This window comes from Candidatus Jettenia sp. AMX1 (genome assembly GCF_030263775.1).
Taxonomy (GTDB): Bacteria; Planctomycetota; Brocadiia; order Brocadiales; family Brocadiaceae; genus Jettenia; species Jettenia caeni.
Genome location: NZ_SZPP01000001.1, coordinates 1 through 57671, shown reverse-complemented (window position 1 = coordinate 57671; position 57671 = coordinate 1). Strand labels below are relative to the sequence as shown.

Below are 57671 nucleotides of genomic sequence, written 5' to 3'. Positions count from 1 at the left end.
GAAACTGTAAGGCAACTTGATAAAATAGCCCTGCATCAAAAAGAATCAGGCGGAGAGTATTTACCATACACAAAAACTGGAACCGGATACTGCCTGGACTGGTATCTGGATGAGAAGCTTGATGGAGTATGTAACCATGTTTCAAGAGGCCACATGGAAAGTGATTTGCTCCGGTATTTTTTTGCATCCTGCTTTGCGAAAGTAAAAAAACGATCTCCCAAACTGGAAGATTTTCCGTTTGCCTTACTGCCCGCTCACAAAAATGTGCAGGCCGGGATTGAAGGCAAGAAGTTTGCGGACAGGTTCCGGGTTCAGCTATGGGACAGTCCATGTAAAACTATTACCAGCCATATTTCAAAAGACGGTCATTATTATATCCATCCTGACCCGACACAATGCAGAAGTTTTACCGTGAGGGAAGCAGCCAGAATCCAGACCTTTCCGGACAATTACTATTTCCGCGGGCAGAGAGCTTCGCAGTTCATTCAGGTGGGAAATGCGTACAATTGACTATTGTAATACATCCCCAATGAAGCTGGCAGAATAATACCGGTCAATCTTCAACCACAACGCAATTTGGCTGAAAAGCAGTACAGAAGAGTCCTTCCTCGAATTTTTTGAAAGATATGGAAAAATGATAAAATCTAAGTTTTTTAATATATTTGAATGGTATAGGGAAAGATTACAAATAATTAATGGGGCTTTGTATCATCTGAAATATTAGAATATTACTGCTATGCCAAATTACTATTTTAAAGATGATATTCAATCATTTATCACTAAAAGCACTGAAGAGATTATTGGTCAAATTACCATCTCTAATCAGTTTGATTCAACATTGAATCAAAACAAATCCTGGGAAGTTCAGATTTCAATCTTGAAGGAAGCATTACAAAATTTTAATGGAACTATCTTTTTTGAATTTTCCATACCCAGGATGGGAAAGCGTGTAGATGTATTGGTTACAATCAAAAATATTGTATTTGTTATTGAATTTAAAGTGGGTGAGCATAAATATTATCGTTCGAATTTTGAGCAGGTTTGGGACTATGCTTTAGATCTGAAGAATTTTCATGAACCAAGTCATAAGGCTCTGGTAGTACCTGTTTTGGTCTCTACCGAAGCTAAACAATCATTTATTGAAATTGGCACAACATCACATAATGACAATTTGTTACTTCCATTAAAGAGTAATAAATTTGACTTGCGAGAGGCAATAAAAAGTACTGTTGATTTTTTCAATGAAGGAGATGAGTTAAATGCGGAACAATATTCTGCGGGCCGTTACTTCCCAACACCCACAATTGTGGAAGCCGCTCTTTCACTGTACAACACACATACTGTTGATGAAATTACAAGAAGTGATGCTGGCGCTAAGAATTTAACAAGCACTACATTAGTTATATCTCAATTAATTTCTAAGGCTAAAATTGAACAGAAGAAAATTATTTGTTTTGTAACAGGTGTTCCTGGTGCTGGCAAAACGTTGGTTGGGTTAAAAGTTGCTACTTCCCATCTCGATGAAGAAAATGGAAATGCCAGTGTTTATCTATCTGGAAATGGACCCTTAGTTGCAATTCTTCAGGAAGCACTTGCCAGGGATAAAATTAAAAATGAAAAGGTAAAAGGAAACAACCTGACAAAGGGTAAAGCAAAAGCTAGCGTGAAGGCTTTTATTCAGAATATACATCATTACAGGGACGCTTATTTGGTTGACCCTAATCCGCCTTACGATCATGTTGCTATTTTTGATGAAGCACAGCGAGCTTGGAATAAAGAACAGACCGTAAAGTTCATGAAGCAAAAGAAAGGGCAGCATGATTTTGACTATTCAGAACCTGAATTTTTAATCTCTTGCCTTGACAGACATCAAGATTGGGCGGTAATTGTTTGTCTGGTTGGCGGTGGACAAGAAATAAATACTGGAGAAGCAGGCATATCAGAATGGTTTTATGCAATCAAAAACAGATTCACATCATGGGAGGTTGCCATTTCACCAAATCTTACAGATTCTGAATATGCAGCAATAGAGGCAATATCTCAATTAATGAATGTAACCAAAGTTAGTTTAAATCCTGATTTACATTTATCCGTCTCTATGCGTTCATTCAGAGCTGAAAATCTTTCTCTCCTAGTCAAATATATCTTGGATTTGGATATTAGTTTAGCTCGTCAGACATATTCAGGAATTTCAAATAATTATCCAATTATACTTACACGAGATTTGATAAAGGCTAAGAAATGGCTCAAGGAGAAAGCGAGAGGAAGTGAGAGATACGGACTAATCGTTTCATCTCAAGCGCAAAGACTTAAACCATATGCAATTGATGTTAAATCTCCAATGAATCCTGTGTATTGGTTTTTGAATGACAAGGACGATGTGCGTTCATCCTTTTATCTGGAAGATGTGGCAACTGAGTTTCATGTGCAGGGTCTTGAATTGGACTGGGCTTGTGTTACATGGGATGGGGATTTACGTTATTCTGAAAATGGCTGGAAAACATTCTCTTTTGCTGGTAATAAATGGCAACACATTCATAAAGAGGAAAGAAAAACTTATTTGGTCAACGCATATCGGGTTTTGCTTACCAGAGCCAGACAAGGAATGATAATAGTTGTGCCAGAAGGTAGCAAAGAAGACCATACAAGAAAGGCTGAGTATTATGATCATACTTACAATTATCTGAAAAGCATAGGTATAAAAACAATTTAGACAATTTCGAGTTTTTGAATTTTTTATCTTATCGACAGACTACACTGCATTGCCGCTCATTTGAGTGCTTTTGTTGATTTGCAGGTAAAAAGCTGGGATAAGTTGCGGGATATAAAAATCGAAATACTTCCTGATGAAAAGCACACTGAAAAACAGTTTCTTCTGGTGCTTCTTCTGAATAATCAGCACAGCGATATTTTCTCAGCACTTTGCGAAGACCTCGTACAGCAGGTTGCACATGTTACCCGGGAAACAGAGCTTATCAAACAGTTGCTGCTCCGCCTGGAAAAATGGCGTCTGCTTTTTGAGAAAATGGGCCAGCAGGGACTTTCAGAAGAGGCACAAAGGGCGTTGTATGGAGAACTATATTTTCTGAGAAAGTTTCTGCAAAACATACCTAAACCGGATTATTGTATTAATTCCTGGAAGGGCGCGGAAAAATCAGTCCAGGATTTTCAGTTTGCTGACTGGGCGGTTGAAATCAAAACTACCCATGGTAAAAACCAGCAGAAACTTCATATTTCCAGTGAACGACAGCTTGATATTTCTCTTGTTCCAAGAATTTTCCTGATTCATTATTCGCTTGAAGTCCGCCAGAATCATGGAGAGACATTAAACAGTATCGTTGATAATTTACTCAAAATGTTGTCAGGAAATCCGTCTGCACACAATGTTTTCAGACTCAAATTACTGGAAGCAGGTTATTTTGATATTCACAGGCCCCTCTATAACAATACAGGCTATTCCATAAGGCAGGAAAACATTTACCGGATTACGGATGATTTCCCGAAAATCACAGAGGCCCAGATACCTTCCGGTGTCGGAGATGTCCGCTATTCTCTCATTGTATCGGCCAATGAAGATTGGACACTGGATGAAAAGCTTTTGTTTCAAAATTTAAAAGAGGATTAAAATAAAATGTTTGAAAACGAGGAGCTGATCAAATTTTACACTGATATTCAGGAAGAAATAAAATTTTCTTTATTAACAGAAGAAGAGGGAGCCAACCCGGAACAAATTTTTACTGATGTTGCATTAACGATGCTATCGGATGCAGGTGAAACTGAAAATTACAGAATATGTTATGATGAAAAATTAAGTAAAAGAGGAGTAGAACATAAATTAAATGCTTATGCTCTCTCCGAAAATTATGAGACTCTGGATCTTTTCATAACAATTTATAATGTGGATTCAAAGATTGAAACAATTGCAAAAGCAGATGCAGATAAGGCATTGACTAAATTATCAAAATTTTTTCACAATTCATTCAACAAATTATATGTAAATGAAATAGAGGAGAGTTCTGAAATATTTGATCTGGCAAATACACTTTCAAACCTTCCTGAGATTCAAGAAAACCTCGTCAGAATCAATGCTTTTCTTATTACCAATCATGAATTTAAAACTGATTATAAAACTTCTAAGAAAGTTGCAGGATATCCGATATTTTATCGGGTAATTGATATTAACTATCTTTTCAATTTGTCTGAGAAATCAAGAATTCCCATTGAAATAGATTTTCAGAAATTGAGTATTCCTCTACTCTGTATAAGCAGCAATGTTGAACTGGAAGGTTATCAGTCATACCTCTCCATAATTCCGGGTACTGTTTTGGCTCATATTTATGAATCGTATGGCTTAAGGCTATTGGAACAAAATGTCCGTTCATCTCTACAGTTTACGGGTAAAATAAATCAAGGAATAAGAAATACTATTTTAACTGAACCTCATATGTTTCTTGCATTTAATAATGGTATTGCAGCCACAGCAGAAGAAGTCAGATGCATTGATCTGCCAGATGGTCAAGGTAAAGCAATTTCTTTTATTAAAGATTTTCAGATTGTAAATGGTGGACAGACTACTGCGGCAATTTATCATGCCTCGAAAAAATACAATGCAAAAATCACTGATATTTACGTTCAGATGAAACTTACAACAATAAAAAATACTGATAAATTTGCTGAAACAGTCGGGAGAATTGCTGAATACGCAAATACGCAAAACAAGGTATCAGTTTCAGACTTAAGCTCAAATAAAGAAAGTCTTATTATGCTTGAGCACCTTTCCAGAACGATCTGGGCGCCACCCAAAACAGGTGAATCGGTACAGACCAGATGGTTTTTCGAAAGGGCCAGAGGACAATACAAAAATGAGCGAATCAGACAAGGCTTTACACCTTCGAAACGTAAATCTTTTGATTTAAAAAATCCAAGAAACCAAATGTTTACAAAGGAGCAGTTAGCCAAATACATTAACAGTTATCAGGAAATATACAAAAATAATAAATTACTTGTTGGTCCACATCATGTTGTTCTCGGCAGTCAAAAAAATTATGCTCAGTTTTTACTGCACAATTTCCCGGAAAAACCAGATGAAATTTATTTTCAGGATACCGTATCTAAAGCAATCATCTTTAAAACAGCAGAAAAGGTATATGGTGTAAGTCCGGATTCTATTGGAGACATGAGATATATCACTGTCCCTTATTCGATTGCTTGGTTAACTCAAAAAATATCAAATAAACTGGATTTATACTTTATCTGGAAAAACCAATCTCTATCAGATGATTTCAACAATCTGCTTTATGATTTGATGTCTCAGGCAGACAGATTTATAAGAGAAAATGCACCCGGTGCATTGTACGGTGAATGGGCCAAGAAAAAAGAATGCTGGCTTGTAGTCAAAGATCAGGCCTTCGATGTAGATTTAGCTCTGATTAACAAATATTTAAAAAAAGAGGAAAGTGATTCAATCCACAGTGGTGATCAACAAAATATTGATACGTTATTAAGGCAGAAAAAATTACAAGAAATCAAAGAGCTTGGTGCGGAAAACTGGAAAACAATTTTTTTATGGTGCAAAAACAATGATTCCTTTCCATTGTTTTATACAAATTTGGCACACACTATAGGTCGAAAGCTACGCGATTCGATTACTCTGACACACAGAGAAATCTGTGGTGGATCGATGCTGCTTGAAGAAATAGCAAAGAAAAGCAGTTTGTTACAGGATATTTATGAAATGTAAAACTCTGAGTGCATATAAAACCGCATTAACACGGATGCTGAAGCTCTCCGTGATTTCATGTTTTGAACAGTATCACAACTTTTATCTTTTATCAAGTTAAAGTTTCCTGAATGGTTGCGCCGGTTATGCCGGGCATGCATGCTATGATGCTTGGGAGTGGATGTCCCCTGTCCAGGCAGATGAGGCCGAAGAACAAGAGAAATCACAAGGGCATCATCGTGAGATAGTGTCTGGAGAAAGGGCGATTGAAAAAAAATAATTTTAAAACATCAATTTTTTATCCTTTAGTTGTTACAGATAAATGAAGAAAAATATTCAAAAGAACCTTTTTCCTATTATTCTTGGTATTATCAAAGAATCGGTTATTCTAAAATATTTATTCGAATGATAAAGATTATGTCTAAATTACGAAGAAGGGAAAAGATACCAATTTCATTTAGTGTATGGTTTGGCTATTTTGTGGAGACAATATTTAAATCTTCCACCATTTTAAAATATCTTATATTCTTGGTGAGAAGGGTTAAATTATAACAAAGGCAAGTTGCGGCTATTAAAAGGTCGAAATCACCTATTACTATTTTAAGCTTTCTCAGTTTTCCCCGCTCTTTTCCGAAGATTTTACATATTTCATCTTCAAGTCCCAAGATTGAAACCCGGTTAGAAAATCTTCTAAAGCTTTTTTATCCCCTTCAGGATTCGTGGAATAATAAACACCCTCGTATAACTTGGCCAAAGAAATAACGCTCATAGCCAGCCCTTCTTTTCTGAGAGCCAAAAGCCTTTTAACTATCTCTCTTTGTCCATTGGGATAATGAATAATCCAATCGGTATCAATAAGATACAAAGGTGTCATGGTTTTGGTTCATTTCTGGTGGATGTAAGTCGGTCCTCATAAATATCTTTTATGAGTTTTTCAGCGTCAATAGTTTTCTTCCACCTTCCCGCCGATTTTTCAAATGCATCTTTTTTTCTTAGAGAAGGAATTTCGATTATTGTTCTAGTAATTTCCTTTCCTTCCGCAATGTCTAGTTTTTCCATTGGCTCAATTACCCCTTTGGAAAATCTGGCTTTAATTGTTTTTCCCATTTTTAACCTTCTTTTTTAAATTTGAGATCATACTTTCCGTAATGCTTTTGTACATACATAGGTAAGAATTTCTTGTTAGAAGTTGATCTCTATTTCCTGACTCTTAGTCTTCCATCTTTATAAACACAAAATTTCTTTATCAGAGAGGCGTGGGTCTATATCCCTAACACTTTTTGTATCATATCCCTGATTTACGAGCCATTTTTCTATCTTTTTTCCTACCCCTACATCAACTAAGAATTTTAAGTTTTTTTATTCCACCTTTAAGTACCAGTACCAACTTCAAACACTTGTTCTTCACTTACTAATTCAGCCGCATAAAGTAAAACGGCTTGAATATCTTCAGGCTCTAATTCAGGGTAATCTTCAAGCAGTTCCTGTACCGTAATTCCAGCAGCTAATGCCTTCAAGATTTGTTCGACAGTAATTCTTAACCCTCTGATAGTTGGTTTACCAATCATTACTTCTGGATTAATGGTAATTCTATCAAGTAATTGTTTGGAATCCATCTTTCCTTCCTTCTTTCATTGCTTTTTGTGTAAATAGTTTGAGTGCATTTTAACCTTAATTTTAGTTAGTAATTTACCAAATTATATACCCTTTTAGACCGTATTTCACCTTGTTTTCCCATTTTATATAAGATCACTTAAACATTTATATTCTACTGTAGTCAATTGTAATCAAAACGTAGTCAACTCCATCGGAATGAGCAGGAATACACAGGAATCAGCAAGAAATGAATTTATATCATAAGATATTTTACTGCAAAATATTATAGTCATAAGAGACACCCTTCCAGCCACTTATAAAAAATGGTAAAAATGCCCGTTTTCACAACATCATATAGGGGTCAACATCAACCATAGCTTGCACACCTTTTGAAGATTTTAGCATATCTGCAATGCCTTGAAGGGTATGGTGAATGCTATCGTAGTTCTGTGCCTTTAGTAAAAGATGCCACCGGAACATATTATTGATTTTCGTTAGAGGTGTTGGTGATGGTCCGAGGATTTCCAGGCAATTGCCATTCGCTTTTACCATCTCTTTTAATGTATTGGCAACCAGAGATGCTTTCTCCTTCACTTTCTCCTCATTTGGACTCCGGAATACAATCCTGGTTAATTTTCCAAAAGGAGGGTAGTTCAATGGTTTTCTATATCCCAATTCTTTTTCTGCAAATCCATCATAATCGTGTGCAGCAGCATAGGTAATACTGTAATGCTGAGGGTTAAAAGATTGTACTACAACGCGTCCTCCCTTTGGTCCTCTCCCTGTGCGGCCGGCAACTTGTGAGATAAGTTGAAAAGTCCGTTCACTTGCCCGGAAATCGGGCAGGTTGAGTACCGTATCTGCCGAGATTACACCGACTAAGGTGACATTGGGAAAGTCTAACCCTTTTGCTATCATCTGTGTACCGAGTAATATTTGAATTTCTCCCCGTTCAAATGCGGTTAAAGCCTTTTCGTGTGCGCCCCGCACACGCATGGAGTCACTATCCATCCGTATGATTTTATAATGAGGGAATTTCGCTATAATCTCATCCTCAATTTTTTCTGTCCCAAAACCCCGATAGTTTATGTGGCTGGCCAGGCAATCCGGACATGACTCCGGCGGGGTTGCTTCTGCATGACAATAATGGCATAGGGTGATATGTAACTTTTTATGAAAAGTTACAGGAATATCACATTGGTGGCATTTTAATACAAATCCACACCGTTTACAATGGATATATGGTGCAAATCCTCTGCGATTCAGAAACAGGATTACCTGCTCATTCCTTGCCAGGGTCTGGTTCATATAATATTCCAGCCGTTGGGAAATAATACGATACCTTTTGCGTTTACAAACTTCTTCACGCATGTCTACAATCTCGACAGAAGGAAGTTGTCGATCTCCAATTCTCTTGGGAAGAACAATTTTCTCATAATCTCCACATGATGCACGATAATAACTCTCAAGAGAAGGGGTGGCTGATCCCAGTATTACTAAGGCATTTTCATAGGTTGCTCTGAGAATCGCAATATCCCTTGCATGATAGCGCGGAGCGTTTTCCTGCTTATAGGTGTTCTCATGCTCTTCGTCAAGAATAATGAGTCCGATATTTTTTAAAGGGGCAAATATGGACGACCGTGCGCCAATTACGATATCTATCTTATTTTCTTTAATATCATTCCATTGCGAATGATGAAAGGTTCCCAGAAGATGGCTGTGCAGCACAGCTACATGGTTAAACCGCGCCCTTATTCTTTCGATGGTCTGAGAAGTAAGAGATATTTCGGGAACCAGGAATATAACTTTGCGATTTTGTCCAATTACTTTACTCATAGTTTGAAGATAGATTTCTGTCTTTCCACTTCCGGTAATACCATGAAGCAGGATAACACCTGGCATGGGCTGTGTGAGCTTTTTGTTAATTTTATCGAATGCATCCTGCTGTTCCTGGGTGAAAGTTAAATGTTGCTGCAATAAGGCAATATCAACGGGTGGATTTTCTGCCTCCAGGAGTTTTCTTTTCACAATAATAAGGCCTTTTTTCTCCAGTTGGCGAAGGCCCTGCATTTGACAGCCGCTGATACGGCTCAGTTCTTTAGCGCTTATTTCACCTGAGAATTCTCTGAGAATTTCCAACGCCCTGGCCTGTTTCGGCGCACGTGTCTTTATTTCTGAGAGGGTTGTATGGTCAAGCATTGGGATATGATCGGCGCCTTTAATAAAGATATTCCATTTCTCTTTTACCCTGCTCCGTACAACGGGCGGGATAACAGCATATATAGCTTCTCCCCATCCACAGCAATAATGGGATGATAACCATTGAGTGACCTGAAGCATGCCATTATCAATGAGCGGAGCTGTATCCAGCACGCTTATGATATCTTTCATAGTGTAAGGAAGAGGGGTATTAGCAAACCCGACACAAATACCGGTAACTATTTTATTACTAAAAGGTATTTTTACCCGCATACCTGTGGTGAGATTTTCTTTGAGACCCGGAGGTATATTGTAATGAAATACCCTGTTTAGGGGAATATTGATAACTACTTCTGCATATGATGTATCTAACTGCTGATTTGGGGATACGAATTGATTTTTTGATAGCATCAATTGAGTAGACCTATTGTGTAGTTAAACGGGTAAAGGTGGGGATGCTACCATAAATAATGGTACGATGTCAAGGTAGATACTAACGTGAGTTATTTGAAAAGATCGCTCAGTTTTCTACGGAAAGATATGTAAAATATGAGCAGGAATTTGCTTACAATTTATTGAATGATTTTTCCGAATCCAGGGATAAAGAGAATGAAAAATTCCTCTCAAAAATATCAAAATATTTTTCATAAGAGGCTAAAAGTGTATTCCCTTGACATTCGCTAGCCTGTTTTTTATAATCTTGTAAGAGCTTATTTCTCAACGAATTCGGAGGATTTTTACCAAAAATTTTATGGAAAATTTAAATACAGGTTCCAATACTTGCCTCGTTGGATTGCAATGGGGTGACGAGGGCAAGGGTAAAATCGTTGATATACTTACAGAATCATTCGATATAATCGTAAGATACCAGGGAGGCAGCAATGCAGGCCATACCGTTGTTGTAAATAGTGAAAAATTCATATTACATCTCATTCCTTCCGGAATCCTCAGAAAAAACAAATATTGTGTCATTGGTAGTGGCGTAGTCCTGGATCCCCGCCAACTATTAGAAGAAATTGCGGAGTTAAGAGAAAAAAATATTGAGATAAATGATAATCTCCGTATTAGTGAAATAGCACATGTAGTATTTCCTTATCATAAGAAACTGGATGAACTTTCTGAAAGTGAAAAAGGAGATGAAAAGATTGGTACTACCCGCAGGGGAATTGGACCATGCTATACCGATAAAATGGGCCGTAATGGTATACGGGTATCAGATCTTTTCCACCCTGAGCACTTTAAACAGAGACTTAAAAAAGTAGTAGAGGATAAAAATAAGATATTTATTCGCTTGTTTGACGCCGACCCGCTATCATGGAAAGATATTTATGATGAATATTGTGAGTATGCAGAGCAGATGAGACCTTTTGTATGTAATACGGTAACATTTATGGACGATGCCATAAAGGCTAAGAAAAAGATATTATTTGAAGGTGCTCAGGGTTCAATGCTTGATGTAGATTTTGGTACCTATCCCTTTATTACATCATCATCTGTTATTGCAGGAGGTGCATCAACCGGTGTGGGTGTTTGTCCGAAGCAGATTCATAAAATCCTCGGTATAATGAAATCGTATACAACAAGGGTTGGAAGTGGTCCCTTCCCTTCCGAATTAAACGATACATTGGGAGAACACTTAAGGGAAAAAGGCGGCGAGTATGGCGCTACTACAGGCAGACCCCGGCGTTGCGGCTGGTTCGATGCTGTTGCCGTAAAACATGCGGTAATGATAAATGGTGTGGATAGTGCTGTCCTGACAAAGCTGGATGTCTTAGATGAACAAAAGACTATTAAGATATGCGTTGGCTACCGGTTTGGTGATAAGGTATATGATCTGTTTCCAGCAGATCTGGTAGCGCGTCCGGAGTGCCAGCCGGTGTATAAAGAAGTGCCGGGCTGGGAAAAGGATACATCCCGAATGCGTAATATACATGATATTCCGCTTCAGGCAAAAAATTATATACATACCCTTGAAAAGATCTTAGGTATCAGGATTGAAATGCTTTCTGTTGGTCCGGATCGTGGTCAGGTTGTGAGTCTTCTATGATTGAAAATGGATGTTTACCCTCGCATATTGCAATCATTATGGATGGGAACGGACGATGGGCAAGACAGCAGGGATTTGCCAGATTTCGGGGGCATAAACAAGGGGCTGAGTCTGTCCGTGAAATAACACGTGAGTGTTCAAAAAAACAGATAAAGCAGCTTACGCTGTATGCATTTTCTCAGGAAAACTGGAGAAGGCCGCAACGGGAGATTAATCTGTTAATGGGCCTTCTTAAGAATTATCTTGTTAACGAGCGAAAAGAGATTAAAGAGAATAATATACGCTTAACGGCTATTGGCCGGATATATGGATTACCGGAGGATGTACAAAGGGAACTTACCATTTCCATAGAAGAAAGCAAAAATAACACGGGGATGGTTCTTTGTCTTGCGCTTAATTATGGAGGACGTTCTGAGATTGTAGATGCGGCAAAAAATATTGCGGAAAGTGTTAAATTGGGAAAGATAACTACAGAAGAGATCACGGAGGAAATCTTCAAAAAATACTTATATACTTGCGATATGGCCGATCCGGATTTACTGATAAGAACAGGCGGTGAGATGCGAGTAAGCAACTTCCTGTTGTGGGAGATTTCATACACAGAACTTTGGGTTACACCGGTCTGCTGGCCTGATTTTAAGAAAGTACATCTTGAAGAGGCAATTTATGATTATGCGCATCGGGAACGCCGGTTTGGTGGATTGCGGGCGTGAGTACACTTAAGACAAGAATCATACTTGGTATCGTGATGTTTGGAATGTTCTTTGGCATTCTGTGCTTCGATGTAATATTTCATACTGATATAGGATTTGGTTGTCTGGCTATCCTGGCGGGAGCTATTAGTTTATATGAGTTTTACACTATTGCGGGTAAAAGCGGTTTCTCTCCATTCCGGATATCTGGTATTGGCATTGGCGGATGGCTATTTGCAGTATACTGGTTATCCCTGCGCAAAAATACTGGAATTGATCCCTGTTTTTTCAGGCAAGAAGTCCTTATTATACTTATCTTTTGGCTATTTTTACTCCAGGCTATTACTCATGGTACAAAAGATGCTATTAAAAATATTTCAGTAACGATATTTGGTATTTTCTATATATTTTTCCTTTTAAGTTTTGCCATTGCTATACGTCATCTTCACCAGGGTATTTGCATAGTAATTATGGTTTTGTTAATATCTAAATTTGGTGACGCAGGAGGTTATCTTTTAGGCCGAAAGTATGGCAAGCATAAGCTCGTGAAGTCTATCAGTCCAAATAAGACGATCGAAGGCGCCTGTTTCTCCCTTTTATGTAGTGTTCTTATTGCAGTAATTTTTAATCTCATTCCTCAAATTAAGGTAATTGATCTGCCGTGGTCAATCCTGTTTGGAATCGTAATAGGTTGTTCAGCCATATTGGGTGATCTGGCAGAATCCCTTATTAAAAGGGATGTTAATGCGAAAGATGCAAGTAACCTGGTACCTGCCTTTGGTGGTATACTGGATATTATTGACTGTTTACTGGTTAGTATGCCAGTTGCATATTATTTCTTCGTGTTTTTTAAGTTTGTTTCGTATGAACCAAAAGGTTAAAACACAAAATTATTTTACTGATAAGGAGGATTATTAAGAACCATTGACACATCAAAACACCGTTATTGTACAAAATGATACAGAGGCATCTATATTATATGGTAGTCATGACCGATATCTTCGTCTCGTTAGAGACGCTTTTCAGGTGCAATTAGTAGCCCGCCGTGGATTACTGAAACTGGAGGGAGAAAAAGAACAGGTCGATACAAGTAGAGAGGTATTAAATAAATTGCTGGAAATTGTTCGTTCTACGGGAAGATTAGATTTAGAAGATGTGGAACAAGCCATCGTAGATGCAAAGAGTGATGCAGGTGAAGAAACTACCCAGGTTATCGATGTCTTCCTGAAAGGTATTTTTATAAAACCAAAGACGGAAGGTCAGGCGAAATACATAGAAGCCATTAAAAAAAATGATTTGGTTTTTTGTATTGGCCCTGCCGGGACAGGAAAGACATATTTAGCAGTAGCTATGGCCCTTTCTTTTCTAAAAAGCGGACGTATAAGAAGGATCGTACTTGCCAGACCAGCAGTTGAAGCGGGTGAAAAACTTGGATATTTACCTGGCGATATCAAGGCTAAGGTAAATCCGTATTTACGGCCACTCTACGATGCAATAGCAGATATGATGGATGTCGGACACGTTAAAAAATATCTGGAAAGTGATATCATAGAGATTCTGCCGCTTGCTTATATGCGGGGGAGAACACTGAATGACTCTTTTATTATTCTTGATGAAGCACAAAACTGCACCGTGAAGCAAATGAAGACTTTTCTAACGAGACTCGGTATGAGATCAAGGGTTGTTGTAACAGGGGATATTACCCAGGTTGACTTGCCTGCAGGAGAGATGTCTGGCTTAATTGATGTGCAAGAGAGGCTCATGAATATCCAGAATATCTCTTTTGTGTATTTAACCAAATCTGATATTGTCCGTCACAAACTGGTTCAAGACATTGTTGACGCATATGAGATGTAATAGTTACCACTATGATGAAACTGGAAATTATAGACCTGCAGGATCTCTATCCTATCAATAAAAGTTGGGTAAAAAGACTTTTAAAAGCCATTCTGAAAATGGAAGGAAAGAATGCAGAACTTAACATGGTCTTTGTTGATAATAAAAGAATAAAAGAGATTAACAAGGCATTCCTGGGACATAATTATGCTACTGATGTGCTTAGTTTTGCTTATGATGAACCTTTCCTCTCCAGGAATAGTCTGACGCCATATAGTCAGAGTAAAACGAATCACCGTATACCTTCAGGCGAAAAGGAAAAGAATCTTTTATCAGATGATACTATCATAGGTGAAATAATAATCTCTGTTGAAATGGCTAAAAAAATAGCCCAAAAGCACAGATATGCAGTTGAAGGAGAAATTGCCCTTTATCTCATTCACGGATTACTTCACCTGCTTGGATACGATGACAAGCAAAAAAAAGAGGCAAAAGAAATGCATCGAAGAGAAAAAGAATTACTTCTGAATTTTGGCTATAGTATTCCTGTACCTCATTAAAAATTTTTCTATAAAGAAGTTTGTTTTCATAAACTATGTCTGTCTTAAAAACAGAGGCAATTGCACTGGGAAGGACAGATTACAGTAATTCCAGTCAAATAATTACTTTCTATACGCGTGACTACGGAAAGATCCGTGCCCTTGCTAAGGGATTCAAGCGTTCATCGGGAAAGTACAGCTCGAAGGCAATTGATCTTTTAACGTACTATCAAATCCTCTTTATCAGGAAAGAGCATACATCGCTTCATCTCCTTACAGACGCTATTTTACGCGATAATTATCCGTTGTTTCGGAGTAATCTGGATAAATACTATAAGGCTTCGTATATAGCGGAGCTTTTAAATGAATTTACTGAGGAAAGCGATCCCAGTGAACAACTTTTTGATATTTGCTTAAATACATTAATTGGCATATCCGTTGATGAAGATACTACCATACGATTGTTAGCCTTCGAATTGAAAATGTTGAGGATTTTAGGCTATCTGCCAGAATTGGGATATTGTGTAAATTGTAAAAATAGCATTGAGCAAATATCTGAAGTGCATTTTGATGCAAAAGAAGGAGGAGTCTTATGCAGGAAATGCCAGGGAAGATCTAAGAATGGGATTGTTATTCCTACCGGCGCTGTTCTCATTGCCGGCCGGTTAGTGAACTTCACCCTGCAAAGGCTGGAGCGTATCAGAATACAATCATCTATTTGTATTGAAATAGAAAAGATGCTGAGATATTATATCACTTTTGTACTGAATAAGGAGTTAAATTCCTGGAAATACATGAGTCTTTATTAAAGATATTTGTATGAATAAGAGGATGAAACTACACTATATTCTTTCTGTAGTATGCATTGTAAAATGTATAATGGCAACACCTTCCTATGGGAAATGGGTATGGAATAAAGAGACAGGCTGGATGGAATCTCCTTCAACAGCGATTACTACCCTGGAACAACGGTATAGGTATGCGCTTTCTCTTCTCGTAGAACAAAAATACGTTAATGCAGTAAAAGAATTTGAATCTATTATTAAGGCTGAACCTGCCTCTGAATATGCAGAGGTTGCTCAAATAAATATTGGATGGGCCTACTTTCTCAATGGCGATTACAAAAGGGCGCTAAAGGCTTATGAGAAGGTATTGCAGAAATATCCTGGTACGAAAAGGACAAAAGAAATACTTGAAAAAGAATATCAAGTGGGTGTTGCTCAAATGGATACGAATGAAGAGGCAGCTATAGCAGTTTTTGAAAAGATTATCGAAAAGCATCCGCTCGGACCTGTAGCTCCTGATGCACAGGTTAAAATTGCAGATTCTTACTTTAAACTTGGCCAATATGAGGAAGCTCTTGATGCCTATGAGAAATTTTTGGAAAATTATCCGAAAAATGAATGGATTCCTTATGTGCAATATCAAATACCTCTTACAAAAGTGCACCATGAGAAACTGCAGGAGCGTAATTATGGTCTCCTCATCTCTGCGCGAGAGGGTTTTGAAGAATATTTAATCTCAAATCCACACGGTGTGCATGTAGGGGATGCAAAGAGGATGATTGAAGAGATAAGAACTATCGAGGCAGAACGAGAATTCAACATTGGAGATTTTTATTTAAGAGTCAAGAGGCCTGCTTCTGCCGCTATGTACTTTGAGTTTGTGATAAACGATTTTCCCGGTACCATTTGGGCAGAGAGAGCAAGTGAAAGATTAGAATTCCTAAGAATGATAGAAGCTATAAAATAAAAGGGAAATGATACGATAAAATGATTATGGTAAGCTATTTCTTTACGCAAAAATTTTTTATGTTCCCGTTGCCGGTGAAGCCAAACGTTATTTTAAACTCCTGTAAGATATCCATGTATTCCATTGCCTTATTGTTACTGTTTGTTATTCCGATGGGAGGATGCGGTTATTCGTCAAAATCGTTACTCCGTTCCAATGTTCGGAGTGTCTATATTCCAATCTTTGATAATGATACCTTCCGCAGAGGATTTGAGTTTGATCTTACGAAGGCCATACGTGATCAAATACTAATGAGAACTCCCCTGAATATCGTAAATAAAGATGAGGCAGATTCTGTCTTGTTTGGAAAGATTACGAATGTGTATGAGAATGTATTAATCGAAGATACGAGGGATAATATAGTCGAGAGCAGGGTTACTATCGGATTAGAAATCCGGTGGGTTGATAAGAGGACAGGAAGGGTTATTGTTGAGCGAAAAAATATCCACGCACCGGCAGAATTTATTGTTCGTAGAAATGAAACACTTACTTCTGCAAGTAATGAAGCGTTTGTGAGAGTTGCCCGGAGTGTTGTGGAAGCGATGCAAGAGGATTGGTAATAATGCGGGAGGTAGCTATTTTAAATATTCCGAGAATAGTTGGATATAGTTATTTAGAGGGAGTAACATGCGAAATACAAAACACGAATAAGGCAGGTAAAGATAAACAACAACCAGAACAGAATGAGTCTTATGTGTTGAAGTTTGATCGTCTCTCTCCCCATGCATATAAATTGCTAAAAAGCAAATCATTATGCAATAACTCCACGTCCCTGTTTGACCACTCAAACAAACTATTATATATTACCCGCAGACAGCTTGAGTATATTATGTCTTGCGATACAGAACAATCAGATGAATCAATTGAACATGCTATCGTGGATACTATTGATAATTTTAAAAAAGAATTCTTCGATATATCGCATCCTCATGGTATGTTACATCTTGGCAATAAAACACACGTTATGGGAATTCTCAACGTAACCCCAGATTCATTCTATGATGGTAAACGGTATACTATGCTGCAAGATGCGATTAGCCGTGCGCATAAAATGGTGGAAGAAGGGGCTGATATTATCGATGTTGGCGGTGAATCCACAAGACCCGGCGCCGATCCTCTCTCAGTGGCAGAAGAAATAAAAAGGGTAATCCCCGTTATAAAAGAATTATCAAAACAAATCCGTAAACCTATTTCTATCGATACCTATAAAGCAAAAGTTGCCGAGAAAGCAATTCATGCAGGGGCATCAATGATAAACGATATCGGCGGGTTGTTGAAGGATAAACAGATGGCAAAGATTGCTGCTGAAGCAAAAGTGCCCGTTGTCATTATGCATAAAAAGGGAACACCGAAGACTATGCAAAAATATCCCATACGGAAAAATTTATTATCGGAAATACTGTCGTATCTGAGGAGATCTGTTACTCTTGCAATTGATGCTGGAATAGAGAGGGATAAAATCATCTTAGATCCGGGTATTGGCTTCGGTAAGACATTGGAACACAATCTGGAGATATTGAAAAGGTTAAGAGAATTAAAAAGTATGGGATTGCCGCTCCTGGTTGGCACATCAAGAAAGAGGTTTATCGGTGCTGTTTTGAATGTTTCAGCTCAGGAAAGTTTATACGGAACACTTGCAACCCTGGCGGTCGCAGTTATGAACGGTGCCCACATTGTACGAGTGCATGATGTACATGAAGCTGTTCAAATAGTAACCATGTGTGATGCAATGAGAAATGTAAAAAATAAAACGTAATCCATCAAAACATCGATAAAGGTTTTCCATGCCTGGAAAAATAGTTGAATTGTTTGAAAATGTAAACGTCTGGATGGTAGGAAGGTCGCTTGGCGAGATATTTCTTATCTATATGGTAGTTTATGTTGTCCTGAGAATTATGCAGGGAACACGGGGTACAAGTGTGCTCAGGGGTTTGGCATTCATCATCGTCATGATTTCTGTTGGTGTACTATTTTTTGTCAGAAAATTACAACTCTATACAATCGATTGGCTTATAACAGAATTTGTCCCTGTATTCATCATTCCCATAATTATCCTTTTCCAGCCTGAATTCCGGCGAGCGCTGTTGCGGCTCGGTCAAAATCCCGTTTTCAAGGTATTTTTAAAACCAGGATACCAGGTAACGAACGAAATTATAAAGGCTATTGAGATTTTGTCTAAAGATAAAATTGGCGCATTAATTGCCATTGAAAGGGAAGTTGGCCTGGATAATTTTGTGGAAACGGGGACGAAGTTAAATGCAGATGTCTCGAGTGAATTAATACGTACTATATTTTGGTCTGGCTCGCCTTTACATGACGGGGCAATTATTATTCAGGAACAAAAGATAAGCGCCGCAGGCTGTTTACTTCCCCTTACCGAAAACACAGAATTATCGAAGAGCCTCGGTACTCGCCATAGGGCGGGCATAGGGCTTACCGAAGAGACCGATGCTATTGTTATTATTGTATCAGAAGAAACAGGTACGATCTCAACTGGGTTCAAAGGGGGGCTAAATCGGGGTAACGATGTAAAAGGGTTAAAGAAAATTCTCGATGAGCTATTTACCGAAAGATTTGGCGCCGCCAGGAGTGCTCAGGAATGATCAAAAAGATAATTACCGGTAATATTCTTACCAAGCTTATGGCTCTTGTTATGGCGGTTGCCCTTTGGCTTTATGCAATTAACCGGCATACAGGAGATGTAACAGAGGTAGTAAAACTGAACATCCTTGTTCCTGATGGCGTTGCGATAGTTGAACAAGGTGCAGAGGAGATTACTATACATCTTCGCGGTCCACAGAATATTATTGATGGTCTAACGAGCATGATAAAGGAACAAAAAATTCAGGCAACCTATACTATAGAGGAATCCCGTACCAAAATCGAAGACCAGGAGAAACAGACGATTCTTATATCACGGGAACATCTGAATATACCAAATGATGTTAAATTAATGGGTTTATATCCTGATAAAGTCGATGTAGTACTGAGCAAACTCCAACAGAAGAGATTAAAAGTCAATGTACAAAAGAAAGGCGAGCCTGCTATCGGATATAGTGTTGCGAATGAATTCGTATTTCCTTCTGAAATAGAAGTGACAGGGCCTCTTAACACATTAAAGGAGGCTTCTTCTATCAATACGGTTCCGATTGATATTGATGGGATTACGATAGAGCAAAATCGTACATTTCCATGGAGGATCGGAATTGATAAGAAAATAACAGTCACGAGGGGTGATAAGAATATTTCAGTGCCTGTCGAGTGTAAAGAGGATGTAAGGGTATGGTTGCAGATCGTGGAACAGCAAGATACAAAATTTTTTGAGAAGATAAAGATTAAAGTAATGAGTCCGGCAGATTATCCTTATGAGATTAAATTACAGGACGAATTTACGAATATAAAAGTAAAAGGTCCTAAACTTGTATTGGATAAACTGAACAATGAAAATATTTTGTTATATATAGACGTTACCTCTTTAAAACCACCAGGGCCTTATAAACAACCAATAAAATATGTTCTGCCTAAAAATGTTGAACTTTTTGATAAATTACCAGAGGCGCATTTAGACATTCGGGAAACTGTTCGTTAATCAGAGGGAAAAAAGATGAAGTTAGGGGTAAATATAGACCATATTGCTACCATTCGACAGGCGCGAAAGACGTTTGAGCCTGATCCGGTAACCGCAGCATCACTTGCGACTCTTGGGGGTGCAGATATCATTACTGTCCATCTAAGAGAAGACCGGAGGCATATACAGGACCGCGATGTGAGATTACTCAAAGAGATGGTGTTTACGAAATTGAATCTTGAGATGGCTGCTGCACGCGATATAGTAGACATTGCAGTTGAAATAAAACCAGATCAGGTTACTCTTGTTCCTGAGAGAAGACAGGAGATTACAACGGAAGGTGGATTAGACGTTGTGTCTCAAAAAGAAACACTGGCGGAGGTTATCAAGAGACTGAAGAACGCCGGCATATTGGTCAGCCTTTTTATCGACCCGGAAGAAAGTCAGATATCCGTATCAAGAGATGTGGGTGCACAGTATATCGAATTGCATACAGGAAATTATGCCCTTGCAAGGGATGATGTATCAAGGGGTAAAATGATTGAGAAACTTCAGATGGGGCTAAAGACCGCTCAAAAGCTAGGCTTACAGGTAAATGCAGGGCATGGACTAACATATCATAATACTGGTCTCATCGTAGAATCTTTAGACGTTGAGGAACTGCATATTGGCCATAGTATCATATCACGTTCAGTCTTCGTAGGAATTCAGAAGGCTGTCTCTGAGATGAAAGAGCTCATTATCAGGCATTCTTCACAGAAACAACAATCCAATAGAAAGGATGACTATTAAGGAGCTTAGAGTAAAAGATATAAAAGTATATAAATCATGATAAGATTCGGTTTTATTTTTGGATTACTATAGGTTTTTGAAAAATAACCCTATAGGGATATATGCGCTACCTTAAGAGGTAAAATACATCTTACCTTGTGACTATAACCGCACCTCCCAGGTTGAACACGGACAAACAAGTTTGTCCGTGCCACCCCATAACTCGTAACACGATAGTCTTTTGAAAAACAACCCCATAGGGGTGAAATGTTTATAGAAATTTCTGTTCAGCAACAGATCTAGATAAAGATATATTGCTTTCACCTGTTGTTTTCAGAACATATCCGGGGAATTGTATCAATTCATTATCCTTCTGGAATAAAGTCTGTGTACCGGGAATTTTTATTGACAATTTATTTTACTAAAGTTAGTATGTGATCACTTACATACCATAAAGATTAAAAAAATAAGTTTGTTTATGAAAACAAAGGATAGAATTCTAAAAACCGGATTAAAACTCTTTTCTAAAAAGGGCTATCTTGGTGCAACGACAAAGGAAATAGCAAAAACGGCTGGTATTGCAGAGATTACTCTCTTCAGACATTTTCCTTCAAAGGAAAGACTCTTTGAAGAAGTGATAAATACCTATTCATTTCTTCCGGCTCTAAAGGGACTTCTCCCGGAAATTGCAGAGTTATCATACGAAGAGGGATTGCGGATAATTGCAAAAAGATTTCTAGACTCACTTACCATAAGAAAAGGTTTAATACAAATAATGCACTCAGAAATACACCGGTATAGTGAAAAAATCCACAGGATTTACCATTCCATTATTGACGAAGTATTTAAAACCCTCGCGTCCTATTTTGCTGAAATGCAAAAAAAAGGAGTCTTGAAAGCTTTTGATACAGAATTAGGTGCAAGGGCATTCCTTGGAATGTTCTTTTCATATTTTGATGCAGAGAATTTCTTAATGCTGAAAAAATACCGGCGCACTGATACGGAAACCACTATCAAAGAATTTGTGATGATATTTGCCGAAGGGACAAAAAAATGAAACCATTCCTCGTCACAAAATTCTGTTTCGTTTTAGGATGTACGGCCGTTGTTGCTGCTTGTTCCCCTGGAACAATGGAAAAAGCCGGGATACCGAATGGTGTGCCAGTTACCGCAGCCATTGCAGTACAAAAAGACGTTCCTGTTCAAATGTCCGCTATTGGAAATGTAGAGGCTTATTCTACGGTATCGGTCAAAACACAAGTCGAAGGGGAACTGTTGCGTGTCTGTTTTCAGGAAGGTCAGGAAGTAGAAAAAGGAGATCTTCTTTTCATCATTGATCCCCGCCCTTTTAAAGCATTACAGAGACAGTTTGAGGCCAATTTGGCAAGAGATAGCGCTCTGATGAATAAGGCAGAGACTGATGCCGGTCGCTATGAGGAACTATTCAAAAATGGTATTGTCTCCCAACAAGAATATGATCAATATCGTACTAATTTTGAAGCCCTGAAGGAGACCGTTAGAGCTGATGCTGCTGCCGTAGTAAATGCTAAACTACAGGTAGGGTACTGCTATATCCGCTCCCCGATTAATGGGCGGGTTGGAAAGCTCTTCGTCAACCAGGGTAACGTTGTTAAAGCCAATGATACCGTATTGGTAACTATTAACCAAACGAAGCCAATATACGTTACTTTCCACTTACCAGAGCAGAAATTATTGAAAATTCGGAAATACATGGCTCTGGGAAATGTGAAGGTAGAAGCAATTCTTCCTCAAAATGAAATAAAACCAGTCATTGGAGAGTTAACCTTCATAAACAACGAAGTAAATAATTCTGCAGGAACTATTTTCCTGAGAGCGGTCTTTGCTAATACGGAAGAGTTCCTTTGGCCAAAGCAGTTTGTTCATGTTGCAATAACACTTACCATGCAACGCAATGCGGTGGTTGTTCCCGCACAAGCGATTCAAACAGGACAAGAGGGTAAATATGTCTTTATTATCAAGTCCGACCTTACTATAGAATATCGCCCCGTTATTCCGGGGACTGGTTTTGATCAGGAAATCATCGTTGTAAAAGGGGTTCAGCCAGGCGAGAAAGTAGTAACGAACGGGCAACTTCAACTTACTTCTGGTAGCAAAGTTGAAATAAAAAACGACTCGGGGCGCTGGGCTCAAAAGGCCTCTGGTTTGAATGATCAGGAAATGGTAACGTATGAGTAATCTTGCAGGCAAAACCAGGATATGAACGCATGAATATCTCGGAACCATTCATTCGTCGTCCTGTCATGACAACGGTTGTCATGATAGGGGTACTCCTCGCGGGCATTATAGGGTATAGGATTCTACCCGTAAGCGATCTTCCCAATGTTGACTTTCCGACACTCCTGATCAGTGCAAATCTTCCCGGGTCGAGTTCTGAGACAATGGCTTCTTCCGTTGCTACCCCCCTGGAGCGGCAATTTTCTACCATAGAAGGTCTCGATTCTATGACATCTGTCAGTTCCTTAGGAAATACTCAAATCACGCTCCAGTTTGATTTGAACCGGGATATTGATGCTGCTGCCCAGGATGTTCAGACTGCGATTACTCAGGCTACACCGTTCCTGCCCCGGGATATGCCGCAACCTCCGACGTATGAAAAGGTAAATCCTGCTGATCAACCTATCCTGTTCATTGCTTTAACTTCCCGTACACTCCCTCTTTGGGAGTTGAATGATTATGCAGATACACTCATGGCTCAGAGTATTTCTATGATCAGTGGGGTAGCACAGGTACAGATTTTCGGACCTCAGAAGTATGCTGTTCGTGTTCAACTTAATCCGCACTTACTTGCAAGCCGGGGAATTGGAATTGATGAAGTAGAAGAATCTCTCCGGAATGAAAATATCAATTTGCCTACAGGGTCTCTGTATGGACCACAGAAAGCATTTACTATTCTGGCTACCGGACAGTTATTCAAAGCCGATTCCTATCGTTCCATCATTACTGCTTATCGTAACGGTTCTCCGGTATATCTTGAAGAATTGGGAAAGGTTATTGACAGCGTCGAAAACGATAAAGCAGCAGCCTGGTATACAAATCAGGATGGAAGTCAACGGGCTATTGTTCTTGCGATACGGCGTCAGCCAGGAACGAATACTGTTGCAGTAGCAAAAGCTGTCAAAGAACTGTTACCTGTCTTTGAATCGTATCTTCCACCTTCGGCCAAGTTACATATTCTTTATGACCGGTCAGAATCGACCCGTGAATCAATTTACGAAGTCAAATCTACTATGGTATTGACCTTAGCTTTAGTCATTATGGCTATATTTCTTTTCCTGCGTAATCTCTCAGCCACGGTAATTCCCAGCCTGGCGCTCCCCTTATCTATTGTGGGCACCTTTGCAGCTATGTATCTGCTAGGCTACAGCATAGATAACCTTTCCCTTGTTGCCCTTATTCTTGCTATTGGGTTTGTCGTAGATGATGCCATAGTCATGCTTGAAAATATCGTTCGGCATATGGAGATGGGAAAGAAACCTCTTCAGGCAGCACTCCATGGCTCAAAAGAGATAGGTTTTACTATCTTATCCATGACACTTTCACTTACCGCTGTGTTTATTCCGGTACTCTTTATGGGAGGGGTTGTTGGGAGATTATTTCGCGAGTTTGCCGTAACGATCTGTGTGGCAATTTTGATTTCTGGCTTTGTTTCTTTAACCCTTACTCCTATGCTTTGCAGTCGCTTTTTACGCCCGTTGAAAGAGAAAAAATACGGACGTTTTTATATGATCACTGAGCGTTTGTTTGATGGTATGCTTAAGATTTATGAGTGGAGTCTCAGGAGGGTTTTAAACCACCGGTTAGCTGTTATGGTTATTTTTGGCATCATATTTCTTGCTACAGGTTATCTTTTTACCGCGATACCAAAAGGATTTCTTCCTAATGAGGATCAAGGTACGATCTTTACTATTACCGAAGCACAACAGGGAACCTCTTTTGATAAGATGGTACAGCTTCAACAAAATGTTGCTGATATTATTCAAAAAGACCCGAATGTCAAGAGCTTCTATTCAAGTGTTGGTAGTTCTGGTATAACTGCCAGTCCCAACCAGGGCGCTATGTTTATCCATTTAAAACCTCGCCCGGAGCGTCGCCTGAGTTCTGAAGAAGTAATCGAACAATTACGCTCAAAACTGACTGCGATCCCTGACATCAGAGTTTTTATGCAGGATCCTCCTGAGATTCGCATAGGAGGCCAAATGACAAAAAGCCTTTATCAATTTACCTTACAGAGTCCCAATATAGAAGATCTTTATCATTATGCTTCAATTCTGGAAGTTAAAATGCGTGAATTGCCGATATTACAGGACGTTACCAGCGATCTGCAGATGAACAATCCCCAGATAAATGTTACGATTCACCGGGATAAGGCCTCAACCCTTGGTGTAACGGCAAAACGGATTGAGAATACGCTTTATTGCTCTTATGGTAATCGATGGGTCTCGACTATCTATGCGCCAAATGATCAATATAAGGTTATTATGGAATTGGAGCCACAATATCAGACGGACCCCAGCGCCTTGTCCATGCTCTATGTGAATTCTTCGAATGGTTATTCAGTTCCTTTACATACCGTTGCAACGCTGACAGAGAATCTGGGGCCACAGACAATTAATCACTCAGGACAGTTTCCCTCTGTTACGATCTCATTTAACCTTAAATCAGGGATCTCGCTGGGTGAAGCTGTAGCAGAGGTAGACAAGCTTGCACATGAGCTATTGCCTCCCGCTATGAAGACCAGCTTTCAAGGCGCCGCACAAGAGTTTCAATCATCATTAAAAGGTTTGGGAATCCTGCTTCTTTTTGCTATTGCGGTTATTTATATGGTACTCAGTATCCTTTATGAGAACTTTATCCATCCAATAACCATTTTATCAGGACTTCCCTCCGCAGGATTTGGAGCACTCCTGACATTGTTTGTTTTCGGTATTGATCTGGACGTTTATGCTTTTGTGGGCCTCATTATGCTGATAGGCATCGTCAAGAAGAATGCCATTATGCAGATTGATTTTGCTTTGGAAGCCCAGAGGCAGGGGGGCAAAACCCCCTTAGATGCAATCTATCAGGGTTGCGTTGTCCGGTTCCGCCCGATTATGATGACGACCCTGGCTGCTTTTTTGGGTGCTTTACCCCTTGCGGTAGGCTTTGGTACAGGAGGAGAGGCCCGTCGTTCATTAGGCATTGTCATGGTAGGAGGTCTGCTCTTTTCACAAATTATCACACTCTATCTTACCCCTGTTTTTTATACGTATATGGATACATTTCAGGAAAAAATCCGAAAATTCTCACAACGCTTATCGTATAAAAAGGAGATAAGCCCTGGATGTGCTGAAAAAGCAAAGTAATATTTTATGAGATGCAGGACAAGACTTGAATAAGTGATGTTTTATGTTATAGTATTACGAAATGGTCAAAAGATTTTTTTATTGAAAAATCTTGTCCTTGCATGGGATGTGTAAGGAGGGAACGTATTTGATTTCAGATGGAATAAAGGAGAATAAGTATGTTTGAGGGTTCCTTTGTAGCATTAGTCACACCATTTAAAAATGGAGAAGTTGACTATAAAAAACTAAAAGAACTCATTGAGTACCATATTGAGAATGGGACAAATGGGATTGTCCCCTGTGGCACGACGGGTGAGTCTGCAACCCTTTCATTTGATGAACACGAACGGATAATTGGCGAGGTTGTCAGCATGGCGGCAGGGAGAATCATCGTTCTGGCAGGAACCGGTTCAAACAATAGCAGGGAAGCGTTACGCCTGACAAAGCATGCTAAAAAATCGGGTGCGCATGGGGCATTGCTCATTACTCCTTACTATAATAAACCCACACCAGAGGGGCTTTACCGGCATTACAAATTGATTGCAGAAGAGGTCGATATTCCTATTGTAATATATAATGTCCCTTCCCGAACTGGTATATCCATTCTGCCAGAGACCGTAGCAAAACTTTCCGAAATGAAAAATATTGTTGGAATAAAAGAAGCGAGCGGAAATATTGATCAGACAACTCAGATACTGCAATGGTGTAATATCACAGTTCTTTCAGGGGACGATTCTCTTACCTTGCCTATTATGTCAGTTGGAGGGAAGGGGGTAATATCGGTAGCAGCCAATATTGTTCCTGCGGATGTAGCCGCATTGACCCGTCATTGTTTAGAAGGCAATTTTGACGCAGCGAGGAAGTGCCATCATAAACTTTTTCCGCTTTCAAAAGGCATGTTTATAGAAACAAATCCTATTCCGGTAAAAACTGCTATGAGATTGTTGGGAAGAATAAATGGTGAGATGCGTTTACCGCTTTGCGATATGACTCAGGAGCATGAGAGCCAGTTAGTGGGTATTCTGAAAAAATACGGTTTAATGTCTACGGTTTGATTTCCTCGTTGAGCGATATAACAAGCAAAACGAATAGGGAAAGATAAGAATACATAAATTTGACGTATCGGTAGGGGTTGAAGATTTTTAGTCTTTACGCTGAACGTTTTATCCAAAAAGTTGCCAATGGCTTCCTCATTGAACGTATAGAAGTTTCAATCCTGTAGGGCAACCCTAAAGCCTCGCCCTACATCAACTCTGTTTTGTTCACGAGTAGGGATAGATTTATAACGTGCTCCTACTGCCAAAGGTAGCTTAATTTAAGACACGGAAAAGGAGTTTATTTTGGTAGATAAAAAGAAGATTATAGAATCTATCCGTTTGTTCATCGAGGGTATTGGTGAAGATCCTGCTCGTGAGGGTCTTAGGGAGACACCGGAAAGAGTTGCCGATATGTGTGAAGAGATATTTGCAGGCATTGGAATAGATTCACATGCAGAGATAAAGGTATTAAAATCTGAAAAGTACGATGAGATCGTACTTTTAAAGGATATTCCCTTTTACTCAATATGTGAACATCACCTTCTCCCGTTTAGTGGCGTCGCACATGTAGCCTATATTCCGCAAGGAAACAGAGTAACAGGGATTAGTAAACTGGCAAGGGTTGTTGAAATAGAGGCAAAGCGCTTGCAAGTTCAGGAAAGACTCACCACAGACATAGCAGAGTCCATCATGAAGGCATTGCGCCCCAAAGGCGTACTCGTCATTATCGAGGCCGGGCATCTTTGCATGACTATGAGGGGCATTAAGAAACCGGGTACAACAGTACACACATCTGTTGTGCGTGGTATTTTCCGGGATAATCCTGCTACTCGTGCAGAAGCTATGGCACTTATTAAAGGACATTAACTCAAATACCCATGATAAAAAAAATTACCAAAGACAGGAATCCTTACCGTAAAATATTCTTTTTAGCCAGTACCTTATTTCTGATTTTATCTTATGGCGCTTTTTCCTTTGGCGAAGAAGATCAAACGACGGTACAGATACCTTCTGCAATATCACCGGAAAATACTATAGAAATAGTTGCAAATCTAAAGTCTCTTAGTCTTGGTGTAAGAGAAAGTATTCTTTATGCATTGCGCAATAATTTTGATATCGAATTATCAAGATTGAATTCAGACTTAAGTGATTATGATATTACTATAGAAAAAGCAAGGTACGACCCTGTCATGGCGTTAACCGGTACTATTGAAAATAATGATACCCCGATTAATAGTCAATTGGTTGGCGGCTTTGGAACAACAGCCTTTACTCCTTTTATTCAACGGGGAAGAACAGCGAACGCCGTGATTCAATCTCTCATCCCTACAGGTGCAACCCTGGCTTTAGAGTATAACATATTTAGAGATTTTGTCGATCCCAACCGTTTCCGGTTCTTAAATCCATCCGTTACCAACTTCCTTGAGGCAAGGATTACACAACCTTTATTAAAAGGCGCTGGCTGGTTTTATAACAGGAGCCTTATTTATATCGCCCGAAATAATAAAAAGATTTCCCTTGCTCAATTTAAAACTACGGCAATAGAGGTCTCTAATTCTATTCAGGAAGCATATTGGAATTTTGTTAAGGCATTGGAGGATTTAAAAGTAGCACAAAAATCTCTGGAACGTGCAGAAGATTTATTGAGAAAGAATAAAATACAAGTAGAAGCGGGTACCCTTGCACCAATTGAGATTATCGATGCAGAAGCCGGGGTAGCATCGAGGGTTGAGGCAGTAATTTCTGCGGAGAATGCTATTAAGGATAGTGAAGACGAACTCAAAAGAATTATGAATCTGGAAAATAACGAGATTATTTCGGATGCTACTATTATTCCTATTGACGAGCCAGGTTTTGAGCCGAAAAAAATTGAATTAAAGGATGCGATTAAGACAGCTATGGAGAGGCGTCCTGAATTATATGAACTTCAACTCAGGGTTGAAAATGCAGGTATGCAGACCAGAAGACGAAAGAACGAATTATATCCACAATTAGATTTTACCGGAGGAGTGCGATACACAGGTCTTGGGGAGGATGTAGATGATGCCAATTCTTCCGCAGTCTCTGAGGACTTTCAGGGTGAATTTTTTGGACTTTCCCTGTCAATTCCTATTGGGAACCGGTCAGCGAGGAGCGAATATAATAAATCAAAAATCGAGAAACGACAAGCTCACATGAATGTTAAAAAAAAGGAATTAGATATTGTCGTAGAGGTGCGGGAGGCCGTTCGGGATGTGATAACAAATAGAGGACGGGTTAATGCTACAAGGAAATCCAGGGAATTGGCGCAAGAGAGGTTAGAATCTGAAGAGAAGAAATTTAGTGTGGGCAGAACAACAAGTCTGGAAGTATTACGTGCGCAGGAAGATTTGGCAACTGCGGAAGGTAATGCGGCAAAAGCAATTGTCGACTATGAGATATCTCTCGGTAATTTAGAAAAGGCTAAAGGAACGATCCTCGATGCTTATAATATCATGTTGGAAGAAGAAATTATGTAAATCTCATCAGGGAGATTATCCTGTATTATACTGTTCGGTTTCAATTATTGATTACTATAGTAGTAGGATGAGCACTATTCCACACCTATATGACTACTACGGCCCTTTAAAAAACTTTTTTGTCAGCTTCACAATGATAATTAATATAGTAGTCCAGATATACCGTTCATCGTGCAATGGTGACGTGTCACGCTTTTGTGACGGCACACTTTTGTGATATGGCACACTTCTGATTTATCCAGTAGTAATCTGTCCCCTACCTCTACCATACTGAAACTTATCCCAAAACCCATTGCTGCATCCAAAACTCCTTATAAATACTGGAATTTCGAATGCCCGTAGATGCTAAATTGTGGTTTAGGATGGCTTTTAGTCTAATTTTATTTCCATAATACTGACAAATAGAACTTTTTATTCTATCGTGGTATATTTTTTGAAGGTAAATCTTTAAATTATATTAATCTAAACGAAAATGGCAGAAAAGTAAAATATTTGTATTCTGTACAATAAGGCATATTTCTTCGTGAGCAGCTTTTCTTATAGAATATAAAGCATTTTACCGGTGTAAGAATTCTTTGTTGTACTATTTAAGATCACGCCAACCACAATTTGTACATGCTTCACCCTTAAGTGAACGATAACATTACTATTGGGTGTCTTCTCTATACAGAGTTTAAAATCCGGTGCCATCAATACAATAATAGAAAACTTACCCTTTACGGAGATAGTATCTTTACTCTCTTGCTTTTACAATTGAGAGAAGCGCTTGAGCTGGATTTTATAGAAATTTTTTTCTGCGGGTTATGGCGAATTATGATAAGTAACAGGCTGAAAATAAAAAAATCCCAGAGGGTTGAAAGATGAATGAAAATGATGATTTGAATCGTGGTACGGTAATTTCGGTTCGGGGAAGTGTAATTGATGCGCACTTTCCCTACCAGCTTCCTGCGATTCGAAACCAGCTGAGAGCCGGAGATCACGGTAAGATTGTAATCGAAGTTATAATCCATCTTGATTCCGAAACAATTCGGGGAATTGCTTTGACGCCAACACAAGGGTTATTTCGTGGCGCTCCTGTAGCGGATTTAGGTCAACCTCTTAAAGTTCCCGTAGGAAAGCAACTATTATCAAGAATTTTTAACGTATTCGGAGAGACAATTGATAAAAAAGAGGAACTTCAGGGAATAGAGTGGCGCTCTATTAACCAGAGACCCGTACCTTTATCTCAACGGATAGTTACTTCGAGACTTTTTGAAACGGGAATTAAAGTAATAGATGTTCTCTCTCCTCTGGAGATGGGTGGAAAGGCTGGTTTGTTTGGAGGGGCTGGTGTTGGTAAAACAGTCTTAATCATGGAGATGATCAATAATATGGCTAAGCAGTATCAGGGAATTAGTATATTCTGCGGGATTGGTGAACGTTGCCGTGAAGGAGAGGAGATTTATCGGGAAATACAGGAGGTGGGGGTATTGGATAATGCAATTCTTATCTTTGGACAAATGAATGAGCCGCCAGGCGCTCGATTTAGAGTTGGGCATGCTGCTTTAACTATGGCGGAGTATTTTCGGGACGAAGAAGGTAAGGATATATTACTTCTTATTGATAACGTCTTTCGTTTTATTCAGGCAGGGGCAGAGGTTTCTGGTCTTGTAGGGCATATTCCTTCCCGTGTTGGATATCAACCGACATTGGGAACTGAGCTTGCCGAGCTGGAGGAGAGGATTTCCAGTACCAACAGAGGTGCTATTACCTCGGTTCAGGCTGTATATGTTCCGGCTGATGATTTTACCGACCCTGCAGCAGTGCACACGTTTGGCCATCTGTCCACTTCGGTAGTATTATCCCGGAAAAGAGCTGGTCAGGGTCTTTATCCTGCAATCGATCCACTTCAGTCCAGCTCAAATATGTTGACGCCGAATATTGTCGGAAACAAGCACTACACGATAGCCCAGGGAGTTAGGCAGAATCTGGAAGAGTATGAGGAATTAAAAGATATCATTGCCATGCTGGGATTAGAGGAGCTATCGCAAACCGAGCAGAAAACGGTGAACCGAGCCAGAAGATTAGAAAGATTTTTAACCCAACCATTTTTTACGACAGAGCAATTCACCGGTCGCAAAGGTAAGATGGTGAGCTTAGAAAATGCCCTTGAGGGTTGTGAGCGTATTTTGAATGATGAGTTTGCCGGCTATCCCGAAGAATCATTATATATGATTGGAAAAATAAGCGAAGCAAAAAAATCTTGAAACTGAAAATCTTATTACCAGCAGAAATTTTTATTGATCAGGAAGTAACCAAGGTAACTGCTGAAGCCGAAAACGGTTGCTTTTGCCTTTTACCGCGGCATGTCGATTTTGTGACAGCGCTTGTTCCGGGTCTTTTATCATTTGTATCTAAGGCAGGGAAAGAAGAGTTCATTGCTGTTGATGAAGGAATCCTTATTAAGGCAGGCCCTGAAGTTCTCGTCTCTACGAGAAATGCAATAGGAGGGCTTGATCTAGGAACATTACGGCGAACAATAGAAGGACAATTTGAGGCGTTAAGTGACCAGGAAAAGAAGGCGCGTTCAGTTTTAGCAAATATAGAGGCCAGCTTTGTCCGGCGTTTTCTTAAATTGAAATAGCATGGTTAAGAATAAAAAAGAAAAATATAGCCACGGAGAAGAATTTAGCAAAAAGGTAGGAATAAAAGAATCGCGCAGGATAAAGGCCCGGCAGAAGAAAGGGTTTAGTATTCTCTATGGATTAAGTATGTTTGGTATGGTTGGTTGGTCGGTAACTATTCCAACCATAATTCTTACCCTAATCGGAATCTGGCTGGATAGAAAGTGGCCTGGCAGATTTTCATGGACCCTTACGCTCATTGTCATGGGAGTAATCCTTGGATGTCTGAATGCATGGTATTGGGTAAGAAAGGAGAGCCGGGGCGATTGAGTTTATATAGATAACGTTATCATAATTATGGTATATCCTGATTTAACATTGAGGAATTTCAATTATGTAGGGCAATCCTTTAGGGTTGTCTGGCAAGGCTAAAGCCTCGCCCTGCATATGATCTATGTAACTGCAGAGTGAGAGAACAATGACCAGAGGGTGTTTCTATTTAAGTTACTTATAGATGGTATTGTAAACCTAATGCAACGTTTAGAAAATCCAAACAGTGGCTCTTATTTCGATCTGCTTGTTTTGCTTTGCTCGTTCCCAAACCATGTCTTCATGAAAATGGGAATGAGTTTAGGATTAAGCAGAAAAATCTCTGTCAAAGACAGCCTCTTAAAAGTGTAGAAAATGTAAAGAAGGCACAGGTATGGCAAATGATATTATTTTTATCGTATTGTCTCTTGCCAATGGTATTGGACTGAGCATACTGTATTTTGGAGGTCTTTGGTTAACGGTACAGGTTCTCCCTGTATCGGGTCGCCCTGCATTTTTTATGGCAGGTAGTTTTCTTATGCGTATTGCAGCTATCTTGTGTGGTCTTTATGTTATTATTCCTCATGGTGAATGGAAATCTTTCTTGGCTTTCATGCTGGGGTTTCTTTTCATGCGGATTGTTTTGATCCAACGATTACAATCACGGCATATTAATTTTAGACTTTTACTAAAGAAAAGATAATTATGGAAATAAGTCCTGACTCTGTCACGATTTTTACCTGGGGATATTTTCGTATCAACGCCACCATCGTATATACCTGGGTAGTAATGGTCTTATTGATCATTGTTTCCCTCTTAGTAACTCAAAATCTTTCTGCAGGATTTGCATTATCCCGCTGGCAGAACTTTCTCGAGACCATTGTAGATTCTATGAGGAACCAGATTCGTGAAATTATTCGCCAGAGACCGGAGCCGTACTTATCTTTCATAGGTACATTGTTTCTGTTTATCTCGATTTCAAACTTTCTCAGCATTGTGCCTGGATATCATCCTCCAACAAGTTCGTTTTCGACTACAGCAGCATTAGCTATTTGTGTGTTTTTTGCGGTTCCCTTTTTCAGTATTACACAATCAGGACTTGCAGGGTATCTGAAGTATTATATAAAACCTTCAATATTCATGCTTCCCTTTAATATTCTCGGGGAAATTTCACATACGCTGACACTCGCAATCCGGCTATTCGGGAACATAATGAGCGGAACCTTAATCGGTGCAATATTGATTTCAGTTATACCTTTTTTTATTCCGGCAGTGATGGAGGTATTAGAGTTATTAATTGGACAAATTCAAGCCTATATCTTTGCTATCCTTGCTGCTGTATATATTGCATCTGCGACCCGTGCTGGCCGCAACGAGGGATGATCAGGAAGGATTAAACAGAAAGGAGATCGTAACATGGAAATGAAAGATATTGTTAGTTTAGCTTCAATCATTATTGCAGGACTTACTATTGCTATTGGTTCGATTGGTCCTGCACTGGGAGAAGGACGGGCTTTAGCTCAGGCATTGAGTTCCATTGCGCAACAACCAGACGAGGCTAGTACCATTACCCGAACGTTATTTGTTGGTTTGGCAATGATAGAATCCGTTGCTATTTATTGCTTTGTTATTTCTGTAATTCTTATTTTTGCCAACCCATTTTGGAATCATGTAGTCTCGCAGGCGGGAAAATAGCCTATGCAGATTGATGTACTCACGTTAATAGCGCAAATAATCAATTTTGTAATACTGGTGGTCCTGCTAAAGTACTTTCTGTATAACCGGATTGTTAAGGTTATGGATGAACGTAAAGAGAAAATTATTTCGCAGTTAAAAGACGCAGACCAGAAGAAACAGGAGGCGGAGCAGGAAGCTGAATCTTATCGGAAAAAACTCAAAGAGCTGGATGATAAATACGAAGAAATGCTTTCAAAAGCTCATGAAGAGGTAGAATCTCAGCGAAAAGAATTACTGAAAAAGGCTCATGGTGAGATAAGGGAAGCCCAGGTTAAGTGGTATGAGGCAATTCAGCATGAGAGACAATTATTCATGAACGACATCCGCCAACAAGCGGGCAAAGAGGTTTGTGCTGTTGCACGTCGCGCCCTGGCAGATTTGGCAGATGCCGATCTTGGGCGGCAGATAATTGACTTCTTTATCAAAAAAATCCAAAGGTTGGATAAACAGGAAAGAGATACCCTGAGAAGATCTATACAGGGATCGAAAAAGTATGAAATTGATATAAACAGTGCATTTGAGATTCCACAGGAAATGCGCCAAAAAATGATACATGAAATACAAAAACAAATTACCAGTAATAGTAATGTGCGGTTTACGACATCGCCTAACCTGATCTGTGGAATAGAACTAAAAGTGGATGGACATAAAATTTCCTGGAATCTGGAGAATTACTTACGTGATCTGGAAGATAATGTAACCAATGCTATCGAAAGAAAAGTAAGGGAAAATCAAGAAAATATGTATCAGGAAAAGCAAAATGGAAAACGCCAGGAAAAAGAATGAATGCAGGAGGGAAAAAGATCCTTTCAGATGAAGGAGATAAAAAACGAGGATGGTGAACACGGGGAAGAATAAGAGAGAGCTGAAAACTGTTCTGGACGATACTTTTCAGGTTCTTAACGGAACACTTCGGGAGCACAAGGCCAAACTCGAATCCCGGGAGACAGGCGCTATACATTTTATTGGCGAAGGCATTGCCCGGGTGAAAGGATTACCGGATGTTAAACTTAACGAACTCATTCGTTTTTCAGATAATAAAACAGGAATTGCATTCAATCTCGATCCGGAAGAAATTGGCATCGTTTTACTGGATGAGGCGCAGACTTTAAAAGCTGGTAGTGAAGTTTATCGTACCGGCAGAGTTTTGGATACACCAGTAGGCGATGCTCTCCTTGGCCGTGTTGTTGATTCTCTGGGTCGTCCTCTGGATGAACGGGGACCATTACATGCTTCCCAGCGGCAGCCTATTGAACGGGAAGCTCCGGGAATTCTGGACCGTGCACCAGTAAGTGTTCCTCTGCAAACAGGAATTCTGGTAATTGATGCCCTGATTCCTATTGGAAGAGGTCAACGGGAATTAATTCTTGGCGATAGGCAAACTGGCAAAACTTCCATTGCAGTTAATGCTATAATCAATCAGAGGGATAAAGATGTTATTTGTGTTTATTGTTCAATAGGGCAGAAAATTTCCGGAGTCGCAAAGGTAATTGATGACTTACGTAAATACGGGGCAATGGAAAAATGTATTGTAGTAGTAGCTACCGGAGAGGATTCTCCGGGACTAAGATTTGCTGCTCCGTACGCCGCTACCTCTATGGCAGAATACTTTATGGAACAAGGGAAAGATGTCTTAATCGTATATGATGATTTATCCCATCATGCGCGTACGTATCGGGAGATCTCTTTGCTTCTTCGTAGACCTCCTGCCAGAGAGGCGTACCCTGGCGATATATTCTATATTCACTCGCGATTGCTTGAGCGTTCTACTCATCTGAGTAAGGAGTATGGTGGCGGTTCTCTTACTGCTTTGCCTATTGTTGAGACAGAAGCACAAAATATATCAGCATATATTCCAACGAATCTTATTTCTATTACTGATGGCCAAATTTATCTTTCTCCCGAGCTATTTCAAAAAGGTATTTTGCCTGCTCTTGATGCTGGGAAATCAGTTTCCCGCGTGGGAGGAAAAGCGCAATTATCAGCATACCATGAAATTGCCGGTAATTCGCGCCTGTCTTATTCTCAGTTTGAAGAATTAGAATCATTTGCGCGTTTTGGAACACGACTTGACGAAAGAACGCGAAAGATACTTGCGCGTGGTCAGCATATCCGTGAGATTTTGAAACAATCGCCGTATGATTTACTATCGGCTCCTGAGCAGGTTGTTATCCTCTTGTCGGTGACACAAGGCCTCTTTGATAATGTCCCAATCGGTAAGATGAATGAGGTTAAAAAGGCTGTTCGAAAGGTGACTTTGGAAAAGCTGTCCGATATAGGGAAACGGATTCTGGCAGATGAAAAACTGAATAATGATGACAAAAAAGCAATACTCGGTACGGTAGAAAAGACCATACAATCAGGTAATTATTCAAAAAAAGGAAAAGAGATCGGGAATGGAAACGTATGAGTCGTTGCGGGGTAAATTGAGAAGCGCACAAGAATTAAAGTCTATCGTCAGGACTATGAAGACTATAGCTGCAGTTGCTATCCGGCAATATGAGAGGGCTGTAGAATCGCTTTCCGAGTATAACCGGGCCGTTGAACTGGGGTTCCAATTTCTTTTGAAAAAAGAACCTGAGAGGGTGATGGAACGAGGCCAAATGCCGGGCGGCAATCTTTGTGCAATAGTCTTTGGTTCAGATCAGGGCATGTGTGGACAGTTTAATGATCGAATCGTATCGTTTGCAATTGATAACATGAATAGGATTCAAAAACCGGAAGGCAGAATACTTTTGGGTATTGGTGTACGGGTAGCTGCGCGTCTTGAAGGGGAAAAGCAGCCCGTGGAAGAACAATTTTCAGTTCCCGGATCAGTTGAAGGCATTACTTCCATGGTACAAAAGATATTGATTAGAATAGAGGATTTACGCTCCAATAAAGAGATTGACCAGATTATCATTTTTTATCATAAACGCATATCAGGCTCAACGTATAACCCCCGCATGGTATATCTTCTTCCTTTAAATAAAGAGTGGCTTCGAAGCTTAGAAGAAAGGGAGTGGCCTGCACGTGTTCTTCCCCTATACACTATGGATTGGAATCAATTATTTTCAGCATTAATCCGCCAATACCTGTTCTTTTTGTTATACCGCGCATCTGCGGAATCTCTTGCCAGTGAGAATGCCAGTCGTTTATCATCAATGCAGGCTGCAGAGAAAAACATTGAGGATCGTCTGGAAGAGCTCAGAACTCAATTTAATCAGCAACGCCAGGATTCAATTACTGCCGAAATGATGGATATTGTGGCCGGCTTTGAGGCATTAACCAGCGAGAGAAGAGAGGAGCAATTTTCTTGAGAAAGCAGAGAAGATATGCAGATTATTACCCTGACGATGAACCCCACGATTGATACCAGTTGCAGCGTAGATCATGTTGTTGCTGAGAAAAAATTGCGGGGTAAAACTTCCCGCCATGAGCCGGGCGGCGGCGGTATCAATGTTTCCCGCGCAATAAAAAAATTGGGTGGAGAATCCACAGCTCTGTATACTTCAGGAGGACCAATAGGACAGATGTTGCAAATATTGCTTAATCAGGAGAAGATCAATCACCAGCCAATTGAAATCGAAGGAATGACGCGTGAAAATTTTATTGTATTAGAAGAGTCTACACGGCGGCAATTCCGTTTTGGTATGCCAGGACCAACGTTACATGACAGGGAATGGCAGCAATGCTTAGATAGTATATCTCGTATCACACCGAGCCCGGAGTATATTGTTGCAAGCGGAAGCCTTCCGCCTGGAGTACCTGATGATTTCTATGCACAGGTAGCACAGAGAGCAAAAAAGCCTGGCAGCCGAATATGTATTGATACATCAGGTGAAGCATTGCGTTTAGCGGCAGATGCGCATGTATATTTGCTCAAGCCTAATATGAGTGAACTCCAGTACCTTGCAGGGGAAAAAATTAAAAATGAATCACACATGAAGGAAGTAGCAAAGAAGATTATTGAAAGGGGAAAAAGCGAAGTTGTTGTTATTTCTCTCGGTGCGGCAGGCGCCTTCCTGGCGTCAAAGGATGGGTATGAGAGCATACGGGCGCCCGTAGTGCCAATAGAGAGTAAGGTTGGTGCTGGCGACAGCATGATGGCTGGTATAGTAGTAAGCCTGGCAAAGGGAAGTTCGCTGCGGAATGCTGTCCGTTTCGGTATAGCGACCGGATCTGCTGCAGTAATGACTCCTGGTACCGAATTGTGCCGCCGGGAGGATGCAGAGTACTTATATCAGCAGATGATTTCAGGAATTGCATAAGATTTTGAAGAGGTGTTAAACAATGGAGGATAGCAGGCTCGTTAAGGTTGAAGACTATGAAGTGATTGTTGGTAGTGAGAAAGTTGAACGGGTGAGAGAAAAAGCTAAGCTCCTTCAGGATCTTCATGTTGTTCATATAAATTCAACATATTATGGCGGAGGTGTAGCTGAGATATTATCGTCGTTGATACTTTTGATGAACAGTACCGGTATTAAGACTGGATGGAGAGTGATTCAGGGATCTCCCGATTTTTTCACTATTACGAAAAAGATACACAATGCCTTGCAGGGTGGGGATATTAATCTTACCGATCGTAAATTGAAGATTTATGAGGATGTTGTGTATGAGAATGCCATTCGAAACCATCTGGATCACGATATGGTTATTATTCACGATCCTCAACCTCTTCCGATGATCAGGCATTATAAAAGGAAATGCCCCTGGATATGGCGTTGCCATATCGATTTGACAAATCCAAACAGGGAACTATGGAATTATTTGTCTCCGCTTATAGAAAGATATGATGCTGTAATCTTGAGTATCAGGGAATATCAGCAGAAATTGAAGACACCACAATTATTTTTTCTGCCGGCAATCAATCCCTTTTCTATTAAAAACCGGGATATGACAGAAGCAGAAATACAAGAGCGTTTGGTACATTATAATATCCCAACAGATCTTCCTTTGGTAGTACAGGTTTCCCGATTTGACCGATGGAAAGATCCTGAAGGTGTTATTAGGGCATTCAAAATAGCAAGAAAGGAAATTGATTGTACTCTTGTGTTGTTAGGCAATATTGCAACAGATGACCCGGAAGGAGAAGCGGTGTATGATTCTCTGATTAAACAGAGAGAAGATCGTATCATTATTCTTTCCCATCAGGATACGGCGCTGGTGAATGCCCTTCAGAGAAGGGCGACTGTTGTGATGCAAAAGTCAATTCGTGAGGGCTTTGGTTTGACCGTAGCAGAAGCCATGTGGAAGGGTGCCGCTGTTATTGGAGGAAATGTTGGTGGTATACGATATCAGATTGAAGACGGGGTAAATGGATTCCTCGTATCATCTGTAGAGGAAGCAGCAGACAGGCTTATTCAGTTACTTAAAAATAAGAAATTGCGGGAAGAAATGGGGCAAAGGGCAAGAGAAACGGTACGGGAGAAGTTTCTCCTGATTCGTCTTTTGGAGCAATATCTTGACCTGTTCGGGTCTTTTGAGACCCTTTATTTACTGAGAGGGTCAATTGTTGTCTAACTCTTTCCTCATAGAGCACAACCTTAAGAAGCGCTGCAGAAAGATGGGAATCTTTTTTCCTCAATACAATCTAAAATTCTCGTAACAATACTTTGGGAGGTGTCCTATGTTTGGGAATCGAATTACATTATTTAAGTTGTTTGGTTTTGAGGTAAAGATTGATATTAGCTGGCTGATTCTTGCAGTACTCATCACCTTTACCTTAGCCAGGGGATTTTTCCCCCATTATTATAAGGGTTTGCCACTGTTAACGTATTGGTGGATGGGGTTAAGCGGCGCTTTAGGTTTTTTTGCCTCGATTATTTTCCATGAATTCTGGCACTCCTTTGTCGCACGGAGATATGGATTGCCGATGAAAGGGATTACCCTGTTTATTTTTGGCGGTGTAGCGGAAATGGGAGATGAGCCTCCCAACGCAAAAACTGAGTTCCTGATGGCAATTGCCGGTCCTCTTTCAAGTATTTTCCTTGGATTTGGATTCTTTGGGATAAATCTGCTCATTCCCAGGAGTGATCCATTACTGCCAATGAAAGGTGTAATCGGTTATCTTGCGTATATTAATCTCATTCTGGCAGCATTCAATCTGTTGCCTGCTTTTCCTCTTGATGGGGGACGTATCCTCCGGTCAGCCATTTGGAAATGGACTGACAATATTCGTTGGGCAACGAGGGTAGCATCATGGACCGGCTCTTTTTTCGGTATAGCGCTTATGATTTTAGGGATTCTTAGTATTTTCCAGGGAAATTTTATTGGCGGAATATGGTTCTTTGTGATAGGTATGTTTGTGAAAAATGCGGCTCAAATATCGTATCAGCAAGTGCTGCTCCGTAATGTGCTCGCAGGTAAAAGGGTAGGCTATTTTACGAAATTAGATCCTGTTTTTGTGCCGCCTTCAATATCGATAGAGCAGTTTGTGGAAGAGTATTTCTACAAATACCACTTCAAAATGTTTCCTGTCGTGGAGGATACAAACATCGTAGGGTGTATCAACATTGCTCAGGTGAAAAATATTCCCCGGAATGAATGGAACCAGCATACGGTTAGAGAACTTGCAAAAAAATGTTTGCCTGAAAATACCATTTCTCCGGAAGCCGACACGCTGAAAGCCCTTTCTTTAATGAAACAGAATGGCAATACTAAGCTTATGGTTGTTGAAGATCGCAAGTTAATCGGTATTATTACTCTCAAAGATATTTTACAGTATTTTTCCGCCAGAATGGATCTGGAAGAATACTCGGGAAAATAACATGCAATAGCACATGCTATCAATTTTATCAACGAAACACGGATGACAAAGAGTATTCGCCAATGGGGAAATGCTGATAGTATTTTACCCTGTGTTTACCGGTAATTACTTTAATTCGGATTGAAGATATTTTCTTTATCTCTTCCTTCCGGAATCTGAGAAAGAAGTTACCTATGAGAACAGTACAATTACGATTTACTGATTTAATTATTGGAAAAATACTATCTTTCCGATGGAATCAAGGTGTAATGAAGATGCTCCCCGTGGCTTGCGTGTGCATACCCATTTTGATTCATACCACATCTTCACCTATTTGTGCACAAAATCAGTACATGAAGGATATCTATATTCCATTTGCTATAGAGGCCAAATTGTTAGCTGATGAAATGACATCTCGCCATTTGATAAATATCCGGACAAAAGATGGTGTTGTTACCCTTTCAGGGTACGTGGATAATCCTCTCGATTGTGAACGAGCAATTAAGATGGTTGAAGCGATGAGTGATATCCAATCTGTTGTTAACAATATTTCTGTAACTCATATTGTCCGGCCTGATAATCAAATTATGTTCGGCAGGAAAAAGAATTCCAATTTAACTCATGCGCGGGATTTTCAAAAGATCGATATGGATTTCAAGAAAAGAATACTGCCTCTATCTTATGGTAACTTTATTGCCGGAGCTTTTCCTGTAGATCCTACAGCTCTTGAGATTAAAAGAAAAATGACTGATACACTACTGCACGAGGATGAACGTGGAAATACATCTGACGAGGAAATTAAAAGAGCCGTGAGAGATGCTATTTTTCATAATCCAAAGGTAGTTTCAATCAATATACAGGTAGAAGTAAAAGAAGGGGTAGTTATTTTGACCGGTGCAGTAGATAACCCGGAAGCGAAAACTGCTGCCGGGGAAGAGGCGAAGAATACGACAGGTGTATTCATGGTTAAAAATTATTTGAGAATACGGCCCTGGATGTTACCCGGTTACTCTACAACTGCTGAGAGGGTTCGTGATATATTATCGAGAAATTCCCTAACAAGGCATCTGGATATTGATACTGAAGTCCAAAATGGCAATGTATATCTTTACGGCACCGTTAGTACCCTTTTAGAGAAACAATATGCCGGAGAAATAGCATCACAGGTGACTGGTGCAGTAAGTGTTATTAATAAACTGACTATTAATTCCCGATGGTTGCCAAAAACTGATAAAGAGATTAAAGAAAAAGTTGAAACAGAACTTATTTTTAGCGTTTTTGTCCATAGCCCTGAGATTTCTGTAAATGTGAAAAATGGTGTAGCATATCTTACCGGCTCAGTTCATACCCGGCAAGAGGCTCTTGCAGCTATAGAAAATGCATATGATGGAGGAGCAAGAGCCGTAAGAGACTTATTAGAGATCCGTGGAGAAGCAGATGGGGGACTAAAACAGTTAAGGACGAAAGATCCCTTTTACCTTGAAATAGATTATCCCGGTTATTTCGAAGATTTTTATTTTAAGCCCTATTACTATTATCTCTATCCGTAAGGTTGTTCCTTTGGAAAATGATGATCAAAATATGTTTATTTCCATTTCTCGCCTTGTTTTGAACAATTACAGGATTCAGAGATAAAAGCAGATATCAAAGGGCGCCTCAGTTCAGACGTGTATATCGATGATACGTTACTGGATGTTGTGGTAAAAGATGGAAAGGTAACCTTACATGGAACGGTAGGAAGTGCAGCAGAAAAATCCAGGGCTTTCTATGATGCCTGGGTATCCGGGGTCACCGCAGTGGATAACAGTGGATTAGAAGTTAAATGGTGGATGCGTGATGAGTTGCGCCGTGAGGTTAAGTATGTGGATAAATCTGATGAAGAGATCAGGAAGGCGGTTGAAGATACCTTTCTTTACGACCCACGGGTAGCCTCTATCAATATACATATTGAAGTAAAAGATGGTGTAGTAACTCTGTCCGGTATGGTAGATGATCTTCATGCAAAAAGAGTGGCGGAACAAGATGCAAAGAATACGATTGGGGTGCGTGTAGTCAAGAATTTTCTGAAGGTACGTCCTGGAAAATTGCCCACTAACCTGACCGCTATGAGAGACCCGGCTATTGTTGAGAACGTTCATGATGTATTATCAAGGAACCCGATAACTGATCGGCTTGATATCACGGTTGAATCACAAAACAAAAAGGTATATCTGTATGGCGGGGTTAATACCTTCTATGAGAAACGGCTTGCTGAGGATGTCGTATCCCGGGTACCAGGAGTAATAGATGTGGTGAATAAAATCGAGGTTAATTACCGATGGCCGTGGAAAAGCGATGAAGAAATTAAGCATGATATCGAAAGCCAGTGGTACTGGGATGTTTTTGTTAATAGTGATGATATTTCAGTAAAAGTACATAATGGCGTAGCCACTATTTACGGCATAGTTGATAATCAGAAAGAATCCCTTGCTGTGGTAAAAGATGCATTTGAGGGTGGAGCAAAAATCGTACGAAGTTTCCTGGAGTTTCACGGGGATGAAAAAGATAAGCAGAAACATACAAAGGATAAAACGCCTTATTATTATCCCGAATATTTCTACGATTTTTACTCAAGTCCGTATTATATTATCCCACGGGTATAAGAGACTGTCTGAAAAGTCCATATTTATGTCCGGTATCCAGGTGGTGGATTCAGCGCAAAAGACATCGCTTTAATCCACCCTACTTAATTATAGAATTACCGGTAGGGTAGATTCATAATATACATCAAGCTAAGAATGGTGTTCCATAAAAAAGGGGGTATCTCCTTGTAAAAAGAACAACGTATGTCCATGTTCCCCTCTAATTCCCCCTAATCCCCCGAAAGGGGGAAAGAAGGATAAGTTTAGAAAAGAGGGAACAAGGGATTTCCCCCTTTTGTAGGGGCAGGTTTGAAATCCGCCCCTACGGAGGATCAAGGGGGATTACGGGTGATTTGTTATTCTCCACCGTTTCCATATTTTAGCTTGATTGTATAGGAATTTTCATTTTCTGTATGCGGTCTTTCGGTAGAGACAAGGCATTGCCTTGTCTCTACTAAATCAATGTAAATCCTGTAAATCCTGTCTAAAAATAATTTAATGCATATGGGGTGGATTCATCGAAGCAAACCCACCATAGCATCTTTTCAAACAGTCTCTAAGATCTAAAAAGGAGGAATACAGATGTTGATAAGTATAAAATCCCTGTATGGGTACAGAATTCATGCCGTAGATGATGATATTGGAGAGGTATATGAGTTTCTGTTCGATGATAAGGCATGGACTATCAGATATCTTGTAATTGACACCAGTAGCTGGCTGCCCGGCAGGAAAGTTCTTATTTCTCCTGTCGTTTTTAAACAACCAGATTTGGCATCAGAAAAATTTCCTGTGGCGCTTACCAGGGAAGAAGTAAAAAACAGTCCTGATATCGCAGCGGATAAACCAGTTTCCCTGCAGCATCAAATAGAATTATACAAGTATTACGGACCTCTTAACAGGCCTGCTGAGGGCTATTATAATGTTCTCCCTTTTCCTCCGCCTGAGAAGGAAGGTGATCCGCACCTCAGGAGTACGAGAGAGGTGAGCGGCTATCGTACCCATGCCCTTGATGGCGATATTGGTCATGTGAGCGATTTTATTTTAGATATGGAAGATTGGGTTATCCGGCATATGGTGATAGATACCGGGAATTGGTTGCCTGGCAAAAAAGTGTTGATTCCTCCTGACTGGATTACGAGGATAAGCTGGCGTAATGAAAAGGTCTATGTAGATATCCCCAAAGATACCATTAAGGATAGTCCCGAGTATGATCCGTCTGCTCCGGTGAACCGGCAGTATGAGATTCGCCTCTACGATTATTATGGCCGTCCGAAGTATTGGAGTGGTGGTTAGCAGGTCTATTCTTATGCTTATCAGAAGAAAAGATTATGCGAGGGGTTGAGAAAGGAGTGAGATTATGGCAAAGGTAGCAATTAACGGTATGGGGAGAATAGGAAGAGCGGCTTTTAAAATTATTCTTGATAGGCCGGAATTGAAGCTTGTAGCAATTAATGATTTAATTCCGCCAGATGGCCTTGCGTATTTACTACAGCATGATACCTGTTACGGGCGGTATGAGAAAAAAGTGGAAAGTGATGACAATGGTCTGGCCGTCGATGGTACCAAATATAAGGTTGTAAGCGAAAAAGACCCTACAAAACTTCCCTGGAGAGATTTAGGGGTTGATATTGTTTTTGAATGTACGGGTATCTTTACCAAAAAGGAGGATCTGGAGAAACACATCAGGGCAGGTGCAAAACACGTCATTTTATCAGCTCCATCAAAGAGTGCAGAAATCGTTACGGTTGTCTACGGTGTCAATAAACCGGAATCACCAGTCCAGGTCATATCCTGTGCCAGTTGTACTACAAACTGTATTACCCCTGTTGTTGAAGTTATGGGAAGGAGAATAGGAATAAAAAAAGCCATAATGACGACGGTGCATGCTTATACTTCTACCCAAAGCCTTGTAGATGGGTTTAGCAAAGAGATACGAAGAGGAAGGTCCGGGGCAGTAAATTTAGTGCCAAGCTCAACAGGCGCGGCTATAGCAACTACCAAATCTCTCCCGCAGTATGATGGAAAATTTGATGGAGTAGCTATACGTGCCCCGCTTCCTGTAGGTTCCATTGCGGACATTGTTTTCCTTACCGAAAGAGAGACGACGGTAGAAGAAGTGAATCGTATATTTGTGGAGGAATCGAAAAGTGAGAGGTACAGAGATGTATTGGGGGTTGCAGAGGCGCCATTTGTTTCTTCAGATATCATAAAAGATCCTCGCGCTTCTGTCGTTGATCTGGAGCTTACGCAGGTGGTGGATAAAGATCTTGTTAAGGTTATGAGCTGGTATGATAACGAATGGGGTTATACGAACCAGATGATACGGGAAGGTGTACGGATAGCTAAGGGGGTGTAATTCTGCTGTGGGAAAGGTATTTTCTTAATACAGAATCGATAAGAAATGCCGGTAAAGAACAGATTCAGAAGGTAAGAAACACAACTCCGTTAGCCCGCATTAAAAATTCCAGCAAAGGTAGTAAATTTCAACCCGTAATATACGTCCTTATTATGTAAATTCTTGTACGGGTATTGCAGGAGAGACTGCATATCTCTTCTGCAAATATTTTAGTATGGAGGATGCCTGTGATGAACAACAAATACATTCGCTGGTTTGAGAATGTAAGTTCTCATGACGTACCACTCGTGGGAGGAAAAAATGCATCTTTGGGAGAAATGATCAGTATGCTCAAAGATGAGGGAATTCGTGTTCCTGATGGATTTGCCACGACATCTGATGCTTATTGGGAATTTGTAAAGCAGAACAATTTGAGAGAAAAGATACAAGCCAATCTTGATGATTTTAAGCGGGGAAGTAAACAACTTGAGGATACGGGAAAATCGATACGCCGGTTCTTTTCTCATGGCACATTTCCCGATGATATTGCTCAGAATATTCGGGATGCCTACAGAGAACTCTGTAAGCGATACCGGATGGATGAGGTGGATGTTGCCGTAAGAAGCAGCGCAACAGCGGAGGATTTACCCAAGGCGAGTTTTGCAGGACAACAGGAGACGTTTTTGAATGTGACAGGTGAAGAAGAGCTTCTGGATGCTTGCCGGAAATGCTATGCCTCTCTCTTCACCGACCGGGCGATTGCGTATCGTGAAGAATGGGGATTTGAGCATACGAAGGTTGCTTTATCCATCGGAGTACAAAAGATGGTGCGTTCTGACAAGGCCGGTGCAGGAGTTATGTTCTCTGTTGATACCGAAACCGGATTTCAAAATGTTGTTATCATTAACGCTTCATGGGGATTGGGTGAAAACGTTGTTCAGGGCGCTGTGACACCGGATGAATATATGGTTTTTAAACCGTTACTCGGCCGTAAGAAACTGAAGCCAATACTGGAGAAGGAATTAGGCGCAAAAGAAAAAAAGATGATCTATGTGAAGGGGAGGAGTGGTAATACCAAGAATGTTAATACGGCGAGAGACGAGCGTTTATCTTTTGTCCTGAAAGATGATGAAATTCTGAAATTAGCCCGATGGGCCTGTGTTATTGAGAAACACTACGGCAGACCAATGGATATGGAATGGGCTAAGGATGGGGAAACCGGAGAGTTATTTATCGTACAGGCGCGCCCGGAAACGGTACAATCCCGAAGAATAGCCGCAGAGTTCAAGACATACAAGTTGAAAGAAAATGGCAAACGGCTGCTTGCCGGTCTTGCTATTGGCGAGGCCATAGCCACCGGCAAAGCTTGTATAATCAAGAGCTCTGATGAGATAGGAGGATTCAGAGAAGGAACCATTTTAGTGACGGGAATGACTGACCCTGACTGGGTGCCGATTATGAAGAAGGCAAAGGGTATTATTACTGACTATGGTGGACGTACCTCCCATGCGGCTATTGTAAGCAGGGAATTAGGCGTTCCAGCTATCGTAGGCACAGGAGATGCGACAAGATCCTTAAAAGATGGCCAGGAGATAACCATCTCCTGCGCTGAGGGTGATCATGGTTATGTCTATGAGGGTGTCCTTCAGTTTGAAGAATCAGAGATAAGTTTGAAAGATATTCCTGATACGAAAACCCAAATCATGATGAATATTGCCAGTCCGGAAGCATCTTTCCGGTGGTGGCGCTTGCCCTGTAAAGGAATTGGACTGGCTCGTATGGAGTTTATTATCAATAATATTATCAAGATTCATCCTATGGCTCTTATTCATTTCAGTAAGGTAGAAGATAGAATAGCCCGTGAACACATTGAGGAACTTACTCAAGGATATAAGGATAAAACAGAATATTTTGTGGAGATTTTAGCGCGGGGCATTGCAAAAATTGCTGCCCCCCAATATCCTCATGATGTGATTGTCCGGATGAGTGATTTTAAGACTAACGAGTATGCAAATCTTATCGGAGGCAGACAGTTCGAACCCCGAGAGGAGAACCCTATGCTTGGTTTTCGTGGAGCTTCGCGATATTACAATGCTCGTTATCGTGAAGGGTTTGCATTGGAATGCCGGGCAATTAAACAGGTTCGCGAGGAGATAGGCATGGCCAATGTCATTATCATGATACCGTTCTGCCGGACTCTTGAGGAAGCAGACCGGGTGCTTGATGTGCTGGCAGAGAACGGATTGAAAAGGCATGAGAACGGTCTTCAAATCTATGTTATGAGTGAGGTCCCGTCAAATGTGATATTAGCAGAAAGATTTGCAGAACGTTTTGATGGCTTTTCCATCGGGTCTAATGATCTTACCCAACTTGTTCTTGGGATAGACCGCGATTCAGCAGAGCTGGCGGAACTTTTTGATGAACGTAATGAGGCCGTTAAGCATATGATACAAAAACAGATTGAGAATGCGCATAAAACTCATACAAAGGTTGGCATCTGTGGACAAGCTCCGAGTGATTACCCTGATTTTGCCGAGTTTTTGATTAAGGCTGGCATCGACTCTCTATCTCTGAATCCTGACAGCGTAATCGAAACAAAACGACACGTTGCTGAAATTGAAAAAAGAAGAACCGGCAAATGATTTTCCTGCTGCAAAACAAATAGTGTGGAGAATGGTATTGATGAAGAGGATATTTCTTAATGGTTATATTGTAACCAATAATCATGTTGTAGAAAGATTGGAATCAATACTGCAGCCCATCGAGAATGCAAGCGATTACAGATTCGCTATGGAGCAAGCGGAAAGAGGCAAACCTCTTCTTTTCCTGGTAAATAGAAGGGGATTTATGTAACAATAAATATTTCATGAAAGGAGAATACTATGAATTATGACGAGTTTACCGGACAAGTTCAAAGTCGCGCCCGGCTTGCCTCAACCGATGAAGCAATAAGGGCAATTCGCGCTACTTTGGAGACGCTCGGAGAACGTTTATTCGGGAACGAGGCAGATGATCTTGCTTCCCAGCTCCCAACAGAGCTTAAGCCATATCTTTTGCAAGCAAAAAGTAAAGAAAGTTTCGATCTGAATGAATTTTTCAAACGGGTCTGCCAGAAAGAAGGTGGAGGTATTGAGCTTCCAGATGCCGTTTATCATGCTCGTGCTGTTGTCTCAGTATTATGTAATGCTGTTTCACTGGGTGATCTGAATGATATTCTTGCACAACTTCCGTCAGATTACGATGATTCTTTTTGAAGCAGGCAGTGAAGGAACTATGCAGAGACGAAGAGACAGATAAGACGCAGAAAGGACAAGGGCAAGGATCCACCTTGTAACTATAGTAATTCAAAAATGAAACCGAACACAATAAGTCAGGGTTTGATTCCATGAACATGGACAAACCATCCCTATTCAAGACATACAGGGACAAGGTTTGTCCGTGTTGCCACTTGATGTATAGAAAATCCAAGGTTTTTCATGATGCCGTTAACATAGCCCTAACCCCAATTGCAGAGACGCAAAATGAACCCCATATGCATCAAGCTAAGAATATTATTCCATGAAAAAGAGCAATGTGTGTTCATGTTTCCCTCTAATCCCCCCTAACCCCCCTTTAAAAAAGGGGGGGAAAGAAGGATAAGTTTAGAAAAGGAGGGAAAGAAGGAAGGATTTTCTCTTGAGAAAAGTTTGCCTGATCAACAATATCAAACTTTTCCCCCCCTTCTAAAGGGGAACTAAAGGGGATTATGCATTTCCCCCTTTTTTAAAGGGGGATCAAGGGGGATTACGGGTGGTTTGTTATTCTTAGCCATTTACACATTTTAGCTTGATGCGTATGGGAATGGACCCACCCCTAATCCCTCCCAAGAGGGGAATAAAAAAGTCCCCCTTGGGAGAGGATTGAGGGGTGGGTAAAAAAGAACGGCCGTTGAGTTTTGCCTTTTAAAATCCAACCTCATTTAATAATGCCCTGTCTGGTTTCATCCTTTACATACTATAGCAAACGCTTTTTCTCTTCCGCTATTTTCCTTGATTGAAAGATACAAAAACAAATGAAACCGAAAACAGGTGTTTCTTATGAAGGTTATTGGCGCTGTTGGGCTTAACGGCTCCGGAAAGGATGAACTTGTCAATTATCTTTCCCGGAGATATGGTATTCCCGTGCTGTCAGCAGGAGATGTTGTCAGAGATATTGCGCAGGAGGAAGGTATCGCTCCAACAAGGGATAATCTGCATGATATATCCAGGCGATACCATGCCCAATGGGGAAATGATATCTTTATGAGAAAATTGATCGGAAAGATTGAGGAGTGTCAATGGAAGGTTGTTGGGATTACCGGGATCAGAACATCGGCAGATGCAGCAACCCTCCGGAACCATTTTGGCCAAAATTTCATTCTTGTCCATGTTGAAGTATCTCAACCATCTATACGCTATGAGCGCACGAGGAAACGTGGTGAGGCAAGAGATCCTCAAACCCTTGAAGAGTTTTTAATACAGGATAAGGCAGAAGAAGAGATCTTCAAAATAAGTGAGACGATTCATTCTGCGGATGTAACGATTAATAACGATGGTACTCGCAAGGACTTTTATAAAAAAATAGAAGAGTTTTTAGTGCAACGAAAGATATGTGATGAGGTGCAGACACTATAAACAGGCTAAGGAGTAATGCATGGTAGAATTGCCAATTGCACCATGGACACTTCCATGGCAAGACGTCATTCAGGATCTTCATGTTTCCCCGAACCGGGGACTCGATACTGTGGAAGTGAAAAAAAGGTATAAGAAATTTGGTTCAAACCGCCTTCAGGAAGTAAAAAAGAAGAGTGCCTGGATAATTCTTATTAATCAGCTAAAAAGCCTTATTATTTTACTTCTCGGAGTTACCACTATAGTATCATTCGCATTTGGAGAATGGGTTGAAGGCATGGCGATAGGAGTTGTTATTGTTATTAATACCGCCATTGGCTTTTTTACGGAGTTGAAAGCGGTTCGTTCAATGGAGGCCTTGCGTAAGCTGGGGAGTGTAACAACTAAGGTTATTCGCAACAGCCAACTCAGAGAGATACCTGCCGATGAACTTGTTCCCGGAGATATTGTAGTGTTCGAGGGTGGCGATGTCGTTCCTGCGGATCTTCGTCTCTTAGAGGCGTCAAAGCTCCAGGCTGATGAGTCTGCCCTGACGGGAGAATCTACTCCTGTTAGCAAAGGGGTAGAGCATCTTGAGGAAGACACATCGCTTGCCGAACGGACAAATATGCTGTTTAAAGGAACATCGGTTACCCGCGGGTCGGCCAAAGGTGTTACTGTGGCTACCGGGATGAAGACAGAACTGGGGAAAATCTCTTCTCTTGTTGAAAGCGCCAAAGAGGAAATAACTCCATTGGAGAAGCGGCTTAATAAACTGGGCAATAAGCTCATCTGGGTAACTTTAGCCGTTACGCCGGCGATAGCAACGGCCGGCATTATCACGGGTGAAGATATACTTCTTATGATTAAGATATCAATAGCCCTTGCTGTGGCAACCATACCGGAAGGGTTGCCAATTGTAGCTACCCTTGCGCTGGCGAGGGGAATGTGGCGCATGGCAAAACGGAATGCCTTAATCAACCGTCTCTCCTCGGTTGAAACCCTTGGCGCAACAAGTATTATTTGTACCGATAAGACAGGTACACTGACTGAAAATAAGATGACAGTTACCCGAATTATCCTTGATTCAGGCGAAATAAAGATTAGCGGGGAAGGGCTTAATACAGAAGGTGAATTCAGGAAAAAAGGAGAACCTCTTGATCCTTTACGTGAAAAAACCCTGCAGGAGCTGTTACATGCAGGTGTACTCTGTAATAATGCATCTGTAGAACCGGAAGAAAAGGATGCCAGGAAAAAGGCTGTTGGCGATCCTATGGAAGTTGCGCTCCTGGTTGCCGCTATAAAAGCGGGAATTGACCGTAATAAACTTCTTGCAAAGATGCCTGAAGTGCGTGAAGAAGCCTTCGATTCTGAAGTAAAAATGATGGCAACTTTTCATGCGGATAATAACCAATATCTCGTTGCTGTAAAAGGCGCTGCAGAAGCGCTCCTGAAGGTTTGTTCTCATCGTATGACTGAAGAAGGTAAAAAGGAGATGAGAAGTGAAGATCGTAAATGGTGGTTGGAAAGGGGCAACCATATGGCCAGAGATGGCCTTCGTGTTCTTGCTGTTGCTGAAAAAACAGTTACCGCAAGCAACTCTAATCCGTATGGACAATTGACATTTCTTGGCATAGTCGGATTTCTTGACCCACCGCGCAGTGATGTTGCCCCTGCACTCGCCTTATGCCGGGATGCCGGTATAAAGGTAGTCATGGTTACGGGAGACCAGCCCGTTACTGCGCGGAATATTGCATTAGCTGTTGGATTGATTCATGAGGGTGAAACAGAAGTGATCCACGGTAAAGATTTAAAAAAGCCTGAAGAATTATCAGAAGAAGACCTTCAGCGTATCTTGCGGGTGTCTGTCTTTGCAAGGGTCGATCCAAAACAGAAGCTTGATTTAACTGCTATATATCAAAAGAATGGGGCTGTTGTTGCAATGACAGGTGATGGAGTAAACGATGCGCCTGCATTGAAAAAAGCCGATATCGGAATTGCTATGGGTCAATGCGGTACTCAGGTTGCGCGTGAAGCGGCTGATATGATTCTTAAGGATGATAATTTCTCCACAATTGTTGCTGCTATTGAACAAGGTCGTGTTATTTTTAATAATATCCGGAAGTTCGCTCTCTATCTTCTCTCCTGTAATATCAGTGAAATTATGGTAATTGTTCTCTATTCGTTCATTGATGTACCAATGCCAATTCTTCCGCTCCAGATCCTGTTCCTTAATCTTGTTACGGACGTATTTCCAGCGCTTGCTCTTGGCGTGGGCGAAGGAGATCCTCATAGTATGAAGTATCCGCCACGCAATAGTAAGGAACCTATTTTAACCTGGTATCATTTGCTTGCTATTGGTATATACGGTATGGTAATAACTGTATCAGTCTTTGGGGCTTATGAGCTGGCATTGAAATGGGAAGGGATTGATAAGAGACAGGCTGTATCTATTCCGTTTATTACCCTTGCATTTGCTCAACTCTGGCATGTTTTTAATATGCGCGATAGCAACTCATCTTTTTTCCGGAATGAAATAACCCGTAATCCTTTCATCTGGGGGGCGCTTGCACTCTGTACAGGACTTCTTATGATTGCCATCTATGTGCCCGGCCTTGCTGCTGTATTAAAGATCGTGAATCCGGGAACTCATGGTTTAATCCTGGCACTGGTGATGAGTATAATACCGTGGATAACAGGGCAGATAGTAAAAATATTCAGGACTACATTTTTATAAGATGAGGTAGTTGTTCATGAATGAGAGCGAAATACGCCAAAATAAGATAACAAAACAATGGGTTATCTATGCGCCCGCAAGAAGAAAAAGACCGAAGGATTTTGAAAAGCCAGAGCATGAAAAAGTACCCGTACCTCTTTATGATAAAGAATGTCCTTTCTGTCCGGGTAATGATCATATGATTACCTCGATCATTACGGAGATAAAAGAAGGCGAAGACTCCTGGAAGATTCGGGTGATACCCAATAAATTTCCTGCTGTAATTCCCAAAAACAACATCCGTCGATACAATAAGGGAATTTATCTGGCTATGGGAGGATATGGTCATCATGAAGTTGTTATTGAAACCCCGTATCATAATCAGGAGATTGCCCAGATGTCCTTAAAAGAAGTAGAACTTATTATAGAAGTTTATCACAAACGCTACAGAGAACTTATTAAGGAGGATGGGAACATGATGGTTATCATATTTCGCAATCATGGATTACGGGCAGGCACCTCCCTGATTCATCCTCATTCACAAATTATATCAACCGGTATGGTTCCAGGCTATATACGGTGGCGTGAGGAGATGGCGCTACACTATTTTGATGAGTGGGGGCGCTGTGTATATTGTGAGGTTCTGGCGTATGAAATAAAAGACAAAAGACGTGTTATTTACGAAAATGATTTATTTGTTGCGTTTGTTCCATTTGCAGCCGAAGTTCCCTTCGAAATCCTCATTATGCCCAAGATGCACAAAGCAAATTTCGGTGATATATCAGATAATGAGAAATCAAGTTTTGCCCTTGCATTGAAAAATATTTTAGAACGATTAAGAAGGAAGTTGAACGATCCGGACTACAATTATACTATTAATACCTCGGTGCGATATAGGGCGGAAGAGCCGCAGTTGCATTGGCATTTGCTTATAAGACCCCGGCTTACGACCCAGGCTGGTTTTGAAATTGGCTCAGGCATACATATCAATCCTTCGATACCTGAAGAGGATGCCAGGTTTTTAAAACATGAATAAAAGAGCTTAACCGAGAACAAAAATCCTTATAGATGAACAAAAACCCCAATATCTTTTTACTGATATTGGGGTCTTCATGTATCGTAATTATACCGTAAAATTTATACGTGATTACTCCATATTTATAATTTATATAACATCAGATCTATTGAAACTAATTATGTATTAAAATATAAGAGCACGCTTTTCAATAAAGTTATAATTTGACGACATTTGAGGCCTTGTAGCCCTTGTTGTCTTTTACGATTTCAAATTCGACCTTATCTCCTTCGGCCAGGGTTCTAAACCCTTCGGTCTGAATCGATGTTTGATGTACAAAAACATCCTGTCCATTTTCCTGTGAAATAAAACCAAATCCCTTTTGGTCATTAAACCACTTTACTGTTCCAGTTGCCATTCTCAATCACCCCCTTTCATAGGCAATTTAAAGTTAAAAAAAAAGCTACAAGGTTGTAACCCTTGTAGCTTTAATATTATCACAATACATAATACTATTTACAATACAACAACCGAACAACACATAAAGAATAATACCAAAAGGTATGCATGAAAGCAAGAAAAAATATACAATAAATTTTCATCACGTCCTCACGAGAGAATTTTACGAATACCAAATAAAGAGGATAGATGGTACATGCAACTTGTCAACAGTTTATCAATCGAATGCGTATACAATCCCCTCCCCGGAACGATTATTTTCTGGCAATCGATGCTTCTTTCATTTCAAAAAAATGAAGGTTTTTCCTCGCTTCTCTGAAGCGATCTTATACCAACGAATTACTGCTCAATTTATTTCTATCAAAGTGAGAACTTGATTGTAGAGGAATTTTCATTGTATGTAAGCGGTTTTCGGGGTGGTACAGACAAACGATCCTTACAGGGACATGCCCCCGTTCAAGGCGTACGGGGACATGGTTTGTCCGTGTTGTGTTTAACGTGTCATTGCGAGGGTAGTGTCCGAAGCAATCTCTTGCATAGTTGAGAAAAGATTGCTTCGGGAAAAAACCCTTCGCAATGACAAATACAAGAGAGTCTATTATGATAAATTAAGTTGACAGTGTACTAGAGCGTGTTATGCACTTTTGTGGGTAAAATTGTTATAATTTGGGTATGGAAACCAATAAACACAAAAGAAAACCGTACCCAAGTGATGTTACTGATGCTGAATGGGCATTTGTCGCTCCTTATTTGGCCTTGATGAAAGAAGATGCTCCCCAAAGAGATCATTCTTTGAGAGAAGTCTTCAATGGGCTGAGATGGATGGTCAGAGGGGGAACCACCTGGAGGATGATCCCTCATGATCTTCCCCCCTGGTATACCGTTTACCAGCAGGCTATGAGATGGATAAGAGCCGGAGTCTTTGATGCTATTGTTGATGATCTTCGAAAGATCCTGAGATTGGCTGAAGGGAGAAAAAAGGAGCCTTCTAGAGCGATTATCGATAGTCAGACTATTCAGTCTACCCCTGAGAGTGGGGGAAGAGCCGGATATGATGGGCACAAGAAGAAGAAAGGAAGCAAGATCCATATGGCTGTCGATACTCTCGGACATCTTCTGGCTTTGCAGGTAACTCCTGCCAATGAGCAGGAACGAGCTCAGGTGAAGAAGCTTTGTCAAGAGATTCAGGAAGTAACGGGAGAATCTGTTGAGATAGCTTTTGTAGATCAAGGCTACACAGGTGATCAGGCAAAAGAGGATGCCAAAGAGCATGGAATAGAGCTTCAGGTGGTGAAGCTCCCTCAAGCAAAGAGAGGATTTGTACTTCTCCCCAAACGATGGGTCGTTGAGAGATCGTTTGCCTGGAAGAGCAGGCTCAGAAGACTCGTAAGGGATTATGAGCGTCTACCTGAGGTATTAGCTGGTCTTCATTTCCTTGCTTTTGCCATACTCATGCTCAGAAGATTTGTTGAGGTGATATTCCAAAGTGCATAACACGCTCTAGTAAGTATCAAATATTAATATTTTTGAAAACTCAAGAATATACTACAGCTATGCAATTTGTTAATTAAAACTGAAATGTAAAGTTGATCTATTAGACGTAATATGGGGAATAAACAAAAGGAGAAAGATCATGGAGAAGATGCTTGCAACTGAAGAAGAAATCGCTTTACGGGCATACAACAGACAGTACCTATGCGCAGAAATGGGGGGCGGAAGAGAAGTAGTAGCCAACAGAAATGAAGCTCATGAATGGGAGACTTTTCGACTGATTGGATTGGGTAATGGAAGTGTAGCGCTTAAAGCCCATAATGGACAGTATGTATGCGCGGAAATGGGAGGCGGAAGAGAGCTAGTTGCTAACAGAAATGAAATTCACGAGTGGGAGACTTTTGAATTAATAGGATTAGGAAATGGAAAAGTAGCATTTAAAGCCTACAATGGACAGTATGTATGTGCGGAAATGGGAGGTGGAAGAGAAGTAGTAGCCAACAGAAATGAAATTCATGAATGGGAGACTTTTGAATTGATTGAATTAGAGGAGGTTAAAATACCTGATCAACCTGGTCTACCTAAGAAAGGCAAACTTCCTGATATAGGAACAAGAATTTGCGTAGACCAAAAAGAGAAAAAGGCAAATATCCGGATAACTGCCCATATTTTCACTAATAATTATAAGGTTTATGATGACATAGGAGCAAGTACCAGGTTAGAATTGGAGAAAAAGCGACCTATTTCGCAAAAAGCATGGTGGTGGAATATTGATGGCCATAATAGTGTGAGAGCTTTCTTCACTATAAATGATGATTTGGGCCAAAGTATAGTATGTCATGAAGCCCACAATTATCAATTTGATAATTATGTTTCTGCAAGAGCTATACGTTTTGGAATCCAGATTGGCGGAGAGATAGGAAAGATACTTGATCCTACGCAATATAATTTTAAAATGGATGGTTTTAATTTAGATCTTAGATTCTGGGAAAAAGATTGGAAAGGTATTCTAGCTGATAATAAGTTTAAATTTCCGATAGAAATAAATTTCCCTAAAGATAAGGCCAGACAATTTGATGGAGTTATTGCCTTTCATGCGGCTTCCAGCAAGGGACAGGAATTCCGTATAGTAACCAGTTGGAATGTGACTAATAAAATAGTAGTTCCTGAGCAATTTAGAAATGTATTTGATTATTATATTAAGTGGTAAGATATTAATATACCATCTAGTTAGATTTTATTCTCAATAGGTTGACATCTGTTTTTGGAAGTTATAATGGCTTTGTTGCACAAAGCCGGATAAATATCTGATATACTAAGAGAATAAGGGAAAGAGTACCATAAATTATTTTGTAGGATAAGTATATCAGTATG

At 40.3% G+C, this 57671-nt stretch carries 51 protein-coding genes (1 of these 51 running past the window's edge); 46 read left to right on the top strand and 5 right to left on the bottom strand.

All coding sequences use genetic code 11. The features are described from left to right. The 4 genes from FBQ94_RS00255 to FBQ94_RS00240 all read left to right on the top strand — a co-directional run. Positions 1–510: the 3' end of a DNA cytosine methyltransferase gene (locus FBQ94_RS00255; protein ID WP_007221693.1), read on the top strand. The gene continues 1005 nt to the left of window position 1, outside the view; 510 of the gene's 1515 nt are visible here — the last part of the coding sequence; its start codon lies off the left edge, out of view; the stop codon is at positions 508–510. Between the two features lie 226 nt (positions 511–736). Then, complete coding sequence (locus FBQ94_RS00250) at positions 737–2713, top strand: DUF2075 domain-containing protein (protein WP_007221694.1); 1977 nt, start codon at positions 737–739, stop codon at positions 2711–2713. Positions 2714–2773: 60 nt separating this feature from the next. Next, entirely contained in the window at positions 2774–3625 is an 852-nt protein-coding gene (locus FBQ94_RS00245) for a PD-(D/E)XK motif protein (protein ID WP_007221695.1), read from the top strand. A 6-nt stretch (positions 3626–3631) separates the two neighbouring features. Beyond that, a complete protein-coding gene (locus tag FBQ94_RS00240) occupies positions 3632–5740 on the top strand; it encodes an AIPR family protein (protein WP_007221696.1) in 2109 nt (702 codons plus the stop codon). 589 nt (positions 5741–6329) lie between these two features. Here FBQ94_RS00240 and FBQ94_RS00235 read toward each other — a convergent pair. The 4 genes from FBQ94_RS00235 to priA form a co-directional block, all read right to left on the bottom strand. Continuing rightward, on the bottom strand, positions 6330–6593 hold the full coding sequence (locus FBQ94_RS00235) for a type II toxin-antitoxin system VapC family toxin (protein WP_007221697.1): 264 nt from the start codon (positions 6591–6593) through the stop codon (positions 6330–6332). Then, complete coding sequence (locus FBQ94_RS00230) at positions 6590–6826, bottom strand: antitoxin family protein (RefSeq protein ID WP_007221698.1); 237 nt, start codon at positions 6824–6826, stop codon at positions 6590–6592. Before FBQ94_RS00230 ends, FBQ94_RS00235 begins: the two co-directional genes overlap by 4 nt. Positions 6827–7089: 263 nt before the next feature. Next, positions 7090–7335 (bottom strand): DUF433 domain-containing protein, encoded by a 246-nt coding sequence (locus tag FBQ94_RS00225; protein WP_007221699.1) that lies wholly within the window; start codon positions 7333–7335, stop codon positions 7090–7092. Between the two features lie 322 nt (positions 7336–7657). Continuing rightward, the gene (gene priA, locus FBQ94_RS00220) at positions 7658–9925 is read right to left on the bottom strand and encodes a replication restart helicase PriA (RefSeq protein ID WP_007221700.1); all 2268 of its coding nucleotides are present in this window, start codon (positions 9923–9925) and stop codon (positions 7658–7660) included. Positions 9926–10265: 340 nt separating this feature from the next. Here priA and FBQ94_RS00215 point away from each other — a divergent pair, with 340 nt between their 5' ends. The 40 genes from FBQ94_RS00215 (at position 10266) to galT (ending at position 54368) form a co-directional block, all read left to right on the top strand. Next, positions 10266–11561: an adenylosuccinate synthase gene (locus tag FBQ94_RS00215; protein ID WP_007221701.1), complete on the top strand. Its 1296-nt coding sequence runs from the start codon at positions 10266–10268 to the stop codon at positions 11559–11561. After that, the gene (gene uppS / locus FBQ94_RS00210) at positions 11558–12274 is read left to right on the top strand and encodes an undecaprenyl pyrophosphate synthase (RefSeq protein ID WP_007221702.1); all 717 of its coding nucleotides are present in this window, start codon (positions 11558–11560) and stop codon (positions 12272–12274) included. The genes FBQ94_RS00215 and uppS overlap by 4 nt, the downstream gene beginning before the upstream one ends. Continuing rightward, complete coding sequence (locus FBQ94_RS00205) at positions 12271–13134, top strand: phosphatidate cytidylyltransferase (protein ID WP_040543687.1); 864 nt, start codon at positions 12271–12273, stop codon at positions 13132–13134. The genes uppS and FBQ94_RS00205 overlap by 4 nt, the downstream gene beginning before the upstream one ends. 43 nt (positions 13135–13177) lie before the next feature. Then, complete coding sequence (locus FBQ94_RS00200; RefSeq protein ID WP_285441913.1) at positions 13178–14110, top strand: PhoH family protein; 933 nt, start codon at positions 13178–13180, stop codon at positions 14108–14110. 11 nt (positions 14111–14121) lie between these two features. Further along, entirely contained in the window at positions 14122–14649 is a 528-nt protein-coding gene (ybeY, locus tag FBQ94_RS00195; RefSeq protein ID WP_007221705.1) for an rRNA maturation RNase YbeY, read from the top strand. Between the two features lie 35 nt (positions 14650–14684). Beyond that, positions 14685–15437 carry a DNA repair protein RecO gene (gene recO, locus FBQ94_RS00190; protein WP_007221706.1) on the top strand — a complete coding sequence of 251 codons (753 nt, stop codon included), beginning with the start codon at positions 14685–14687 and terminating at the stop codon, positions 15435–15437. 10 nt (positions 15438–15447) lie between these two features. After that, positions 15448–16380, top strand: coding sequence for an outer membrane protein assembly factor BamD (bamD, locus tag FBQ94_RS00185; RefSeq protein ID WP_007221707.1), 933 nt, complete (start codon positions 15448–15450; stop codon positions 16378–16380). A gap of 20 nt (positions 16381–16400) precedes the next feature. Further along, the gene (locus FBQ94_RS00180) at positions 16401–16979 is read left to right on the top strand and encodes an LptE family protein (protein WP_007221708.1); all 579 of its coding nucleotides are present in this window, start codon (positions 16401–16403) and stop codon (positions 16977–16979) included. 2 nt (positions 16980–16981) lie between these two features. Then, entirely contained in the window at positions 16982–18175 is a 1194-nt protein-coding gene (gene folP / locus FBQ94_RS00175) for a dihydropteroate synthase (RefSeq protein ID WP_007221709.1), read from the top strand. Positions 18176–18203: 28 nt separating this feature from the next. Beyond that, the gene (gene cdaA / locus FBQ94_RS00170) at positions 18204–19022 is read left to right on the top strand and encodes a diadenylate cyclase CdaA (RefSeq protein ID WP_007221710.1); all 819 of its coding nucleotides are present in this window, start codon (positions 18204–18206) and stop codon (positions 19020–19022) included. Next, positions 19019–20008 carry a CdaR family protein gene (locus FBQ94_RS00165; protein WP_007221711.1) on the top strand — a complete coding sequence of 330 codons (990 nt, stop codon included), beginning with the start codon at positions 19019–19021 and terminating at the stop codon, positions 20006–20008. Before cdaA ends, FBQ94_RS00165 begins: the two co-directional genes overlap by 4 nt. A gap of 15 nt (positions 20009–20023) precedes the next feature. Then, complete coding sequence (locus FBQ94_RS00160) at positions 20024–20779, top strand: pyridoxine 5'-phosphate synthase (protein WP_007221712.1); 756 nt, start codon at positions 20024–20026, stop codon at positions 20777–20779. A 457-nt stretch (positions 20780–21236) separates the two neighbouring features. Further along, the gene (locus FBQ94_RS00155) at positions 21237–21815 is read left to right on the top strand and encodes a TetR/AcrR family transcriptional regulator (protein WP_007221713.1); all 579 of its coding nucleotides are present in this window, start codon (positions 21237–21239) and stop codon (positions 21813–21815) included. Further along, positions 21812–22975 (top strand): efflux RND transporter periplasmic adaptor subunit, encoded by a 1164-nt coding sequence (locus FBQ94_RS00150; RefSeq protein ID WP_007221714.1) that lies wholly within the window; start codon positions 21812–21814, stop codon positions 22973–22975. The genes FBQ94_RS00155 and FBQ94_RS00150 overlap by 4 nt, the downstream gene beginning before the upstream one ends. A 29-nt stretch (positions 22976–23004) precedes the next feature. Then, positions 23005–26142 carry an efflux RND transporter permease subunit gene (locus FBQ94_RS00145; RefSeq protein WP_040544107.1) on the top strand — a complete coding sequence of 1046 codons (3138 nt, stop codon included), beginning with the start codon at positions 23005–23007 and terminating at the stop codon, positions 26140–26142. Positions 26143–26300: 158 nt separating this feature from the next. Next, complete coding sequence (gene dapA, locus FBQ94_RS00140) at positions 26301–27176, top strand: 4-hydroxy-tetrahydrodipicolinate synthase (protein WP_007221716.1); 876 nt, start codon at positions 26301–26303, stop codon at positions 27174–27176. A 285-nt stretch (positions 27177–27461) separates the two neighbouring features. Then, positions 27462–28025, top strand: coding sequence for a GTP cyclohydrolase I FolE (folE, locus tag FBQ94_RS00135; protein ID WP_007221717.1), 564 nt, complete (start codon positions 27462–27464; stop codon positions 28023–28025). An 11-nt stretch (positions 28026–28036) separates the two neighbouring features. Beyond that, positions 28037–29656: a TolC family protein gene (locus tag FBQ94_RS00130; RefSeq protein WP_007221718.1), complete on the top strand. Its 1620-nt coding sequence runs from the start codon at positions 28037–28039 to the stop codon at positions 29654–29656. Positions 29657–30516: 860 nt separating this feature from the next. Continuing rightward, positions 30517–31902: a F0F1 ATP synthase subunit beta gene (atpD, locus tag FBQ94_RS00125; protein WP_007221720.1), complete on the top strand. Its 1386-nt coding sequence runs from the start codon at positions 30517–30519 to the stop codon at positions 31900–31902. Beyond that, positions 31899–32279, top strand: coding sequence for a F0F1 ATP synthase subunit epsilon (locus FBQ94_RS00120; RefSeq protein WP_007221721.1), 381 nt, complete (start codon positions 31899–31901; stop codon positions 32277–32279). Before atpD ends, FBQ94_RS00120 begins: the two co-directional genes overlap by 4 nt. A 1-nt stretch (position 32280) precedes the next feature. After that, a complete protein-coding gene (locus tag FBQ94_RS00115; protein WP_007221722.1) occupies positions 32281–32589 on the top strand; it encodes an AtpZ/AtpI family protein in 309 nt (102 codons plus the stop codon). 373 nt (positions 32590–32962) lie between these two features. Then, a complete protein-coding gene (locus FBQ94_RS00110; protein ID WP_007221723.1) occupies positions 32963–33271 on the top strand; it encodes an ATP synthase subunit I in 309 nt (102 codons plus the stop codon). 2 nt (positions 33272–33273) lie between these two features. Beyond that, the gene (locus FBQ94_RS00105) at positions 33274–33951 is read left to right on the top strand and encodes a F0F1 ATP synthase subunit A (protein WP_040543288.1); all 678 of its coding nucleotides are present in this window, start codon (positions 33274–33276) and stop codon (positions 33949–33951) included. A 33-nt stretch (positions 33952–33984) separates the two neighbouring features. Beyond that, a complete protein-coding gene (locus tag FBQ94_RS00100; RefSeq protein WP_007221725.1) occupies positions 33985–34263 on the top strand; it encodes a F0F1 ATP synthase subunit C in 279 nt (92 codons plus the stop codon). A gap of 3 nt (positions 34264–34266) precedes the next feature. After that, entirely contained in the window at positions 34267–35091 is an 825-nt protein-coding gene (locus tag FBQ94_RS00095; protein WP_007221726.1) for a F0F1 ATP synthase subunit B family protein, read from the top strand. Between the two features lie 49 nt (positions 35092–35140). Then, entirely contained in the window at positions 35141–36715 is a 1575-nt protein-coding gene (locus FBQ94_RS00090; RefSeq protein WP_007221727.1) for an alternate F1F0 ATPase, F1 subunit alpha, read from the top strand. After that, a complete protein-coding gene (locus FBQ94_RS00085) occupies positions 36702–37604 on the top strand; it encodes a F0F1 ATP synthase subunit gamma (RefSeq protein ID WP_007221728.1) in 903 nt (300 codons plus the stop codon). Before FBQ94_RS00090 ends, FBQ94_RS00085 begins: the two co-directional genes overlap by 14 nt. A gap of 15 nt (positions 37605–37619) precedes the next feature. After that, a complete protein-coding gene (locus FBQ94_RS00080) occupies positions 37620–38555 on the top strand; it encodes a 1-phosphofructokinase family hexose kinase (protein ID WP_007221729.1) in 936 nt (311 codons plus the stop codon). Between the two features lie 22 nt (positions 38556–38577). After that, positions 38578–39807 carry a glycosyltransferase gene (locus FBQ94_RS00075; protein ID WP_007221730.1) on the top strand — a complete coding sequence of 410 codons (1230 nt, stop codon included), beginning with the start codon at positions 38578–38580 and terminating at the stop codon, positions 39805–39807. Between the two features lie 106 nt (positions 39808–39913). Then, complete coding sequence (locus tag FBQ94_RS00070) at positions 39914–41053, top strand: site-2 protease family protein (protein WP_007221731.1); 1140 nt, start codon at positions 39914–39916, stop codon at positions 41051–41053. A 173-nt stretch (positions 41054–41226) separates the two neighbouring features. Beyond that, positions 41227–42582, top strand: coding sequence for a BON domain-containing protein (locus FBQ94_RS00065; RefSeq protein WP_007221732.1), 1356 nt, complete (start codon positions 41227–41229; stop codon positions 42580–42582). An 81-nt stretch (positions 42583–42663) separates the two neighbouring features. Beyond that, a complete protein-coding gene (locus tag FBQ94_RS00060; RefSeq protein WP_285441917.1) occupies positions 42664–43674 on the top strand; it encodes a BON domain-containing protein in 1011 nt (336 codons plus the stop codon). A 561-nt stretch (positions 43675–44235) separates the two neighbouring features. Then, positions 44236–44946: a PRC-barrel domain-containing protein gene (locus FBQ94_RS00055; protein WP_007221734.1), complete on the top strand. Its 711-nt coding sequence runs from the start codon at positions 44236–44238 to the stop codon at positions 44944–44946. Positions 44947–45010: 64 nt separating this feature from the next. Beyond that, positions 45011–46009, top strand: coding sequence for a type I glyceraldehyde-3-phosphate dehydrogenase (gene gap, locus FBQ94_RS00050; RefSeq protein WP_007221735.1), 999 nt, complete (start codon positions 45011–45013; stop codon positions 46007–46009). Positions 46010–46239: 230 nt separating this feature from the next. Next, positions 46240–48630, top strand: coding sequence for a phosphoenolpyruvate synthase (gene ppsA, locus FBQ94_RS00045; RefSeq protein WP_007221736.1), 2391 nt, complete (start codon positions 46240–46242; stop codon positions 48628–48630). A 40-nt stretch (positions 48631–48670) separates the two neighbouring features. After that, the gene (locus tag FBQ94_RS00040) at positions 48671–48841 is read left to right on the top strand and encodes a hypothetical protein (RefSeq protein WP_007221737.1); all 171 of its coding nucleotides are present in this window, start codon (positions 48671–48673) and stop codon (positions 48839–48841) included. 29 nt (positions 48842–48870) lie between these two features. Continuing rightward, positions 48871–49242 (top strand): DUF2267 domain-containing protein, encoded by a 372-nt coding sequence (locus FBQ94_RS00035; RefSeq protein WP_007221738.1) that lies wholly within the window; start codon positions 48871–48873, stop codon positions 49240–49242. Between the two features lie 822 nt (positions 49243–50064). Next, positions 50065–50640 carry an AAA family ATPase gene (locus tag FBQ94_RS00030; protein WP_007221739.1) on the top strand — a complete coding sequence of 192 codons (576 nt, stop codon included), beginning with the start codon at positions 50065–50067 and terminating at the stop codon, positions 50638–50640. Positions 50641–50659: 19 nt separating this feature from the next. Then, positions 50660–53353: a cation-translocating P-type ATPase gene (locus FBQ94_RS00025; protein WP_007221740.1), complete on the top strand. Its 2694-nt coding sequence runs from the start codon at positions 50660–50662 to the stop codon at positions 53351–53353. 16 nt (positions 53354–53369) lie between these two features. Next, on the top strand, positions 53370–54368 hold the full coding sequence (galT, locus tag FBQ94_RS00020) for a galactose-1-phosphate uridylyltransferase (RefSeq protein WP_007221741.1): 999 nt from the start codon (positions 53370–53372) through the stop codon (positions 54366–54368). Between the two features lie 196 nt (positions 54369–54564). Here galT and FBQ94_RS00015 read toward each other — a convergent pair whose 3' ends face one another. After that, complete coding sequence (locus tag FBQ94_RS00015) at positions 54565–54765, bottom strand: cold-shock protein (RefSeq protein WP_007221742.1); 201 nt, start codon at positions 54763–54765, stop codon at positions 54565–54567. 713 nt (positions 54766–55478) lie between these two features. Here FBQ94_RS00015 and FBQ94_RS00010 point away from each other — a divergent pair. Next, complete coding sequence (locus FBQ94_RS00010; protein WP_040543690.1) at positions 55479–56300, top strand: IS5 family transposase; 822 nt, start codon at positions 55479–55481, stop codon at positions 56298–56300. 139 nt (positions 56301–56439) lie between these two features. Continuing rightward, on the top strand, positions 56440–57507 hold the full coding sequence (locus tag FBQ94_RS00005) for a fascin domain-containing protein (protein ID WP_007221745.1): 1068 nt from the start codon (positions 56440–56442) through the stop codon (positions 57505–57507). Positions 57508–57671 lie beyond the last annotated feature (164 nt).

Excerpts from the sequence above, each read along its gene's own strand:
- FBQ94_RS00025 (WP_007221740.1), top strand. The coding sequence starts at position 50,660 with ATGGTAGAATTGCCAATTGCACCATGGACACTTCCATGGCAAGACGTC.
- FBQ94_RS00030 (WP_007221739.1), top strand. The coding sequence starts at position 50,065 with ATGAAGGTTATTGGCGCTGTTGGGCTTAACGGCTCCGGAAAGGATGAA.
- FBQ94_RS00165 (WP_007221711.1), top strand. The coding sequence starts at position 19,019 with ATGATCAAAAAGATAATTACCGGTAATATTCTTACCAAGCTTATGGCT.
- FBQ94_RS00085 (WP_007221728.1), top strand. The coding sequence starts at position 36,702 with ATGGAAACGTATGAGTCGTTGCGGGGTAAATTGAGAAGCGCACAAGAA.
- folP (WP_007221709.1), top strand. The coding sequence starts at position 16,982 with ATGCGGGAGGTAGCTATTTTAAATATTCCGAGAATAGTTGGATATAGT.
- FBQ94_RS00040 (WP_007221737.1), top strand. The coding sequence starts at position 48,671 with ATGAAGAGGATATTTCTTAATGGTTATATTGTAACCAATAATCATGTT.
- FBQ94_RS00215 (WP_007221701.1), top strand. The coding sequence starts at position 10,266 with ATGGAAAATTTAAATACAGGTTCCAATACTTGCCTCGTTGGATTGCAA.
- FBQ94_RS00225 (WP_007221699.1), bottom strand. The coding sequence starts at position 7,335 with ATGGATTCCAAACAATTACTTGATAGAATTACCATTAATCCAGAAGTA.
- FBQ94_RS00005 (WP_007221745.1), top strand. The coding sequence starts at position 56,440 with ATGGAGAAGATGCTTGCAACTGAAGAAGAAATCGCTTTACGGGCATAC.
- FBQ94_RS00035 (WP_007221738.1), top strand. The coding sequence starts at position 48,871 with ATGAATTATGACGAGTTTACCGGACAAGTTCAAAGTCGCGCCCGGCTT.
- cdaA (WP_007221710.1), top strand. The coding sequence starts at position 18,204 with ATGCCTGGAAAAATAGTTGAATTGTTTGAAAATGTAAACGTCTGGATG.
- FBQ94_RS00155 (WP_007221713.1), top strand. The coding sequence starts at position 21,237 with ATGAAAACAAAGGATAGAATTCTAAAAACCGGATTAAAACTCTTTTCT.
- FBQ94_RS00100 (WP_007221725.1), top strand. The coding sequence starts at position 33,985 with ATGGAAATGAAAGATATTGTTAGTTTAGCTTCAATCATTATTGCAGGA.
- FBQ94_RS00150 (WP_007221714.1), top strand. The coding sequence starts at position 21,812 with ATGAAACCATTCCTCGTCACAAAATTCTGTTTCGTTTTAGGATGTACG.
- FBQ94_RS00160 (WP_007221712.1), top strand. The coding sequence starts at position 20,024 with ATGAAGTTAGGGGTAAATATAGACCATATTGCTACCATTCGACAGGCG.
- FBQ94_RS00095 (WP_007221726.1), top strand. The coding sequence starts at position 34,267 with ATGCAGATTGATGTACTCACGTTAATAGCGCAAATAATCAATTTTGTA.
- galT (WP_007221741.1), top strand. The coding sequence starts at position 53,370 with ATGAATGAGAGCGAAATACGCCAAAATAAGATAACAAAACAATGGGTT.
- uppS (WP_007221702.1), top strand. The coding sequence starts at position 11,558 with ATGATTGAAAATGGATGTTTACCCTCGCATATTGCAATCATTATGGAT.
- FBQ94_RS00145 (WP_040544107.1), top strand. The coding sequence starts at position 23,005 with ATGAATATCTCGGAACCATTCATTCGTCGTCCTGTCATGACAACGGTT.
- FBQ94_RS00130 (WP_007221718.1), top strand. The coding sequence starts at position 28,037 with ATGATAAAAAAAATTACCAAAGACAGGAATCCTTACCGTAAAATATTC.
- FBQ94_RS00070 (WP_007221731.1), top strand. The coding sequence starts at position 39,914 with ATGTTTGGGAATCGAATTACATTATTTAAGTTGTTTGGTTTTGAGGTA.
- ybeY (WP_007221705.1), top strand. The coding sequence starts at position 14,122 with ATGATGAAACTGGAAATTATAGACCTGCAGGATCTCTATCCTATCAAT.
- atpD (WP_007221720.1), top strand. The coding sequence starts at position 30,517 with ATGAATGAAAATGATGATTTGAATCGTGGTACGGTAATTTCGGTTCGG.
- bamD (WP_007221707.1), top strand. The coding sequence starts at position 15,448 with ATGAATAAGAGGATGAAACTACACTATATTCTTTCTGTAGTATGCATT.
- FBQ94_RS00065 (WP_007221732.1), top strand. The coding sequence starts at position 41,227 with ATGAGAACAGTACAATTACGATTTACTGATTTAATTATTGGAAAAATA.
- FBQ94_RS00015 (WP_007221742.1), bottom strand. The coding sequence starts at position 54,765 with ATGGCAACTGGAACAGTAAAGTGGTTTAATGACCAAAAGGGATTTGGT.
- FBQ94_RS00235 (WP_007221697.1), bottom strand. The coding sequence starts at position 6,593 with ATGACACCTTTGTATCTTATTGATACCGATTGGATTATTCATTATCCC.
- FBQ94_RS00090 (WP_007221727.1), top strand. The coding sequence starts at position 35,141 with ATGGTGAACACGGGGAAGAATAAGAGAGAGCTGAAAACTGTTCTGGAC.
- gap (WP_007221735.1), top strand. The coding sequence starts at position 45,011 with ATGGCAAAGGTAGCAATTAACGGTATGGGGAGAATAGGAAGAGCGGCT.
- FBQ94_RS00055 (WP_007221734.1), top strand. The coding sequence starts at position 44,236 with ATGTTGATAAGTATAAAATCCCTGTATGGGTACAGAATTCATGCCGTA.
- priA (WP_007221700.1), bottom strand. The coding sequence starts at position 9,925 with ATGCTATCAAAAAATCAATTCGTATCCCCAAATCAGCAGTTAGATACA.
- dapA (WP_007221716.1), top strand. The coding sequence starts at position 26,301 with ATGTTTGAGGGTTCCTTTGTAGCATTAGTCACACCATTTAAAAATGGA.
- FBQ94_RS00105 (WP_040543288.1), top strand. The coding sequence starts at position 33,274 with ATGGAAATAAGTCCTGACTCTGTCACGATTTTTACCTGGGGATATTTT.
- ppsA (WP_007221736.1), top strand. The coding sequence starts at position 46,240 with ATGAACAACAAATACATTCGCTGGTTTGAGAATGTAAGTTCTCATGAC.
- FBQ94_RS00115 (WP_007221722.1), top strand. The coding sequence starts at position 32,281 with ATGGTTAAGAATAAAAAAGAAAAATATAGCCACGGAGAAGAATTTAGC.
- FBQ94_RS00180 (WP_007221708.1), top strand. The coding sequence starts at position 16,401 with ATGATTATGGTAAGCTATTTCTTTACGCAAAAATTTTTTATGTTCCCG.
- FBQ94_RS00110 (WP_007221723.1), top strand. The coding sequence starts at position 32,963 with ATGGCAAATGATATTATTTTTATCGTATTGTCTCTTGCCAATGGTATT.
- FBQ94_RS00250 (WP_007221694.1), top strand. The coding sequence starts at position 737 with ATGCCAAATTACTATTTTAAAGATGATATTCAATCATTTATCACTAAA.
- FBQ94_RS00075 (WP_007221730.1), top strand. The coding sequence starts at position 38,578 with ATGGAGGATAGCAGGCTCGTTAAGGTTGAAGACTATGAAGTGATTGTT.
- FBQ94_RS00080 (WP_007221729.1), top strand. The coding sequence starts at position 37,620 with ATGCAGATTATTACCCTGACGATGAACCCCACGATTGATACCAGTTGC.
- FBQ94_RS00240 (WP_007221696.1), top strand. The coding sequence starts at position 3,632 with ATGTTTGAAAACGAGGAGCTGATCAAATTTTACACTGATATTCAGGAA.
- recO (WP_007221706.1), top strand. The coding sequence starts at position 14,685 with ATGTCTGTCTTAAAAACAGAGGCAATTGCACTGGGAAGGACAGATTAC.
- FBQ94_RS00010 (WP_040543690.1), top strand. The coding sequence starts at position 55,479 with ATGGAAACCAATAAACACAAAAGAAAACCGTACCCAAGTGATGTTACT.
- FBQ94_RS00230 (WP_007221698.1), bottom strand. The coding sequence starts at position 6,826 with ATGGGAAAAACAATTAAAGCCAGATTTTCCAAAGGGGTAATTGAGCCA.